Below are 56168 nucleotides of genomic sequence, written 5' to 3'. Positions count from 1 at the left end.
TGCCCGAGCAGCCGCTGCGGGCGGACCTCGCGGATCACCCGGACGAGGTCGCGGATGAGCTCCCTGCTGGGCTCGACCGATCCGTCCTCGTACCCGAGGAAATGCAGGTCGTGTACGCCGACGTGCTGGGCGGCGGTGGTCTGCTCGGCCCGCCGGACCGCGGGCATCTCAGCACGGTCGCGGTCGGGCTCGAACCCACCGGCCTGGCCGTCGGTGACGATGCAGTAGCTGACCTCGATCCCGGCCCGGGTCCACTTCGCCACCGTGCCGGCGCCGCCGAAGTCGATGTCGTCGGGGTGCGCGACGATCGCGAGCACTCGCTCGATCTCGTCGTCGGGGCGGGGATTCGCAACAGGCACACTCACGTCAGTGACCCTAGCGTCCTCCGCCACCGGGATTTACCCGGAAGACGCCGGCCCACCCCACCGGCCTCTCGCGTGGCCGGCGCCGGCCCGCCTACCACCGCCTGGTCAGGCGCTGGCGGCGGTGGGGTGGATGCCGGCGCCTTCCAGGACGGCGACGGGGAAGCGGTGCTGGATGACCTCGTCGACGACGCCGTACTCGCGGGCCGTCTCCGCCGTCAGGACGTGGTCCCGATCGGTGTCGTGCCGCAGCCGCTCCACCGACTGCCCGGTGTGCGCGGACAGGATCGTCTCCACCTGGCTGCGAACCCGGACCACCTCGTCGGCCTGCAGGATCAGGTCGGGGATCGTCCCCTGTCCGCGGGCGGCGGGCTGGTGCAGGACGACGCGAGCGTGCGGCAGGATCGCCCGCTGACCGGGTGCGCCGGCAGCGAGCAGTACCGCGCCCGCGGCGATCGCCTGCCCGACGCAGAAGGTCGCGATCGGGGACCGGACGAACTGCATGGTGTCGTAGATCGCCAGCATCGCGGTCATGTCACCGCCCTCGCAGTTGATGTAGAGGTTGATCGGCTGCTCCGGCTTGTCGGCCTCCAAGTGGAGTAGCTGGGCGATCATCGCGTTCGCGACGCCGGCGTCGATGCCCGTGCCGAGGTAGATGACGCGTTCGCTCAGCAGATGCGAGTAGACGTCCATGATCCGCTCGCCCCGCGGGTGCTGGGTGATCACGCTGGGAATCGTGTAACTGCTCATCAGGCCGCTCCCGCCTTCACTGCTGCTTGTTCGGTTGCCTGCGTTCCGTGGCTCCGCAGTGGCATCACCTGGTCGAACGACGAGACCACGTGGTCGATGAAGCCGTACTCGAGGGCCTGCTCGGCCGTGTACCAGTGGTCGTGCAGCGAGTCCTCGAACACCGTCGGCCGCGGCTGTCCGGTGTCCTGCGCGATCAACCCGAGCACCGTGTCGCGGATGTGGCGCAGGTCGTTCGCCTGGATCTCGATCTCCACGGCCGATCCGCCGATCCCGGCCGAGCCCTGGTGCAACAGGACCCGCGCGTGGGGCAGGGCGAGCCGCTTCCCCGGCGTACCGGCGGAGAGCAGGAACTGACCAGCACTGCAGGCCAGCCCGAGGACGAGGGTGGAGACGTCGCACGGCACGAGCCGCATGACGTCGCGGATCGCGAGCATCGACGGCACCGAGCCGCCGATCGAGTGGATCCACAAAGCGATGTCGGTGGTGGAATCCTCGGCCGCGAGGGTGAGGATCTGGGTGGCCAGCAGCGTGCCGTTGTCGTCGTTCAACTGGCCGTCGAGGACGACGACCCGTTGCCGGAACAACTGCTGCCGGGACTGCTCGTTGAACAGCAAGACCTTGTTCTCATCGGACATGTCTCCACCCTGGCCGACCGGATGGCCCGACCCCAGGTTTTCTGCTGCTAGCAGGTCTGCTCACAGCCGATCTGGTCGCAGCAGCCCGCGTCGGAAGGCCTCCGCGACCGCGGCCGCGCGATCGTTGACGTCGAGCTTGGCGTAGATGTTCAGCAGGTGACTCTTCACGGTCGCCTCGCTGATGAACAGCTTCGCGGCGGACTCGCGGTTGGTGCTGCCGGCCGCGACCAGTCCGAGGACCTCGAGTTCTCGCTGGCTGAGCAGCGGTTCCACTTCCGGCGTACGGACTCTCTTGACCAGGCGGGTGGCGACCGATGGCGACAGGACGGACTGCCCGGCGGCCGCCGCTCGGACCGCTCGGATGAGTTCGTCGCGGGGTGCGTCCTTGAGCAGGTAGCCGGTCGCGCCCGCCTCGATCGCCGGTACTACGTAGGTGTCGGTGTCGTAGGTGGTCAGGACCAGCACCCGGGCGGTGATGCCGCGGCTCGCGAACTCCCTGATCGCGGTGAGTCCGTCCATACCGGGCATCCGCAGGTCCATCAGGATCACGTCGGGCCGGAGCGCCGGGGCGAGTCTGAGCGCCTCGGCACCGTCGGAAGCCTCACCCAGTACTTCAAACGCGGGGTCCGGCGCGAACATCCCGATCAGCCCGTCCCGGACCACCGGATGGTCGTCCACGATCAACAGCTTGATCGGATCGCCCGCGGGGTTGGGATTCGGGTCGCCTGCGGGGGCGAGGCTCGCGTTTGCGTCGGGGTCGTTGCCCGTCATGCGGTGGCTCCCGCGAAGGTGGCCGGGATGCGGGCGGAGATCGCGGTGCCGTTGCCTGGTTCGGATTCCACCTGCAGGGCGCCGGAGAGTCCTTCGATCCGCTCCCGCATCGCGACCAGGCCGAACCCGCCACCCTCATGCGACTCCTCGCCCCGCTCGACGCCCGCCCGCGTCCGCAGTACAGGGTCCTGGGGTGTGAAGCCGGTGCCGTCGTCGCGGACGTCCAGGGCGATCTCGTGTTCGAGGTAGGACAGGGTGACGCCGACGCGAGTTGCCCTTGCGTGCTTGGCGATGTTGGCGAGCGCCTCCTGCGCGGTCCGAAGCAGCGCGACCTCGGCTTCGGGGTGCATCGGCCGCGGGGTGCCGGTCGTCGTGACCTGGACCGCGATCTTGTGGAGACTCGACCAGCGGTCGGCGACGTCTTCCAACGCATCAGCGAGCCGCGCCGTCTGCAGCGGTTCGGGGCGCAGCGCGTGGACCGATCGGCGCGCCTCCGACAGACTCTCGCGGGCCAGCCCGGTCGCGGCCTCGACGTGCCGGCGCCACTGCGCGGGATCCTCGCCGGCCTGCTCGACCGCCTGCAACTGCGTGATGATCCCGGTCAGTCCCTGCGCCAGGGTGTCGTGGATCTCGCGTGCCATCCGCTGGCGCTCATCGAGTACTCCGGCTTCTCTCGCCTGAGCCAGGAGACGCTCATGCAGGGCGGCGTTCTCGGCCAGCATCGCCTCGAGGTCGCGGTTGGCCTGACTCACCTCCGCGAGGGCGTCATCGCGCTGGTCGTTCTGCTTCGCCCGACGCCATTCGATCCAGGCGTAGCCACACATCGGGACCACGTTCACGACCAGGACGGCGACATACCCGATCAGCCCGAAGGCCGTGGACTTGTCGACGCCTGCGGCCTGCGCGGTACCGGCCAGCATCGCCACCGCGGCGGCGCCGGCCAGCAGCCACGGCCAGCGCAGGACTCTGAAGGCATAGATGTAGGCGACCGGCGCGAAGATCCCGAACCACGGATCCCTGACTACGAGAACGGCCAGGATCGCGATCAGCCCGGCGAAGAAGATCACCATGGTGTGCGGCCGATCCCGCCAACCGGGATGCAGAGTGAACATCCACCCAATCCACAGCGCGGCCGCCGCGCACAACGCCAGATCGACGAGCAGTGACGAGGTCTCGGAGCGCTTGATGATCACGGTGCAGAGCGCCAGCACCGCGAGCACGACGTACGGCGCGACGATGACGACCGGCGACCACGGCCGCCCCCGCACATCCACCGCAAGGCTGCTCACGTCAGCCAATCTAGCGCTCTCCGAACGCAGCCCGAAGGTGCTTGCCATTGACAACCAAGACGACCCCGAGCAGCACCACTCCGCAGACCGCCTGATCGACCTTCATCCAGACGGGGAACATCCCCGGGATCGCGACGATCACCACGATCGCCACCACCATCACCGCCGAAAGCACCCGCAACCGCCGGAAGGCGCCCTTCGAGCCATTCGCCGTCCGGGCGGCGAACACCGACATCAACGTCGCGCTACCCACGACGATGGTCCCTCTGACCCACACCGCATCGGTGACGACCTCCACGTGACGCCGAAGCAGCACGATTGCCGCCAAGGTGAGGACGCTGATCGCCAGATACACCCTCACCAATCCCCGCACCCGACCCAACGCGGCCCTGGTCTCCGCATCCTTCATTTCCGTACCGGCATTTCCCACGACGCGACCTCTCTCCCTGTCCCCTCCAGCCTCGCGACCTCACCTCCTCCCGCGCATCGCCCAACCGGCTGACCGGCAACCAGCCGATCGGCCACCAGTCCTGCGCCACCCGTAAAGGCGGCCGGCGGTACTGCGCCGGCGCCTTGCCCGGGAGGTGGCGGGTGTTCGGTCAGCGGTGACCTGGGGACGGGGCGGCACGTAGTACGGGAACTGTCAGGGGGAGCGCCTAGGCTGGGGGGTGATGACGACGCTCTTCTCTCCAGACGAACTGCCGGTGCCGCTCGAGGAGCCCAAAAAGCACCGGACCGACCCGGAATCGCTGCTCGAGGGGCTGAACCCGCAGCAGCGGGCCGCTGTCGTGCACGCCGGGAAACCGCTGCTCGTGGTGGCGGGTGCCGGCTCGGGCAAGACGCGGGTACTGACCCGGCGGATCGCCTATCTGCTGGCGGCGCGGGACGCGCACCCCGGCTCGATCCTGGCGATCACCTTCACGAACAAGGCGGCCGCGGAGATGCGGGAGCGGGTGGTCGAGCTGGTCGGGCCGCGCGCGAAGCTGATGTGGGTGTCGACGTTCCACTCGTCGTGCGTGCGGATCCTGCGGCGCGACATCAAGCGGTTCGGGATCAGCTCGACGTTCTCGATCTACGACGACACCGACTCGCGGCGGCTGATGACGCTGGTCTGCCGGGAGCTCGACCTGGACGTCAAGCGGTACAACCCGCGCGCGGTGCTGAACTGGATCAGCACCCAGAAGAACGAGCTGATCGACCACGAGACGTCTGCGGCGAAGGCCTCGAACCACCTCGAGGAGACCTACGCCGAGTGCTACCGGATCTACCAGGAGCGGCTCGCGCAGGCGAACGCGCTGGACTTCGACGACCTGCTGATGACCACGGTGAACCTGCTGCAGGCGTTCCCGGAGGTCCGCGAGTACTACCGCCGCAGGTTCCGCCACGTGCTCGTCGACGAGTACCAGGACACCAACCACGCGCAGTACACGCTGATCCGGGAGCTGTGCGCGGAGATCGAGCCGGGGCCGAACGACGGCCCGGTCAGCCCGCCGGCCGAGCTGATGGTGGTCGGTGACGCGGACCAGTCGATCTACGCCTTCCGGGGCGCGACGATCCGCAACATCCTCGCGTTCGAGGAGGACTTCACCAACGCCGAGACGATCCTGCTGGAGCAGAACTACCGCTCCACCCAGACGATCTTGACCGCGGCGAACGCGGTGATCAGCCGCAACGAGGGCCGCAAGGCGAAGAACCTGTGGTCCGACTCGGGCCAGGGCGAGCAGATCGCCGTCTACGTCGCGGACAACGAGCACGACGAGGCGCAGTTCGTCGCGGACGAGATCGACCGGCTCACCGACGCCGACGGGGTGAAGCCGTCGGACGTGGCGGTGTTCTACCGGACGAACGCGCAGTCCCGGGTGTTCGAGGAGGTCTTCATCCGCACCGGCCATCCGTACAAGGTGGTCGGTGGCGTCCGGTTCTACGAGCGCAAGGAGGTCCGCGATGCGCTGGCCTACCTGCGGGTGCTGGTGAACCCCGAGGACCTGGTCTCGCTGCGCCGGATCCTGAACGTGCCGAAGCGGGGGATCGGCGACCGCGCCGAGGCCGCGATCGAGGCCCTCGCGCAACGGGACCGGATCCCCTTCTCGGCCGCGCTGCGCCGGGCCCAGGACGCCCCGGCGATGGCGAGCCGCAGCGTCAACGCGGTGCAGGCGTTCGTCGACATCCTCGACGAGCTCACCGCGATGGTCGACTCGGGCGCCCCGCCGGACGACATCCTGGACGTCGCCCTGCACCGCTCCGGGTACTACGAGGAGCTGCAGAAGTCGCCGGATCCGCAGGACGAGACCCGGCTGGAGAACCTCGACGAGTTCATCTCGGTGGCTCGCGAGTTCGTCGAGGAGCGGACGGCCGCGGCCGAGCCGTCCGACCTGCAGGCGTTCCTCGAGCGGGTGGCCCTGGTCGCGGACGCGGACCAGATCCCCGACGCCGCCGACGACGGTGGGGTCGTCACGCTGATGACCCTGCACACCGCGAAGGGCCTCGAGTTCCCGGTGGTCTTCCTGACCGGGATGGAGGACGGCGTCTTCCCGCACTCCCGGTCGCTCACGGACATGAAGGAGCTCGAGGAGGAGCGCCGGCTCGCGTACGTCGGGATCACCCGCGCGCGGCAGCGCCTGGCGATCTCCCGGGCCGCTGTCCGCAGTGCGTACGGTGCTCCGCAGCACAATCCGCCGTCCAGGTTCCTCGAGGAGATCCCGGCGGAGCTGCTCGACTGGCGCCGCGACGAGTCCGCGATCACCCGCTGGTCCGGCACCGGGACGTCCTCGGGCGGAGCCGGCGGAGTCACCACCCGCTGGGAGCCGGCCCGCCGTACGGCCTCGGACAAGCCTGTGATCAGCCTGAATCCGGGCGATCGGGTGGTCCACGACACCTTCGGGATGGGCACGGTCGTGGTGGTCCGGGGCGAGGGTCAGCAGGCGCAGGCCGACATCGATTTCGGCTCCGAAGGGGTCAAACGACTGCTGCTGCGCTACGCACCGGTGGAGAAGATCTGAGACGTTTCCGTTGCGTTCCGGGGCTCAGCTGACACAATCGGTGTTTTCGGCCCTCCCCGGACGAAGGTCCTGCCATGCCCAAGGCACCTGACAGCCACCGCCGGATCATCCTGGCGGGAGCGAATCCTGGCCTGCGGCTGTTCGACTCCGACGGCAAGGTCACCGCGTTCGCCTCGATCTGGACCGTCGACTGGTCGATCTGCGGCTCCGGTACGGCGGTCGTGCTCTGGTTCGACGGGATCGTCCGGGTGGTCTCGGAGGACGTCGACCTCGCGTCCTGGCTCGAGCGGTACTTCGTCCGCTCGTTCCTCGAGGTCCAGGGACTGCCGTGGCACGAGCCCGCGATCGAGCGGGAACTCGTCCAGGTCTCGATGAATCTCGCCGACGGGCTGAGCGCGAAGGCGGCCGACATCCAGATCGAGATGGGCGGTGTGCTCGACCGGCGGCTGTTCGCCACCGACAACTTCCAGCTCGCCGCGGGCACCCACAGCCTCAGCCTGGTGATCGCCCCGGTCCGCTCCGCGACGGTCTCGATCGGCGGCGCGAGCGTGCCCGGCTTCGTCCAGGTCGACGGCTCAGCCGACCGGCCCGGCTCCTCCGCCTTCCTGACCACCGCCGAAGTGTGGCGCCGCTGAGTGTGGTGCCGGTGAGCCGCTGACGGCACGTTCCGCGCCGGCCGAGGGCAGTGCAAACCAGGTTTCCATCCGCGGCAACGACTCCGCCTCGGACCCGTCGGCGAGCACCCGCCCGGTCCGGAACAGGTACGCCGCGATGCCGGCCGCTCCCTGCATCCAGCCGACCCGCGGCTGCAGCAACGGCTCCGGCGCCCGGTGCTCGACGAACCGCCAGTAGGCGTGCGGCCCGTCCACGAAGGCCCGCTCGACCAACGCGTCGGCCAGCCGTACGGCGAAGTCCAGGTCCTGCTGATCCCCCGCCCGCTGCCATGAATCCAGGAAGATGTCGCCGACGCCCGCAGTACCGCAGCAGCGGCCGTCGTTGTCCCAGAAGCCAGGGTGAAGCCGCTCGGGCAGCCCCGACGTACGGACGCTGTGCAGGCTGCGCTGGTGCCACGTCAGCGGCGGCACACCTCGGACCTCTTCGATACCGGCCTGGTCCAGCGCCAAGAAGAGCAAGGACGTCCCTGCCGCACCGTGACACCAGGTGAAGGTGAACTCGTCCTCATCGGTGGCATCGCTCGGGATATAGCGCGGTACGACGAACCCGCGGCCGTCCGTCATCCCGAGACTCACCAGGTGCTCCGCGCCGCTCCGAGCGGCTGCAGCCAGGTCCGGGCGATCCAGCTCAGCAGAAGCGAGTGCCACTGCTGCCGAGACGCCCGCGACGCCGTGCGAGAGGTTGGGCATCTGCGTGCCCTCGGCCCCCTCCGGCCGGAAGCGCTTGGCCACGAACGGCCAGTTCGTACCGGTCGGCAGGTGCTCGGCCTCAGCCAGCAAGACTTGCGCGGCGTGATCACTGAGCTCGCAGGCGCCGTCCACCCCATGCCGCCGGGCCCACAGCGCACCGAGCAGTACTCCGGCCGCACCCAGTGTCAGGTCATTGAAGCGAGCTCCTGGAAGGTAGGTGGGCGGCCCGAGCAGCGTCTGCGGCCAGCCGTCGGGCGCAGCGAGCTCCAAGAGCCGCCCAACGGCCGCTGCCGCAGGCCCGGAGGCACCTAGAGCAGTCAGTACTCCGATGCTGCTGACCAGGCCGTCGAAGTACGTGCAGTCGGTGCTGTCGGCGATCCCGCCGGTCACTCGCTCGACGATCGCGTCCGCCAGAGTGTTCTCCTCGTCGGTCCACGGCCGCGACAGCCGGATCTCGGTCAGCAGATGCGCGAGCCCGCCGACGCCGACGTACGTGCCGTCGCGCTCGAGCGGGATGTCCGGCACGTCGGCCCCGCCGACCTCCTCGGGGATCCAGGGCCCGTCCTGCCAGCGCACCTGGTCGAGCACCCAGCGCCAGGCGGACTCGGCCAGATCGCGATAGGGAGCCTCCGCCGTCACCGCTCAATGATGGCACCTCACGAGCCGGCGGCTAACCCTTGGCTAACGTGGCAGGGCGTTCCGCAGGCGGATGCCGCTGAACTCGAGGGTGGAGGTGGTCACTGCATCCCAGAACTCCTGCAGCCGCGGCAGCAGACGCAACTGGATCCCAGCCTCGGCGTGCAGTTCGAACAGGTCACCCACTCGCTCAGGAGGCCCCAACGGCGTCACCTCGGTCGTCGCCACCACGGCAGCCTCGGCCGTTTCGAACGGCTCGGCGGGAAGGCGGTACGCATAGAGCTCGACCGTGCGGAGGGCGTCGAGCCAGCCGTACTCGATCGCGTGTACACGGGTGCCGCAGCCGTCGCCGATGATGCGGCTCTGGTCCGCGGGAGTGGTGTCAGGTCCGACCCAGGCCATCGCGCGAGGGCACTGCCGGGGGAACCAGTAGTCAGGAGCACGGTCGTGGCCGACGGCCCAGACGTACGGGGTGGTCTTCACCGAGGTCGGGGCGACGTGGGGCCGGAAGATGCGGATCGTCGGATCTTCGGAGAAATGCAGGACTTCACCAGGCGCCGGACGCATGCGCGGCAGCCTAGCGGCGGGGTTGTCAGCGCCGCCAAAGCTTTACGTCCGTCTGAGGTTCGGAATCGGTCCGACGGAGCAGGAAGTGCTGGATCAGGGGTTGAGTCCGCAGTGGCTGCGGAGCCACGGCATCGGGTCGATCGGGTCGCCGGCGTCCGGCCGTACCTCGAAGTGCAGGTGCGGGCCGGTGGTGTTGCCGGTGACGCCGACCGCGCCGACCTGGTCGCCGGCGTACACGGTCTCGCCGACCGAGACGCTGAACTTCGACATGTGGTTGTACCAGGTCTCGGTGCCGTCCTCGTGCAGCACCCTGACCTGCCGGCCGTAGGCCCCGGCGAACTCGGCGCTGACGACCTCGCCCTTCATCACCGAGCGGATCGGGGTGCCGATCGGGGCGGCGAAGTCGGTGCCGGTGTGGTTGCGGGCCCAGCGGCCGCCGCCCTGACCGAAGGTGGCGGTGATGTGGTAGCCGGAGATCATCATCTCGCAGCGGGTAGCGGAGGTGCGCTTCTCCTCCGCCGCGTCGGCCGCGGCCTTGGCCTTGGCGAGGGCGGTGGCGCGCTTGGCGGTCAGCGCGCGGGTGGCGTCGAGCTTGGCGGCCCGGGCCTTCGCGGTCCGGTCGGCCGCGGCCTGCTTCTTGGTCAGATCCGTGCCGACCAGCTCGACGCGGGAGGAGTCGCGGGTGGCGAGCTGGCGTCGCTCGATCCGCGCGGTGGTCAGCTCGGACAGCTGACCGCTGCCCATGCTGAGCGCAGCAATGTTGACCGCTGAGTTCGCCTGTGTCGGTGAGGCCAGAGAGCTGTGGCTGAAGCCGACAGCTCCTGCCGCTGCCGCGAGGGCGGCGGTCAGACCGACTACCTGGGTACTGCTCGGGGTGTTACGCCTGGCAACACGATGTTTACCGCCGTGACGTCCTGCGCCGGGCTTGCGCGCAGCGTTGCCTGGCGTGTCGCGGCTAGCCGCGGCACGGTGCTGGGACACAACGTGGCCTTTCGGTCACAGGGGAGGGGCACTGTCCGCTCCCGGGAGATTTATTCCCCCCGGGGGCTCATGCACCATAACGGAACCGTCACGAGGCGACAAACCCCGCCACCCCTTTTTCGGCCTGTCCTTCACGAAACTTTTGCATGAGCCGCTGCACGTGCATCCGCCGAACCGCCGGGATAGCTGCTATGTCAGGAACTAGTTAGCTGACGGGGTCAGGCAACTGTGTTCTGTTCATCCAGATGCGCCAGCATCCCGGTGATCTGGTGCACCACTTCGCCGTGGAACGGCAGCGACAGGTGACCGACGCCGTTGATCCTGACATTGCGGGCGATCAGGTCCGGATGCCGCAGCCGGGCCCGTCGCTGCGGCACGATCAACTGGTCGACGTCGCTGTAGAAGGCGACGAACCTGGTCCGGCATTCCGGCGCCGGCTCGTCCAGTTCGGCCATCAGGTCGCTGTCGGGCCGGACCTGCTTCACCAGCGGCCACGGCAGCAACCGCGCGGCCACGGTGCCCTGGTGCGGAGTCCCCAGCGTCACGCAGGTGTGCACGCGCGCGTCGCCACCGAGCCGCTGGATGTAGTACCGCGCGATCAGCCCGCCGAGGCTGTGCCCGATCACATGGAGCTGCTCGGATCCGGACTCCTCGCAGATCGCCTCGATCTCCGCGCCCATCCGTTCCGCCGTGCTGCGGACGTCGAGCGTGAGGGGTGAGTAGGAGAAAGTGTGGATCCGGGTGAATCCCCGGCGGCGCAACTGGCGGCGCATCAGCGCGAAGACCGTGTGGTTGTCGACGATCCCGTGCGCCAGGAGGATCGGCGTACCGGCGGCGCGGACGTCGCCGACGAGCAGGCTGCGCTGGGCGGGGGTGAGTCCGTTGAGGTTCAGCCGGTTGGTGCGATCACCGGAGCCGGTGACCAGGCCGAGCGGGTACATGGCCAGATGGGTGGTGATCCAGCCCAGCTCCACGGCCGCGCCCTGCAGGACCCGCGGGGAAAATGCCGAGCGGGCGCCGTACTTCAGCCCCTCGAGTGCTTCCCGGATGGCGCTCCGCGTCTCGGCATCCTGCGAGTTCCCCGGTTCTTGCACCGCCTCGGCACTCATGGCGACTCCTCGCTCGCAGATCAGACCCCCCGTCGTACTGGTCCGATCTCTTTCCACGGTAACCGGTTCCCTGTCCGCGTGGCCGGGAACACACACCTCCGTGTCTTATCCGTGAGGTGCGGCTCGGCTAACCTGCGAATGTCTGGATGACTGCCGCGGCGCAAGGCCGTGTCCACAGATCGAGAGGCCCACACATGCCAGCCACCAGTCCACTGCGGGTCGTCGTCGCCAAACCGGGACTGGACGGCCACGACCGGGGCGCGAAAGTGGTCGCCCGGGCGCTGCGCGACGCCGGCATGGAGGTCATCTACACCGGGCTGCACCAGACACCGGAGCAGATCGTCGAGACCGCGATCGCGGAGGACGCCGACGCGGTCGGCCTGTCGGTGCTGTCCGGCGCGCACATGACGCTGTTCAAGAAGGTCCGCGAACTGCTCACCGAGCGCGACGCGGACGACATCGTGGTGTTCGGCGGCGGGATCATCCCCGAGGCCGACCTGCAGCCGCTGGCCGAGCTCGGCGTGCACAAGATCTTCACCCCCGGCGCGACCACGGTCGAGATCGTCGAGTGGGTCCGCGCCAACGTCGGCGACGCCTCGGCCACCACTGCCCAGGACGCCTGACCCCCGCAGCGCACCTTGCGACGGATCCGCTCCGGAGCGTGTCGGCGACTTTGTGCAGCCGATCCGGTGGTTCCTGCCCTCCAGACGCTTGTTACTAATCGGTAATACCGAATCGTTAAGAAACACCTGGTTGTGCGCGGTGTCGAATCGCGGTCGCATACAGCCATGCGTTCCTCCGTATTTTACGGAGATCGGCAACATGTGTGGCTCAGGACACATCGCCCCCGATCTCGGTTACTGTCCGGAGAAGGCCACTCGCAGGGCGGTGGGGGACTGCGAACGGCCGGCGCATGATCAAGCGATGTCGCATCGGGAGAGGGCAGGTACACGATGAGGTTTGAACGATCACACACACGCAGGGCGGTCGCCGCGGCCGTCGCAGGCGGTCTTGTGCTGCTTGCGTCCGCGTGTGGTGGCGGGAACGATGAGAGCAGCGGAGGTACCTCGACCGGGGGAGCGCTTGAGGGTCGCGGCCCGATCAATTTTGCCACCGGCAAGGACACCTCCGGGAACCTGACGAACCAGGTCGCCGCGTGGAACTCGCAGCACCCGGACGAGAAGGTCACTGTCTCGGAGCTGCCTGAGTCCGCGGACCAGCAGCGCGCGCAGATGATCTCGAACGCGCAGAACAAGTCCGACGCGTTCAGCGTGCTGAACCTGGATGTGGTCTGGACCGCGGAGTTCGCGGCCAACCGCTGGGTCACCGAGCTGCCGCCGGACCAGTTCCCCGACCTGGGGAAGTTGCTGCCGTCCACGGTCGACACCGCGAAGTACCGCGACAAGCTGTACGGCATACCGGTGACGTCCGACGGTGGACTGCTGTACTACCGCAAGGACCTGCTGGACAAGGCCGGTCTGCAGCCGCCGAAGACCTGGGAAGAGATGGTCACCGCCTGTGCCAAGGTGAAGGCACTGCCGGAGGGTAAGAACGTCGGTTGCTACTCGGGTCAGTTCGAGAAGTACGAAGGCCTGACCGTGAACTTCTCCGAGGCCGTCAACGGTGCCGGTGGAGTCGTCGTCGGTGACGACGGCAAGCCGAACGTGGACACCCCGGAGGCGCTGGCCGGTCTGACCGCGCTGACCGAGGGCTTCAAGACGGGCTTCATCCCGAAGGCCGCCATCACCTACAAGGAGGAGGAAGGCCGCCGGGCGTTCCAGGAGGGCAACCTGCTCTTCCACCGGAACTGGCCGTACGTGTACGCGAAGGCACAGGCGACCGACGGCTCGTCGAAGATCGCCGGCAAGTTCGCCGTCGCGCCGCTGCCGGGCCAGACCGGTGCGGGCGTGTCCACCCTGGGTGGTCACAACTACGCGATCTCGGAGTTCGCCAAGAACAAGGCGACCGCGGCGGACTTCATGAAGTTCATGTCCAGCGAGGAGCGGCAGAAGGCGAACATCGAGAAGACGTCGCAGGCGCCGACCTGGGCCTCGCTGTACGACGACCCCACGCTGAACAAGCAGTTCCCGTACCTGGCTCCGCTGAAGGCCTCGATCGAGGGTGCGAAGTCGCGGCCGAAGGTGGTCAAGTACGGCGACGTCACCACCGCGATCCAGGAGGCGGCGTACGGCGCTCTGACCGGCACGATGACGCCGAAGGACGCGTTGGCCGGACTGCAGACCAAGTTGAGCACGCTCATCACGCAATGACCGAAGCGGCGGGGCCGGCGCGCAGCTTCACAGCTACGTGCCGGCCCCGGCGTGTCGCTGCCCGCAGGCGGGCAGAGAGAAGGAGGCAGAGGTGAGTACAACCGCCCCGGTCGCAGAGCGGCCGACGCCGGAAACCACCAAGAAGCCCAAGCGGCAGACCTCGTTCAACGAGGGAACCGGTCGGCTGGCCGCGCTGCTGCTGTCGCCGACCATGATCGTGCTGATCCTCGTAGTCGGGTTGCCGATCCTCGCGGCGTTGCGCGAGTCGCTGTACACGAGCGGTCAACAGATCGACGAGTCGGGCTTCATCGTCCAGGGCTCCAAATTCGTGGGTCTCGACAACTACACGGCGATCTTCTCCGGCGAGACCGGCACCCGATTCTGGAACGCTTTCTACAACACGACGTTCTTCACCGTCGCCTGTGTGGTCCTGGAGACCGTCCTGGGTGTCGCGATGGCCCTGGTGATGCACAAGGCGTTCAGGGGCCGCGGCATCGTGCGGGCCAGCATCCTGGTCCCATGGGCGATCCCGACCGTCGTCTCGGCGCTGCTGTGGAAGTGGATCTTCCAGGCCGACGGTATCGCCAACGAGATGCTCGGCACCCAGATCCTGTGGTCCACCGAGGGCTGGCAGTCGGTGCTGTCGGTCATCGTCGCCGACACCTGGAAGACCGCGCCGTTCATCGGGCTGCTGGTGCTCGCGGGCCTGCAGACGATTCCGACCGACGTGTACGAGGCGGCGAAGGTGGACGGCGCCAGCGTCTGGCAGACGTTCACCCGGATCACCATGCCGCTGGTGAAGCCGGCACTGCTGGTGGCAGTGCTGTTCCGCATCCTCGACACGCTGCGGATCTTCGACCTTCCGTTCGTGCTGGTCGGCCCGAACAAGGAGTCGGTCGAGACGCTGTCGATCCTGGCGTACCTCGAAGCCAACCAGACCCGGTACGGGCCGGCGGCGGCGTACGCGACATTGCTGTTCATCTACGTCGCCGTGGTCGCGTACGTGTTCGTGAAGCTGCTCGGTGCCGACGTGTTCGGTGACGCCATCCAGCGGAAGACGAAGAAGAACGGCAGGAACGGGCGAGGCCGGGGCAAGCAGACGGACCCAGGCGCTCCGGTGGCCGGACTGACCGCCGGTGGCGGCTTAGGAGGTGAATGATGACTGTTGTTGCTGAGAAGGCCCCAAGGGTGATCGACGTCAAGGCGGCCGAGGCGCCGTGGTACCGGCGCTGGCTGCCGCTGATCGGTGTCGCGGTGATCGTGCTCTACTGCCTGGTGCCGTTCTTCTGGATGGTGGTGTCGTCGCTGCGGCGGCCGGCCGACCAGTTCGACAACTCGATCATTCCGTCGCCCATTTCGCTGGACAACTTCAAAGACGTGTTCAAGTCCGGCACCGGGTTCCAGCGTGGTCTGCTGAACAGCCTGATTGTGGCCGGCACGGTGACAGTCCTGACGCTGGTCATCGGGATGGTGGCGGCCTACACGCTGGCCCGGCTGGAGTTCCGGGGCAAGAACTTCGTGCTGGCGATCATCATCGTCACCTCGATGTTCCCGGGGATCTCGCTGGTGATCCCGCTGAAGAAGCTGTTCGTCAACATCGACTGGATCAACACCTACCAGGCGATGATCGTGCCCAGTCTGTCGTTCGCGCTGCCACTGGCGGTGTGGCTCCTGACCGCGTTCTTCCGGCAAATGCCACGAGAGCTCGAGCAGGCCGCGATGGTGGACGGCTGTACGCCGGCCCAGGCGTTCCGCAAGGTGATCCTCCCGCTGGCCGCACCGGGTGTGTTCACCACCGCGATCATCACCTTCATCGCGGCCTGGAACGAGTTCCTGATCGCGCTGAGCATGGTGAACAAGAAGGAGTACCAGACCGCCAACGTGGTGATCTCGCAGTTCACCGGTGCGTCGGGACGTGACCAACCGTTCGGCAGCCAGATGGCCGCCGGTGTGGTGGTGACGATTCCGCTGGTGATCGCCGTGCTGCTGTTCCAGCGCCGGATCGTCGCCGGACTGACCGCCGGTGGCGTCAAGTAGCAGCGGTACCGACGGCCGCAGGTGGCGTATCGTCGCTGCTCTGAGGTCGGAGGTGTGAAGTGAGCTACGGAGACGAGCGAAACCGCCGGGACCGAGAAGACCGGGACCGGCGGGACCGCGATGAACAGGACCGCCGGGACCGAGAAGACCGGGACCGTCGCGATCGGGAAGAGCAGGACCGACGCGATCGGGACAGACGCTAGACAGCAGTGAGAATAGACGAAGAGGGCTGGAACCGGTGACGGTTCCAGCCCTCTTCGTTCATTGAAGGGTCAGACCTCCAGCCAGACAGAGGCGTCGGCCGGTAGTTTGCCGTCGTCGACCAGCGGCTCGCTGGAGAGCAGTACTTCAGAGGAGCCCGGCAGCTCGATCGGCTGCTCCCCGAGGTTCACCACGCAGCGGAAGCCCGGGTCGCGGGTGAAGGACAGCACCCCGGCGGGAGCATCCTCGTCCCACGTCATCCGGCCTTCGCCGAGAGCTTCCTGCTCACGCCGGATGCGCAGCGCCGCCCGGTAGAGAGCCAGGTGGCTCTGCGGGTCGCTCGCCTCGGCCTCGGCGGTCAGCGGAGCCCAGTCGGCCGGCTGCGGTAACCACGGCTGCCCCTCGCCAGGACCGAAGCCGTACGGCGGCTCGCTTCCACTCCAGGGCATCGGCACGCGGCAGCCGTCGCGGCCACGCACTGTGTGTCCCGACCGCTCCCAGCTCGGGTCGTCCAGGACCTCCTCCGGAAGGTCCTCGACCTCCGGCAAGCCCAACTCGTCACCTTGGTAGACATACGCGCCACCCGGTAACGCGAGCTCGAGGAGCGCAGCCGCCCGGGCCCGGCGTAGACCGATCTCGAGATCGGTGGACACGGTGCCCGCAGCGGCGAGGGCCTCGCGCTGATCCCGTCCATAGCGAGTGCGGTGCCGGATGGTGTCGTGGTTGCTCAGCACCCAGGTCGCCGGAGCCCCGACGGCCCACAGGTTCTCGGTGGTGTGGTCGATGACGTCGCGGAGCGCCTTGGCGTCCCACGGGCACTGCAGGACGTCGAAGTTGAACGCGGAGTGCAACTCGTGCGGCCGGACGTACTGCGCGAGCCGCTCCGCCGGGGACAGCCAGGCCTCCGCGACGAACACCCTCGGCCCCTGCGGCGTGTCGGCGTACTCGTCGGCGATCGCCCGCCAGCGCTGGTGGATCAGGTGCACGCCGGGCTGGTCGTAGTACGGGTGGCCGACGAACTTCTCGTGGGTCGGCTGACCGTTGTGCAGCGGTACGTCGGGCAGCGCCGGGTCCTTCGCCATCGAGTCGGCCACGTCGATCCGGAAGCCGTCGACGCCGCGGTCGAACCAGAACCGCAGGATCGAGTCGAACTCGGCGATCACGTCCGGGTGGTCCCAGTTCCAGTCCGGCTGCGAGATGTCGAACAGGTGCAGGTACCACTGGCCGTCGTCGATCTGCTGCCAGGCCGGACCACCGAACGCGCCCGGCCAGTTCGTCGGCGGCCGACCGTCCGGCAGGCTGTCGCGGAACCAGAACCGGTCCCGCTCGGGCGAGCCCTTGCCGGCGGCCAGCGCCGCCTTGAACCACGGGTGCTCCCAGGAGCAGTGGTTCGGCACTAGGTCGATCAGGATCCGCAGCCCGAGCGCGTGCGCCTCCTCGATCAGCGCGTCCGCGTCCGCCAGCGTGCCGAACATCGGGTTGATGTCGCGGTAGTCGGCCACGTCGTAGCCGCCGTCGAGCAGCGGGGACGGGTACCACGGACTGATCCAGATCGCGTCGACGCCGAGATCGGCCAGGTAGGGCAGCCGGGCCCGGATCCCGGTCACGTCGCCGGTGCCGTCACCGTTCGCGTCGGAGAATGACCGCGGGTAAACCTGGTAGACGACGGCACTACGCCACCAGTCGTCAACTGGTCTGGTCGAAGGTTCTGTCATGCCAACCAGCCTTTCACGCAGCCGCAAGGGTGCTGTGACGGTCGTCTCAGCGTGTACCCCGACTGTCGCGCCGGGCACCCGGGTGGCTAGTCTCAGGCCGACGGAACGCGCCGGCGACCGTGCCTCTCCGCACCGCAGCCCGCCGCGGCCCAACTCGAACAGGCGAGAGAGGGACCACAGTCGTGGACTTGATGGAGTACCAGGCGAAGACTGTCTTCGCCAAGCACGGTGTACGGACGACGGTGGGTGAAGTCGTCCACACGCCCGAGGAAGCCCGCGCGGCGGCCGAGAAGCTCGGCGGCACGGTGGTCGTGAAGGCCCAGGTGCTGACCGGCGGCCGCGGCAAGGCCGGCGGCGTCAAGCTGGCGTCCTCGCCCGATGAGGCGGAGGACAGGGCCCGCGAGATCCTGGGCCTGGACATCAAGGGTCACATCGTCAAGACCCTGAACATCGTGCCGGCCGCGGCGATCGCCGAGGAGTATTACTTCTCCTTCCTGATCGACCGCGCCAACCGCAACTACCTGTGCATCGCCTCCGCCGCCGGCGGCATGGAGATCGAGGAGGTCGCGCACACGAACCCCGACGCGGTCGCCAAGATCTCGATCGACCCGGCCACCGGGGTGGACGAGGCCAAGGCGCGCGAGATCGCCACCCAGGCCGGTTACCCGGCCGACGTGATCGACGCCGTCGCCCCGGAGATCGTCAAGCTGTACGACGTCTTCCTGGCCGAGGACGCGACGCTGGTCGAGGTGAACCCGCTGGTCAAGCTCAAGGACGGCAACGTCGAGGCGCTGGACGGCAAGGTCAGCCTGGACGAGAACGCCGACTTCCGGCACCCGGAGTTCGCCGAGTTCGCCGACTCCTCCGCCGAGGACCCGCTGGAGGCCAAGGCGAAGGCCAAGGGCCTGAACTACGTGAAGCTCGACGGTTCCGTCGGCATCATCGGTAACGGCGCCGGCCTGGTCATGTCGACCCTCGACGTGGTCGCCTACGCCGGCGAGGAGTTTGGTGGCGTCAAGCCGGCCAACTTCCTCGACATCGGCGGCGGCGCGTCCGCCGAGGTGATGGCGAACGGCCTGGAAATCATCATCTCCGATCCGCAGGTGGAGAGCGTCTTCGTGAACGTCTTCGGCGGCATCACCGCCTGTGACGCGGTCGCGAACGGCATCGTGCAGGCGTTCGAGCTGCTGGCCGGCCGCAACGAGCACGTGAGCAAGCCGATGGTCGTCCGGCTGGACGGCAACAACGCCGAGGAGGGCCGCCGGATCCTCGACGAGGCCGGCCTGGCCGGACTCGAGCGGGTCGACACGATGGACGGCGCCGCCAAGCGGGCCGCCGAGCTGGCTGCGAAGTAAGGGATCGCTGAAATGTCTATCTTCCTGACCAAGGACAGCAAGGTCATCGTCCAGGGCATGACCGGCTCGGAAGGCACCAAGCACACCACCCGGATGCTTGCCTCCGGCACCAACATCGTCGGTGGCGTGACCCCGGGCAAGGGCGGCCAGTCCGTCGACTTCAGCGGTAGGGCTGTGCCGGTCTTCGGCTCGGTCGACGAGGCCGTCAAGGAGACCGGCGCCGACGTGTCGGTCGTCTTCGTGCCGCCGAAGTTCACCAAGGGCGCCGTGATCGAGGCGATCGACGCGGGCATCCCGCTCGTCGTGGTGATCACCGAGGGCGTGCCGGTGCACGACACCGCCGCGTTCTTCGCGCACGCGCAGGCCTCCGGCACCACCCGGATCATCGGGCCGAACTGCCCGGGCATCATCACCCCAGGTGAGGCCAACGCCGGCATCATCCCGGCGAACATCGCCGGCGCCGGCCGGATCGGCCTGGTGTCGAAGTCGGGCACGCTGACCTACCAGATGATGTACGAGCTGAGCGACATCGGCTTCTCCTCCGCGATCGGCATCGGCGGCGACCCGATCATCGGGACGACGCACATCGACGCGCTGCAGGCGTTCCAGGACGACCCGGACACCGACGCGATCGTGATGATCGGCGAGATCGGCGGCGACGCCGAGGAGCGCGCGGCGGCGTTCATCAAGGACAACGTCACCAAGCCGGTCGTCGGCTACGTCGCCGGCTTCACCGCTCCCGAGGGCAAGACGATGGGCCACGCCGGCGCCATCGTGTCCGGCTCCTCGGGCACCGCGGCGGCCAAGCAGGAGGCCCTCGAGGCCGTCGGCGTCAAGGTCGGCAAGACGCCGACCGAGACCGCCAACCTGATGCGCGAGATCATGCAGTCGCTGACCAAGTAACTCCCAGCACGCACGAACGGCCCCCGGGATTCCTCGGGGGCCGTCTCGTTTCCCGGTACTCCGGCGCCCGGAGTACAGGGTGGGTGGGCTACTTGAAGGTCAGGGAGCGTTCGGCGGCGCGGATCAGGACCTCGTTGAAGGCGGCGTCGCTGATGTCGAGCTTCTTCAGCACCGGGAAGAGGATGTAGACCGCGCGGTCGCCGGTGGCCGCGATGCCGATCCGGTAGGTGAAGATCTTGCCGCCACCGGTGTCGTAGGACGCCCGCCAGCTCTCGCCCTTGATGCTGGGCAGCGCCAGGGTGCCGGTCGCCTTCACCGTCGCGTTGGACGTGGTCTTCTTGCAGTTGTCCACGTTCTTGCGGATCCCGGTGACGAAGGTGCTGGTCGCGACCGGGGTGGCGAACTTCGCGACCATCGTGTCCAGGCCGAACTCGGTCGGCACCTTGGCGTCCGGCGCGACGTACGTCTGCGACTTGTACTTCGCCGCCCTCGCCTTCTTCAGGTCGATCTTCTCGCAGCCGGTGCCGTTGCGGGTGGTGCTGGCGGCGCTGACCCAGGGGGTGTCGATGCTGTCCAGGATCGGCAGGTCGATCGGTGCCATGAAGCCGGCCGGCTCGGAGGTCGGGAGCAGGGCGACTCTGGCGGCCGGGGTGCCCGTGGTGCACTCCGCCTCGGCGCAGATCCGCTTCAGCCCGGCGCTCGCGGCGCCCATCACGCCGTACGGCTTCGGGGTGACCTTGGCCGTGCTGTCGTGTTCCATCACCATCGTCGTCTGGCCCGCGGTGGACACGCTGATCGTCCGGTACTTGTTGATCTTCTCGCCGGGCTGCCCGAAGACCGCGACCACGCCCTTGTCGCCGAGCCCGGTGGTCGAGTAGCTGGAGATCAGCCGGTACTGCGGGGTCGCGCACTGGCTGAGCCAGCCGAGGATCGTGGTGTAGGCCTTGCCTGCGGCGGCCGCGTCGTTGGAGACCTCGACGTACTGGACCGCGGTGTCCTTGGTGGTGGCGTTCTTGAAGTTGCGCACCCACGTCCGGATACCGGCCGGATCCGCGAACCGCTGCGACTGGCAGACGAAGGAGCGGTCCGGCGCGCTGCTGCCGTCGGCCGTGCCGGCGACCGTCCAGACGCCGGTGGCGGACAGCGGCTTGGCAGCAGGCCCGTCGAGCAGGACCTTGGCGTCCGACAGCATATTCGCGGCGCCACCGGACTTGTCGTCGCCGGCGCTCGTCTTGGCCCCGCTCGCGGAGCCGTCGCCGCCGAAGGCGTTCACGGCGGCGATGCCACCGCCGCCGACCAGGACCAGCACGGCTACTCCCGCGCCGATCAACTGGTTCCTGCGCCGCGCCTGCTGGCGACGCGCCTCCCGGGCGGCGGCACGACTGCCGCCCCGCGGGGCGCGGTGGGAACCGGTCATCTAACTCTTGACCTCCAGACTGATTCCACCCGACGGTACCCGGTGGTCCGCCGTGCTCCACCGCGAGGTACGACACACAAGGACACAAGGACACAGACAGCAAGCCGGGCCGAAGTCTTCCATATCCGGCGTGTCAGAACGAGCAGGTCCCCGGCAGCGGGCGACGATGGAGCGAGATGACCGACATGCTGAGCCGTCCGGGCGCCCGTGACGGCGGACCCCACCAGGCGCCCGGACCCGCCCAGTCCGACGCCGGCACCCCTACGAAGCCGGTGCTCGTCTCGGCCGTGATCGGCGCGGGTGCCTGCCTGCTCACCGGCCTGCTGGCCTGTGCGGCCGTCGCCGTGGTCGGCTGGCTGGCCGCGGCCTTTGGAGGTGCCTCCGGTGCGGTCCGGGCCGGCGCCACGGTCTGGCTGGTCGCGCACAAGACCAGCGCGACTCTGGGTGATGCGTCGCTCACCATCGCGCCGCTGGGGCTGACGCTGTTCCTCGCCTGGTGCCTGTACCGCGGTGGCAAGTTCACGGCTCGGATGAGCGCCGCGGACGAGCCCAAGGACCTGACCATCGCCTCCGGGGTGTTCGCCGTGACCTACGGGCTGGGCGCGCTGATCATCGCGCTGCTCACCTCTGACGGCTCGGTGAAGGTCTCGCCGATGTCGGCCTTCCTCGGCGCGGCCTCGCTGGCGCTGATCGCCGGTGCCGCCGGGATCCTGGTGGAGTCGGGAGCCGCCGGGGACATCGCCGACGCGACGCCGCAGGGCCTCCGCGACACGATCCCCGCCGCCTTGGCTGCCGCGCTCACCGTCTTCGCCATCGCGAGCCTCCTGTACGCCGTGGTGCTGGCCGTGCACTTCTCCCGCGTCACCTCGATGCTGGAGTTGCTCGACGCCGGCGCGGTCGGATCCGTGGTGCTGTTCGCGATCTGCCTGATGCTGCTGCCGAACGTGATCCTGTACGTCGTGGGGTTCCTCGCCGGCCCGGGGTTCCAGTTGGGCGTGGGGACGACGATCGCCCCGACCGGGGTGGACGTGGGGAGCCTCCCGGCGCTGCCGCTGCTGGCCGCAGTACCGGAGGACGGGGCGACACCGACGTACCTGCTGGTGCTGACGGCTCTTGTTCCGCTCGTGGCTGGGGCGGTCGCAGGGTTGGTCGTGGCTCGGCGGGGGTTGGCGGCGGAGGACTCGGATGCGCTGGGGTGGGATGCCTTCGCTCTGCGTGGATGTATCGCCGCGTTGCTTGCCGCGGTCGGGCTGCTCGCGCTGATGGTGCTGTCGGGTGGTTCTGCGGGGCCGGGGCGGATGGCCGAGGTCGGGATTCCCGCGGCGCTGCCGGCGGCCGGAGTACTGGGGGCAGGGATGGCGATCGGGGCCGCGATCACCGCAGGCATCGTGGCCGCTCGTCGGCCGCAAGCAATCGCTTGAGTCGTGGCTGAGCTGGAGCCCCCGTCGGGCGCTCGCTGCCCGGATGCGGGTCGGACGGGAGTCGGGCGATAAGGTTTGCGGCGTGACAGACCCGGTTGCGCCCACTCCTGTACCTGATTCCGGGCCTGCGCGTCTCGTCGTGCTCATCTCCGGTTCGGGCTCGAACCTGCAAGCCCTGCTCGACGCCTGTGCCGACCCGGCGTACGGCGCCCAGGTGGTCGCCGTCGGCGCGGATCGCGAGGGCATCGCCGGGCTGGACCGCGCCGACGCCGCCGGAGTGCCGACTTTCGTGCACAAGGTCAAGGACCACGCCGAGCGGGCCGACTGGGATCGCGCGCTGACCACGTCCGTCGCGGAGTACAAGCCTGATCTGGTCATCTCGGCCGGATTCCTCAAGCTGGTCGGCGACGACTTCCTGACCAGCTTCGGGGACCGCTACATCAACACCCACAACGCGCTGCTGCCGGCCTTCCCCGGCATCCACGGACCGCGCGACGCGCTCGAGTACGGCGTCAAGGTGGCCGGCGCGACCCTGTTCTTCGTCGACGGCGGGGTGGACACCGGGCCGATCATCGGCCAGGTCGTCGTGCCGGTCGAGGACGACGACACCGAAGAAACCCTGACGGAGCGGATCAAGGAGGTCGAGCGCCGCCAGTTGGTGGAGTGGGTCGGCCGGCTGGTCCGCGACGGCTGGACCATCACCGGACGAAAGGTCAGAACGAAGTGAGCACCGACCGCAGGCCGATCCGCCGGGCGCTGATCAGCGTCTACGACAAGACCGGCTTGGAGGAGCTCGCGAAGGCGCTGTCCGACGCCGGGGTCCAACTGGTGTCGACCGGCTCCACCGCCGCCCGGATCGCCGCGGCCGGCGTACCGGTGACCAAAGTGGAGGAGCTGACCGGGTTCCCCGAGTGCCTGGACGGGCGGGTCAAGACGCTGCACCCGAAGGTGCACGCGGGCCTGCTCGCCGACGTCCGGCAGCCGACGCACGTGGAGCAGCTCGCCGAGATGCGGGTCGAGCCGTTCGACCTGCTGGTGAGCAACCTGTACCCGTTCACCGAGACCGTCGCGTCCGGCGCCTCGACCGACGAGTGCATCGAGCAGATCGACATCGGCGGCCCGTCGATGGTGCGCGGCGCCGCGAAGAACCACGCGAACGTCGCGGTGGTGGTCTCACCTTCGCGGTACGACGAGATCCTGGCCGCACTGTCCGAGGGCGGGTTCTCCCTGGAGCAGCGGCAGCGTCTCGCCGCCGAGGCGTTCGTGCACACCGCGTCGTACGACGTGGCCGTCGCCTCCTGGATGGGCAGCGTGCTCACCGACACCAGCGATGGCACCGGGTTCCCCGCGTGGGCCGGTGCGACCTGGGAGAAGTCGGCGGTTCTCCGGTACGGCGAGAACCCGCACCAGCCCGCCGCGTTGTACGTGAACGGCCGGGGCGGTCTTGCCTCCGCGGAGCAGCTGCACGGCAAGGAGATGTCGTACAACAACTACGTCGACGCGGACGCGGCCCGGCGTACGGCCTATGACTTCAGCGAGCCGGCCGTCGCCATCATCAAGCACGCGAACCCGTGCGGGATTGCAGTCGTCGGCAAGGCCTCTAAGACATTGGCCGAAGCCCACCGCCGCGCCCACGAGTGCGACCCGGTCTCGGCGTACGGCGGCGTGATCGCCACCAACGCGCCTGTCTCGGTGGAGATGGCCAAGCAGGTCGCGGAGATCTTCACCGAGGTGCTCGTCGCCCCGGCGTTCGAGGACGGCGCGGTCGAGATCCTGCAGGGCAAGAAGAACATCCGCCTGCTGGTGGCGCAGCCGCTGTCGCAGGGCGATGCCGTCGAGACCCGCGCGATCAGCGGCGGTCTTCTGATGCAGCACACCGACCGCTTCCAGGCGCCCGGCGACGACCCGTCCGCCTGGCAACTCGCCGCCGGCCCAGCCGTGTCCGACGAGGTGCTGGCCGACCTGGCCTTCGCCTGGAAGGCTTGTCGCGCGGTCAAGTCCAACGCGATCCTGCTCGCCTCCGACGGCGCCTCGGTCGGCGTCGGCATGGGCCAGGTCAACCGCGTCGACTCCTGCCGCCTGGCAGTCTCCCGGGCCGGCGATCGCGCGCCCGGGTCCGTGGCTGCCTCGGACGCCTTCTTCCCGTTCCCCGATGGTCTCGAGGTTCTCATCGAGGCCGGCGTCAAGGCAGTCGTCCAGCCGGGCGGCTCCATCCGAGACGACCAGGCCATCGAAGCCGCCACCAAGGCCGGTATCACCATGTACTTCACGGGAACCCGCCACTTCTTCCACTAGCCGCGGAAACCGCAGACCCTGGACGGAATCATCCGTCCAGGGTGATGGCTGCGCTCCTCTGGCCGCCGACACTTGCTGACAGTCAGCGTGCGAATGGAGAGCGCAGTCCATGACAACGGACCCGGCAGCGAAGGCACCTTACGTTTCGACCGGTAATCTCCCACCCGCCGACCGTGTGCAGCTCATTGTGGACGACGCTTATGAGCGCTTCCGGGCTGACGCCGATGGGGAACTCTCACGGGTGTATCCGTCGCTCGCGGCGGTCGATCCTGACAGGTTCGGTATCTGTGTCGCCAATACCCGGGGTCTCACGGCAATAGCGGGCGATGCGGATGTCGAGTTCTCGATCATGAGCGTCGCTAAACCGTTCGTGTTCGCGCTGATGTGTGCGATGCACGGTCCTGACGAGGTCGCGCGGTTCGTCGGTCTCAACGCGACAGGCAAGAAGTTCAACTCCGTGGCCGCGATCGAGGACCGGCCCGACGGCAGGACCAACCCGATGGTGAATCCGGGCGCGATCGCGACAGCGAGCATGGCGCCCGGAGCCGACGTGGACGAGAAGTGGCGGTTCCTGCAGGACGGTTTGTCGCGCTTCGCGGGCCGGGCGCTGTCGCTTGACGAGGAGATCTTCGCGTCGGCCTCGGCGACCAACTCGGTCAATCGCGCCATCGGTGACCTGTTGCGCGGCTACGGCAGGCTGGCAACCGACCCGGAAGCGACGGTCGACCTGTACACCAGGCAGAGTTGCCTGCGGGTCAGCGCTCGCGACCTCGCGGTGATGGCAGCGACGCTCGCGGCCGGGGGTGTGAATCCGTTGACAGGTGAGAAGGTCGTGGATCAGGTGAGCTGCCGGTGCGCCCTCGTCGTGATGGCGACGTCCGGGCTGTACGAAACCTCCGGCGAGTGGCTGTACACCATCGGGTTGCCGGGCAAGAGTGGCATCGGGGGCGGAATCGTCATGGTGTCGCCCGGCAAGGGCGGGCTGGGTACCTTCGCGCCCCGGCTCGATGCTGCCGGCAACAGTGTGAAGGGGCAGCTCGCCGCAGCCTTCCTCTCCCGCCAACTCGGCCTCGACCTGTTCGTGTCGGAGCCCGCCTGACAAGGGAAGCGAGCATCGCTCCCCTCGTCGTCACCTCGTTGCGGTCAGTCCAACGGGTTCACTGAGGCCAGGGCCGCCTCGAGTTCGGCAGCAATCGCGTCCAGGTCCCGCGACATCGTGTCCGGGCTGCCGGATTCCAGCAGCTCCTGCATGTGTCCCCGGGCAGATCGTACGGCGTCTCGCAGGGCGCGCGTCCGCGTTCGGGCGGCCTCATCCGGAGCCGAAGCCTCCAGAGCGGTCAGCCGGTCCTCGACCGCGGTGACCCGACTCGCCGCGACGTTCCAGCCGCCGGCGGCCTCCGCGAGCGAACCCATCTGGCGCAGCTCCGCGACCAGCACGCGGGCAAACCATGCCATCTCGTCCTCGGCCGACGCCAGGTCAGCCCGCCATGCCCCGCGACGACGCGCCCTGATAATGAGCGGAACGGCCACGACGACCGCGAGCACCACCGCCGCCAGCAGCCACCACAGCCACGAAGGCGCACCGGATGACTCGGCCGCCGAGGGCTCAACCGCCGGCGAGGTCGTCGGTGACTCGGCGGATGTGGGAGCCGAGGTCGGCGGGGCGGTCTCCTCGCTTTCCGATGACCGGGTGGGGCTTGGTTCCGGCTCGGACGTGATCGGCGAGGCGGCCTCCGGGCGTTCCGATGACCGGGTGGGGCCTGGTTCCGGCTCCGACGTGATCGGCGGGGCGGTCTCCTCGCTTTCCGATGACCGGGTGGCGGGGCTTGGCTGCGGCGCCGTCCGCGTCGGCGAGGGGGGCTCCGAGCGTTCCGGCGACCGGCTGGAAGGGCTTAGCTGCGCCGTCGGGCTGGGTAGCGAGCTCGGCAATCGCGACTCCGACGTCGTCGGGCGGTCGATCGAGCCATCGTTTCCGCAGGCACTGAAGAGCAGGGCCAGCACAGCCAGGCCAACTGCTCGCATCACCAGCGGCAGCACTGTGCGTCGGTCGGATCCGGCTCTCCTGGTCACCATTTCCGGTCCTTTCGACCAGCATCGGTTTCAACCGCCATCGTGGTCGCTCCTCGCTGTCGATGGTGCTCCAGAACGGAGGATCGCACTTTCTGCGTCCCTCGGACTCACCCTTTCGGGACGATATTTGGGATCATCCACCGGAAATTGCGGAACACGGTGAGCTGTTTGTTCTGCGGCATTCTGCTTCTACCCTGACCTGGGGAGTGAACGGGCAACGGGGCTGGGGGGCGGGGATATGTCACCGGGGGATCAGGCGCGGAATGGGCAGCAGCGAAGTATTCTGCATGAGGCTATCTGGCGGACGCCGGTGCCGAGTTCTCCTCCGGCTTCGGATCCGTACCGGGAGGCCCTCGGACTGAACCTGCTGGCGCTTGCGCTCAGGCTCGACCACGTAGACCGCCTTTCCGAGTCGCTGCACCTGGTCGACTCGACCCACATGACTCGTTCGGTTGCCGTCGACATCAACCTCGCCAGGTTGACCGATGCGCAACGAAAGGCGTTGCGGGCTTCGCCGCATGACACCGCTGCGAAGCCGAAGTCGATCTGGCTGCCGCTCGGGCGGACGGCCCGGACCGACCTCGCCCCGATTCAGGTGAAGGACTCGGCCGGTGCCGTGCTGACCACGATCACCCATCGCGCGACCGTCCGGGCCCTCGGGCAAGGGCTGCGCCGCGCGTTCATGATCTGGCTGGACTCGAACCCGGACGCGCACCGGCCCGGCCATGAACTGCAGAGACTCCGGCACACCCTCTACCGGTCGAGCTGGCTGATCGAGGCTGCCCTGACGAACCTGATCGAGAACGGCAGCACCCCGGTCGCTCGCCACCAGCCGGTGCCGGACCCCGGCGTGACTCGCTCGATGCAGATCCGGCAGACCGCGCACGAGGCCGTCGACACCCTGTTCGCCACCAGGGACAACCCGTTCCTGAGCCTGCTGGAGATGGTCTCGTCGGAGCACCTGCTGGTCGTGGAGGTGGACGCGTCGCAGGATCACGCAGTACTGCGGTACGACGCGCCGGTGCTACCCGCGTTGGAGAGCGACACCCAAGGGTCGCGTTTCGCCAAGCGACGCTGGCGTCCGCCGTCGTGGGCTTCACTGGAGCACGAGTTCACGGTGACGTACGAGACCGTCATTCCGCGTGCGGTGAACTCGTACCACGCGACGGTCGAGGTGCCGGAGGAGTTGCGGGTCCGGCGGCTGCTGATGACCAGCGACAACGACGGCTACGCAGTACGGCTGCTGATCGGGGACATGCACGCACTGGCCGACCGGTACGAGGTTCTGGCAGCCACGGCTCCGGATGTGCTCGAGCTCGAGCTTCAGGCCGTCGTCTCCCGGGCGGCCGAGCTCGGACGCCGGCGGCACAGCGACCTCGCGGCGTACCACGGGTACGTCAGAGCCTGCTACCGGACTTTCACGCACCGGCTGCCCAGGTTCCGCAGCCCGTCGAACCAGCTGCCGGATGCCGAGAAGCTCTGTCAGGAACTGGGCACGCCGGGGCGGACGTTGGAACGGTTGTGGCAGCTGTCCGAGCTGTCGGAGACCACCGACGACCTGGGGGAACTGAGCGCGAAGCTGACCCCGGAGATCCTGAGGAACTGGGCGGAACAGATCGGAACGGCTGAGCTGCACCTCGACATCCACGTCGACAACGACCCCCGGGAGAACGCCGGCCACACGCACTGGAGCCGACGGAGCTTCGGTCCGAGCCAGCTGTCGGCGGAGCCGGTCAAGGCGACTGTCTATGCGGCGTTCGTCGACGATCCGCCGTCGCTGGCCGCCAGTGTCGGCCGGCTGCTGTTCGCGGTCGTCGCGCTGGTGGTGGCTCTGGCGACGTTCCTCGAGATCGGGCCGTCCGATCTGGCGCACGCACTGGTCGACGGTCCGAAAGGCACGCCGGCCACTGCGTCAGGTATTGGGCCGGGCGGTGTGTCGCCTACCGGGCCGATCTCCACCGCGGATGCTTTGGTGACGATCCTCCTGCTCGTTCCCGGTCTGCTGTTGTCCCGCCTCGACATCCCGTCCCACCAGACGGTGCTCGGCCGGCTGCGGCTCTTCTCGCGGTACGTGGCCTACGCGGCGGTCTCGGTCGCGACCGGGCTGGCTCTGTGTGTCGCCACGCGGGGAGCCAACGACCTCGCCTTCCCGTTGGTGATCTCGCTGATCCTGCTGGCTCTGATCGTTGCCTTCGTACTGCTGGACGGCGGTATCAAGGCTTACAAGCGACGGTCCCGGGTCCCGAACAAGGAGGCGGTGCCGCGCTGGTTGATCGCGGACATCCGTCGAAAGCCCAGACCCAAGCGCAGGACGGCGGCGGAGTTCTCCACCGTGGGACGGAGCAGCCATGTCTAGGGCGGGGCAACGGCCGGCCGAGCTGGCAACAGTTCTCGCCCAGGCGGCGAGTTTCGGCGGTCCCGCTGTCGCCTTCGAAGTGGTGCACCGCACTCGCGAGCACCTGACCACGCCGCTGGCCATGCCCGCCGAGTCCGACTGGGCAGGCATCTGCCGCGAGACCCTCGTCTTCGATCTGCCGTCGGCCGGATTCCGGGTGCACACCGGATTCGCCGAATCGCCCGCCAGCACGATGGCCGGTCTGGGCTCGCTGAACGCGCGTCCTTGTGCCGGTGGGTTCTCCTATCAGGGCACGGCTTCGCTCAATCCACGCTTTCTCTATGACTCCTCGCGAGACCACGAATTACTGCTGTCGGTGGGGGAGAAACCCTGGCAGCTCGACCATACGGATTCACTGCTGATGACCAGGATCATGGCCGAGCTGGCGTCGGGCGCGGCGTCCAACCAAACCAGGTCGCCGATCCTCTTGCTCCAGTCGCCGGTGGCACCATTCCGGAACTGGACGAAATGGCCGGAGAACCAGTCCGGCGAACCACCGAAGATGGCGCGCGGAGCGGCGATCAGATTGTCGGTCGGGGTGGACGGCGACAACAGCGGCGGGCGGTTGGCGCTGATCGGCGAGACGGTCCGGATCGCCCGGGAGTACGGACTCCAGTTGCACCTGGGCGACCGCCGGCTGGGCCGGGTCCGGGGCGAGTGGAAACAGGCCGTCGAGTTCACACCCGGCCGGTACGCCGAGAAGCGCGGCGAGGTGGAGGCGCCGTCAGGTGATCCCGGCCAGGCCATGTTGGTGACGTTCGTCGGCCCGGCGCGGGTGGGGTCGTCGGCCTCGGTGCTGGAGGCGTTGGCGAAGGGCGGCGTCGGCGTACTCGCTGTCACGGTGGCGTCCCTCCAGGAGTTGGCGTTCATCAACCTCGTCGTGGCAGTGCCGCCGGGCAGCAATCCTCGGCCTCCGACGGAGGACCAGCGGGTCCAGTCGGCCTTGGAGGGTGTCAATTGGCTCGCGGCGGTGTGCGGTCAGTCAGGCGAGATGTTGACCGTTCCCCGGGCGATCGACTACCAGGTCTGCCTCACCGGACCGGTTCCCTGGCAGGCGGACACGGAGTACAAGGCTCATCCGCTGTGGCTGCAGTGGCACGCCCCGGTCAGCAAGCACGAGTCGCTGACGGTCATCGACGACGTGATCCTCGAACTCCTGCGCTCCGACATCGTCAGCGACGCCCAGCTCGACTACTGCCGCTCACGAATGACCGGGGACGGCCGGATCTGCTCGGCCAAGGTGTCGGTGCGGCTGATCCCGGACATCGCCGACGACGACCTGCCCGACAGGCTGAGCGTGCTCTGCCGCGCGACCCAGGCCGAGGTCGAGTGGAAGCGGACGAACCAGGACCCGGACCACCGATCCGTCGGCCTCAAGGTCGCCTGGCGAGAACGCTGGCTCGGCCGCTTCAAATCCACCGGCGTCGTCTGAAGTTGCTTTCGTTAGAGACATTGCGTAAGTCGGCAGGCGGACCTACTGTGAGCGCACCCTGTCCCTCACACCGCCCGTTGGGGAGAAGCATGTCGGTGAAACGTCGGAGTCTTGCGCTGCTGGTCGCAGCGACGGTCGCGGTCCCGTTGGGACTGAGCGCGCTGCCCGCCGAGGCGCACAGTCAGAAGCACGTCGTCGGGTACTACACCCAGTGGAGCGGTTACGACCGGAACTTCCTGGTCAGCGATCTGGTCAAGAACGGCACGGCCGGCAAGGTCACCCAGATCAATTACGCGTTCGGGTTCCTGGACGAGCAGGGCAACTGCGTGAGCAGCGACCCGTGGGCCGACTACCAGCGCCCCTTCACCGCCGAGCAGAGTGTCAGCGGCAAGGCGGACGAGCCGGGCCAGGCTTTGGCAGGCAATCTGAACCAGCTCAAGCAGTTGAAGAAGAAGTTCCCGAAGCTCCGGGTCAGCATCTCGCTCGGCGGCTGGACGGGTTCGAAGTACTTCTCGGATGCCGCGCTCACTCCGGCCAGCCGGGCCGCGCATGTGAAGTCATGCCTCGACATGTGGCTGAAGGGCAACCTGCCCGGGGCGCCGGCCGGTGCGGCCAAGGGCGTCTTCGACGGGATCGACCTGGACTGGGAATGGCCTGCCAGTGAAGGCAATCCCGGCAACATCATCCGGCCCGAGGACAAGCAGAACTTCACCGCGCTGGTGCATGAGTACCGCAAGCAGCTCGACCGGGCGTCCTGGCCGTTCAGCGGGCGGTACAACCTGACGGCGTTCCTCCCGGCCGCGCCGGAGCAGGTCGACAACGGGTTCGAGGTCAAGAAGCTGTTCCGCGACCTGACCTTCGGCACCACTCAGGGGTACGACTACCACGGCTCCTGGGATCCGATCACGAACCAGCAGTCCGCGATCGACGGGCCGAAGGGTGACCCGTCGACCGAGGAGTTCAGCTCGCAGGTGACGATCGACGCGTACCTGTCCCGCGGCGCGCCGCGGAACAAGCTGGTGATGGGCGTGCCGTTCTACAGTCGCGGCTGGACGGGAGTGACGAACCAGAACAACGGGCTCTTCCAGCCGGCCACCGGCCCCGCGCCCGCGACGTACGAGGCGGGCAACGAGGACTACCGGCGGCTCAAGCCGAAGCTGGCCAACTTCACCGTGCACCGTGACAACAAGGCCGGATTCGCCTGGCTGTTCGACGGAACCACCTTCTGGACCTGGGACGATCCGACCGAGATGAAGCGCAAGGCGCAGTACATCTCGAAGCGGGACCTGGGTGGCGCAATGGTCTGGTCCCTCGACGGCGACACCGATAATGGGGAGCTGATGTCGGCGTTGCACCGTAACCTTCGCTGAGTGGATCTCGACAACCTGGTGGATCGGTTCGGCGCCTCGAGCGCTGAGCCGGTCCATCTCGGCATGTCCGGTGCGACTGTCGTTCGGCTGCGTAGGGACGGGGAAACCCTTTACTACAAGGGTGGGCAGGGTGTTGACGACGCGGCTGATCGGCTGGTCTGGCTCGGTAGGACCGGGTTCCCCTGTCCGCGAGTGGTTGATCGGGGCAACAACTGGGTGCTCAGCACCGAGCTCCCCGGTCGTGACGCGTCGCAGCCGTGGGCTGCGCGCGACCGCCCGGCTGTTCTCGCCGCGATGGCCGACGGGCTGCGGGAACTTCACTCGCTGAAGGTCGGCTGCCCCTTCGCCTCGCCGTTCCCGGGAGTGGCAGAGGTGGTGACGCACGGCGACTTCTGCGCGCCGAACGTCTTCATCGACCCGGAGACGCTCCGCTTCACCGGCATGCTCGATCTCAGCCGCCTCGGCACCGGCGATCGGTACGTCGACGTCGCCCTTATGTACAAGAGCCTGTCCGGCGAGCTCAACCCGCAGTACGGCGGACCGCCCGCGGCCCGCCGCTTCGCCGAGACCTACGGCGCCGACCTCGAGGATCCTCGCATCGCGCACTACATCGACTTGGACAACTCCGGAGCGTACTGACGGGGGCAGTCTGGCCAGGCAGACGACAGCTCCAGGCGTATTCTGATGGCCTGAGGCGGGAGTGCTGTATGAGGGACTTCTCCGACCTGCAAGGCGAGCTCGGACCAGTGTGGTCGATGAACCATCCCGGGGGATCCCCTCACGTACTCGTTGCGCTCCCGTCGTTCAGCCTCAGCGAATCGATGTTGTCGCACTATGCGACGCGGATCCCGGCACTCGAGCACCGGTACCTGCTGGCTTCGCTGATGCTGCCGCGGATCGAGCAGTGCGAGATGATCTTCATCTGCTCCGACCTGCCTTCCGATGAAGTGCTCGACTACTACGTCTCGCTGGCGCCGGAAGGGCGCAGGGCCGACGCTCGCTCCCGCCTGCGGATCGTCACAGTCGATGACCCCAGTGCCCGTTCGGTTGCGGAGAAGCTCCTGGATCGGCCGGATCTGATCCGTCGCCTCCGGGCGATGATCGGGGGGCGGCCGGCCTTCATCGAACCGTGGAACGTCACTCAGCACGAGGTCGGGATCGCTGTGCGCCTGGATGCCCCGATCAACGGGACGGCACCTGACCTGTGGCCGCTCGGCTTCAAAGGCGCGGGCCGGCGGCTGTTCCGGGTTGCGCGCGTGCCGACGCCGGTCGGCCGCGAGGACGTGCGGAGCGTTGACGAGGTGTGTGCCGCGATCGCCGCCATCCAGCTCGAGCGGCCGGCGGCTCAGGGGGTCGTCGTCAAGCACGACGACAGCGGCGCGGGCGACGGCAATCAGGTCGTCCAGTTGCGCGACCTCGCAGGCCGGCGGCTGCCCGACGCGGCGATCCGCTCACAGCTTGAGGCGATGCCGGCTTGGTACCTCGCGGATCTTGCTCTCGGCAGTGTCGTCGAGGAACTCGTCACCGGTGCACACGCCACGAGCCCGAGTGTCCAGGTCGACATCTCCCCGGATGGCGAGGTGACCGTCCTGGCCACGCACGAACAAGTGCTCGGCGGGACCAGCCATCAGATCTACCGGGGCTGCCATTTCCCGGCCGATGCGGCTTACGCGGCGACGCTGGCGACGTACGCGGAGGCAGTCGGCCGATTGCTCGCGCCTCGCGGTGTCGTCGGCCGGCTGAGCGTGGACTTCTTCGCCGTACGGGATGCCGCCGACCAGTGGAACCTGTATGCGCTGGAAATCAACCTACGCAAGGGCGGGACGACCCACCCGTACGCCGCGCTGCGGAACCTCGTCCCTGGGCGCTACGACCCGATGGCCGGGACCTGGTGCACGGCCGACGGGTCGTCCCGGTGCTACGTCGCGACTGACAACCTGGTCGACCCGGCCTGGCTCGGTCTGCCACCTGCGGACGTGATCCGTGCGGTCGCCGAGGCAGGTCTTCAGTTCGACCGTCACAGGAAGACCGGCGTCGTCCTCCACATGCTGTCCTGCTTGGCGGTCGACGGGCGCGTCGGGCTCACCGCGATCGGTCTGACGCACGACGACGCCCAGGCGATGTACGACGAGACCCAGAGGGCGATCTCCGCTCTGTCCGTCAGTTCCCCTGATCGGCGGAGCCTGTCGGTCTGATCAGGGAGGCCACCCGGGTCTTTATCCCGAGGGTTGGACCTGGATACCAGCGAGCAACGTCCGGATGATCCCCGGGATCTGGTCGGCGAGCGCCTCGCGGGAGGCGCCGGCCACGAGCGCGGTGAAGCCCATCATGATGGTGGGGCCCATGATCAGCAGGGTGGCGGATTCGACGTCGAACGCGCCCAGGCGGCCTAGCTTCTGCTCGGCGGTGAGGTAGTCGGCGATGGGCTGGTGCATGCGGTTCGGGCCGAGCGGCTGCCGGTGGATCTCTTCGATGAACCGGTGCAGCAGAGCCGGCTCCGACATCAGGCCGGCCACGGTCGGCAGGGTCTCGGTGACCAGGTCCACCGCAGCCTGCGCGTAGGCGATGAGGTTGTCCTCGACGGTGCCGCTGCCGGCAACCGGCAGGTTTGTGTCGAACCGGGTTACCGACCCGGCGTACCGGCGGAGCAGGGCGGCGATGAGAAGTTCGTGCTTGGCCCCGAAGTAGTTGTACAGCACGCCGTCGGAAACCCCGGCCGAGCGGGCGATGTCGCGGGTCGTGATGGTGGAGACCTGCCGCTCGCCGAGCAGCTTCTCGGCGGTGTCGATCAGGTGCTCGCGCAGCGCGGTGGCCGGGTCATCGCCGACCCGGCCCCGCACGGCTCTGGCGCGTCTAGGAGACATCGCGCCTAACCGTAGTCGACACCGCGACGAGCGCGAACAACAGCGCGTACGCGGCGAGCACCAGCCCGCCGCCCCACCGTGGCAGGAGGTCGACGGCAGGTGCCGGCACACCCTCCAGCGCCAGCCCGCTGTTGAACGGCAGCCAGCGGTCGAAGCCTCCGACGAGCTGGACGACGATGCCCTCGACCAGGGCGATCCAGGCCAGTGCCGCGGCGACGGCGCCGACCAGGTTGCGGATCAGCGCGCCCAGTCCTACCCCGATCGCGCCGAAGCACGCGTTCCAGATCACGCAGCCTGCCATCGTCCGCCAGAGTGCCGGGTCGGACAGGTCGAGCGAGCTGCCCTTCCCGGAGAGCCAGAGTGCGGTCGCACCGAAGGCCACCAGGGAGCTGACCAGACCGAGGACGGCACCTGCGGCGGCATACACCGCGAGCTTCGCGGTGATCACCCGCCCGCGCCGCGGCGTACCGAGGTAGGTGTCGGTGATGGTCTTGTGCCGGTATTCGCCCGCGATGCCGACGATGCCCAGCACCAGGGAGACGATCGAGACGAGGCCGGCATGCCCGACCGCTCGCAACGGTGTCGCCGGGTCGCCGAGGTCCGCACCGTTGACGAAGAGTCCGCTGACACCTGCCAGCACCACCAGTTGCGCGGCAGCCAGCACAAGCAGCGGGCTACGGACGGTGCGAAGCTTGAGGAATTCGTTCTTGATCCCGGTCATGATCCACTCCTTCACCGTGCGCCGGTCAGGTTGAGGAAGGCGGTCTCGAGCGAGTCCTCGCCGAGGCTGTCGAGAGCGCCGGCGAACCGGAGCCTGCCCTCATGCACGATCACGACCTGATCGACGGTCTGTGCCACCTCGCTGAGCACATGGCTGGAGACGAGGATCGCGCGCCCGTCCTTCGCTTCCTTCCGGAGCAGGTCGCGCGTCCAGGCGATACCGGCAGGGTCGAGCCCGTTGGCCGGCTCGTCGAGGATGAGCACCTCCGGATCCCCGAGAAGTGCCGAAGCCAGGCCGAGCCGCTGCCGCATGCCCAGCGAATAGCCTTTCACCCGGCGGTCCGCCGCCTCGGTGAGCCCGACCAGCTCGAGCACCTCGTCAACCCGCCCGGCCGGCACGCCGACCGGCTGCGCGAGCACGCGGAGGTGGTCCCGGCCCCGGCGCCCGGGGTGGAAACCGGTCGCCTCGAGCAGCGCGCCCACGACGCGCCGTGGCTGGGCGAGCTTGCCGTACCGATGCCCTCCGATCAGTGCCTCACCAGCCGTCGGGCGGACCAGGCCAAGCGCCATCCGCAGCGTTGTCGTCTTTCCCGCGCCGTTGGGCGCGAGGAAGCCGGTTACCTGCCCGGACGGCACCTCGAAGGTCAGCTCCTCGACGGCGTGCACACCCGCTGCTGGAGGAGGCTGGAAGCGTTGCGTCCGAAGAACCGTGGGTCAGGGCCTCAGGTTCTTCGGACGCAACGCAAGGGAGTCAGTTGGACTCGCGGAGCTCCGTCGGAGCGCCGTGGACCGCGGGGATGGAGCCGAGCTTGCCGGCCTGGAAGTCCTCGAAGGCCTGGACCACCTCGGCGCGCGTGTTCATCACGAACGGGCCGGCCATCGCGATCGGCTCGCGGATCGGGCGGCCGCCGAGGACGAGCACATCCAGGTTCGGCTCCGCCTGCGGCTGGGACAACGCGGCCGCCGTACGGATCGTGTCGCCGGGGCCGAAGACCGCGAGCTGACCCTTGCGGATCGGCCGGTGCTCGGCGCCGACCGTGCCCTGACCGGCCAGGACGTAGACGAGCGCGTTGTAATCGGGCTGCCAAGGCAGCACCAGCTCGGCGCCCGGGCTGACCGTGGCGTGCACCAGCGTGATCGGGGTGTGCGTCGATCCCGGGCCGTCGTGGCCGTCGACCGAGCCCGCGATCACGCGGATCAGCGCGCCGCCGTCCGCAGTGGACAGCAGGGCGGAGTCACCGCCGCGGATGTCCTGGTACTTCGGGGCCGCCCACTTCTGCGCCTTCGGCAGGTTCACCCAGAGCTGGATGCCGTGGAAGAGGCCGCCGCTGAGCACCAGGTGCTCCGGCGGGGTCTCGATGTGGAGCAGGCCGCTACCGGCCGTCATCCACTGGGTGTCGCCGTTGGAGATGACACCGCCGCCGCCCTGGGAGTCCTGGTGCTCCATGATCCCGTCGAGCATGTAGGTGACGGTCTCGAAGCCGCGGTGCGGGTGCCACGGGGTGCCCTTCGGCTCGCCCGGCGCGTACTCCACCTCGCCCATCTGGTCCATGTGGATGAACGGGTCCAGGTCCCGCATGTCCACGCCGGCGAAGGCGCGGCGGACCGGGAAACCCTCACCCTCGAAGCCGCTGGGCGCGGACGTCACCGACCGGACCGCGCGCTCGTTCGCGACGGCCGGGTCGGGCTGGTGGACGCGGGGCAGCACGGTGATGTCGCTGACGGTCACGGCGGGCATGGCGGGTCTCCTCGCTCGTAGGTAGTTAAAGAATAAACTAACCGCTCCAACCGTGACAACCCCTCGGACATTCCGTCCCGCGCGTGAGGGGTCAGTCGACGCTGACGAGGTCCTTGTCGGCAGGCTTCGGAGTGGCGGCGCGCAGGTTCTCGCCCTCGATGTCGACCTTGGGGGTGATCCGGTCGAGCCACTTCGGGAAGAACCAGGCGCGGTCGCCGAGCAGGGTGAGCACGGCCGGGACCAGCGTCATCCGGACCACGAAGGCGTCGATCAGTACGCCGATGGTGAGGCCGAAGCCGATCGTCTTGATGATCGGATCGTCGACCAGGATGAAGCCGGCGAACACCGCGGCCATGATCAGCGCGGCGGCCGTCACCACCCGGGCGCCGTGTCCGACCCCGGCGATCGTCGCCTCGGTGGCCTGCTTGCCGTGCACGAACTCCTCGCGGACCCGGGACACGATGAACACCTCGTAGTCCATCGCCAGGCCGAACAGCACGCCCATCATGATGATCGGCAGGAAGCTGACCAGCGGCCCGGGTGAGTCCACGCCGAGCAGTGAAGCGCCCCAGCCCTTCTGGAACACTCCGACGGTGATGCCGAAGGTGGCGCCGATGGTGAGCAGGAACCCGAGGGTCGCCTTCAGCGGGACCAGCACCGACCGGAACGCCAGCAGCAACAGCAGGAACGACAACCCGATCACGACCAGCAGGTACGTCGGGAGCGCCGAGGTCAGCTTGTTCGACACGTCGACGCCGACCGCGGTGTTACCGGTGATCGAGATCGAAGCGTCTCCCGAGGCCAGCGGATGGACGGCGGTCCGCAGATCCTTCACCAGGTCAGCCGTCTGCTCCGACGCGGGACCGCTCGCCGGGATCACACTGACCAGCCGGGTGGAACCGTCGGCGTTGCCCGGTCCGGGCGTCACCGCGACGACGTCCTTGAGGCCCTTGCTCTTGGCCGTCACCTGCTCGACCAGGCCGCCGGTCGTCGCCGCACTGTCGCTCTTCACCACGACCACCAGCGGACCGTTGGACCCAGGGCCGAAAGCAGCCGCCGCCAGGTCGTAGGCCACCCGCTGGTTCGTCCCGGCGGCAGCGGACGCGCCGTCCGGAAGAGCCAGCCGCATGTCCTGCGTGGGAATCGACAGCACTCCCAACCCGATGATGCCGACGGCAACGACCGGGATGCGGAAGCGGGTCACCAGCCGGGCCCAGCGGAACCCGAACCCCTCGGTGGCAGGCGTCGCCGCGGTCTTCCGGACCTTCCGCGGCAGCACCCGCCGGCCGATGAACCCGAGCATCGCGGGCAGCAACGTCAACGCGACCAGTACTGCGGTCAACACCGTCGCGGCGGCGGCAAGTCCCATCGCCGTGAGGAACGGGACACCCACCAGACTCAAGCCGGCAAGGGCGATCACCACGGTGGCGCCGGCGAACAACACGGCCGAACCGGCGGTCGCCGTAGCTCGCGCGACCGACTCCTCTTCATCCATCCCGGCCGCCAGTTGGGTGCGATGCCGGGAACTGATGAACAGCGCGTAGTCGATCCCGACCGCGAGCCCGAGCATCAACGCCAGGATCGGCGCCGTCGAGGAGACGTCCACCACCGAGGTGATCAGGAACAACCCGGCCATGCCCGCGAGTACGCCGATCAGCGCGGTCAGCAACGTCATTCCCGCGGCCACCAGCGAGCCGAAGGTCACCACCAGGACGACGGCCGCGATCGCGACGCCGATCACCTCGGTCGAGCCGATCTCCGGCGGACCGCCGACGATCTGCCCACCCGGAACCACTTGCAGATCGCCCGAGCTCAGCGCCTTCAGGTGGTCGTACGCCTCGGTGCTCGTCTTCGCCAGTTCATCGGCCGGCTTGGCGAACTGGACGCTGATCAGGCCGGTCGCGCCGTCCGGGCTGATCGCCTTGCTGGTGAACGGATCGACCGCGCCGACGACCTCGGGCAACTGGTTGACCTTGGCAACGGTCGCGCCGACCGCGGCCTTGACGGCCGGGTCGGTCAGCGTCTTGCCGGCCGGCGCCTTCACCACCACGGTCGCCGAGGCCCCGCTGGCGGCGGGCAGATCCTTCGCCAGCGCGTCCAGGGCGCGCTGCGACTCGGTGCCGGGGATCGAGAAGGTGTTCGAGGTCTGGCCACCGAGCGTCAGCGCGCCGACTCCCAGCAGCACGAGCACGAACGTCCAGATCGCGGCCACGAGCCGGCGGCGCTGGTACGAGAACCGGCCGAGCCGGTACAGGAGATTGGCCATCAGAAGTGCGTCCGTTCGCTGGTACAGGCGGGAAACAGCAGGAGTCGCGGGGCGGGGACAGCAGGCTCAGTCGGGCAGCCGCAGTATTCGGCGCAGGGCCGTGTCGCAGAGCGTTTGCAGTTCGGCGTCGGTGCGCTCGCCCGGGTGCCGGCACTCGCCGAGCAGCCCGTTGATGGCGAACTCGGCCAGCGCCCGCTCGAGCGGGTCGTCGCTGCCGGCCAGGAACTCGGTGAGCCGCAGGCCGGCGGCGATCAGGTCCCTGAACTCGGGCATCTCGTCGATCGTCGGCAGTACGTCCTGGAGCACGTTGACCACACCCCGGAACTCGACCGCGAGTTCCACGAACCGGGTGATCGCCAGCTCCTGAGCCTCCGCCGGAGGCAGTTCGGCGGCCGCCGCGTTCAACTCGGCCAGGGCAGCTCGCGACGGCTCCAGTACTGCGGACAGCACCGCGGGCTTGCCGTTGAAGTGATAGAGCACGGTGGCCTTGGAACAGCCGGCGGCGGTCGCGATGTCCTGCAGCGAGGTCGCGCTGTAGCCCTTGCTCTGGAACAGCACCATCGCCTGCTGCACGATCTCGCGCCGGGTGCGCTCCCGGACAGGGGTGGTGGTCGCCATGACTCCCATATTCCTGACCGATCGGCCAGGAATCAACCGATCGGTCAGGAGTGTGCCCCACCTCACGTGTCAGGGTTGGACGCCGGAGACTGTAGCGTTCGCTCTGTGGAAGGGACTGAGATACGCAAGCTGGTCGCGGTCGAGGACAAGCACTGGTGGTACCGCGAACGCCGGGCGCTGCTCGCCCGTCAGCTCAGGGCGATGGCAGCCAGGGGCGACGGGCAGTCCCAGGCACTCGACATCGGCGCGGCAGGCGGGGGCAACACGCGGGTGCTGCGCGCCCACGGGTGGGCCGCGACCGCGCTCGAGTACGGCGAGGAGGGCGCACAGGTCGCCCATGAGCGCGGCATCCCCGTGATCCGGGCCGACGCCAGGCGCCTGCCGCTGGCCGACCAGTCCCATGGTTTGGTGGTCGCCTACGACATTCTCGAGCACCTGACGGACGACAGTCTCGCCGCCGCCGAGATCTTCCGGATCCTGCGTCCCGGCGGCGTCGCGCTGATCGCCGTGCCGTGCGACATGAAGCTGTGGAGCGCGCATGACGTGGCGGTCGACCACGTTCGCCGCTACGACCGTGACGAACTGGTTCGGTTGCTCCACTCGGCCGGACTGGAGATCGAGGACATCCGGTCCTGGAACGTGTTGCTCCGTCCGGTCGCCGCCTGGCGCCGCAAGCGCAGTACGGGCAGTGATCTGACGGAGATGCCGGCGGCCGTGAACATGTTCCTGAGCGCGGTGATCGCCGGTGAGCGGTATCTGCCGGTCAGCGGGCTGCCGGGCATCTCGCTGGTGGTACGTGCCAGACGCCCGATCGGCGCGTGGCAGACTCTTACCTCGTGACGGCGCAGATTCTGGATGGCAAGGCGACCGCGGCGGCGATCAAGAGCGAGCTCACGGTCCGGGTGGCGAAACTGGCCGAACAGGGCGTCGTGCCCGGGCTGGGCACCATTCTGGTCGGGGACGATCCGGGCAGCCGCGCCTACGTGGCCGGCAAGCACCGCGACTGCGCGGCCGTCGGGATCGCGTCGATCGAGGTCGAGTTGCCCGCCGAGGCCACCCAGGACGAGATCGCGGCCAAGGTCGTCGAGCTCAACGAGAACCCGGCGTGCACCGGCTTCATCGTCCAGCTGCCGCTGCCGAAGCACGTCGACACCAACGAGATCCTCGGGCTGATCGACCCGGCCAAGGACGCCGACGGCCTGCACCCGGTCAGCCTCGGCAAGCTGGTGCTCGGCCAGGACGGCCCGCTGCCGTGCACGCCCAAGGGCTGCGTGGAGCTCCTCCGCCGGTACGACGTACCGATCGCCGGGGCGCACGTGGTCGTCATCGGCCGGGGTGTCACCGCGGGACGCCCGATGGGGCTGCTCTTCACCCGGAAGTCCGAGAACGCGACCGTGACCCAGTGCCACACCGGCACCAGGGACCTGGCCGCGGTGGTTCGTACCGGTGACATCGTGATCGCGGCGGCCGGGTCGGCCGGGTTGATCACGGCGGACATGGTGAAGCCGGGCGCGGTGCTGCTGGACGTCGGCATCAGCCGCAGCGCGGAGGGCAAGCTCGTCGGCGACATCGAGGCCGCGGCCCGCGAGGTGGCGAGCTGGATCGCCCCGATGCCGGGCGGGATCGGCCCGATGACCCGGGCGATGCTGCTGACCAACGTGGTCGAAGCCGCCGAAGCCGCCCAGTCCACAGCAGTTCAGCCAGACCAGGCCGGGTGATGGCGGGCGTGGCCGAGCGGCGCAGTGAGTGGCCGCTGGCGTTGTCGTTGGCGGTGTGCGCCGTCGGTCTGGTGATCCTCACCTTCTACGACTGGCGCAACGGAGTACTGATCTTCTCCGGCGGGGTGCTGCTCGCCGCGCTGCTCCGGGCCGGCCTCAGCGACAACGCGGCCGGCCTGCTGCATGTCCGCAGCCGCATGTTCGACACCTTGCTCCTGCTGGGTGTGGGCGCCGCGATCCTCCTGCTCGGGCTGATCGTCCCCAACTGACGCCATTGCCGTAGGCAACCAACTGCGTCGAGCAAAAGAAACCCCCCGGGGAAGTTCCCCGGGGGTTCCTTTGATTTATCGGGGTCAGCCGAGCAGGCCGAGCGCCTGGACCGCGTCGCGCTCCTCGCCGAGCTCCTTGGTGCTGGCGTCGATCCGGGCGCGGGAGAAGTCGTTGATCTCCAGGCCCTGGACGATCTCGTAGTTCCCGTCCTTGGTGGTCACCGGGAACGAGGAGATCAGCCCCTCCGGGACGCCGTACGAGCCGTCGGAGACGACAGCCATCGACAGCCAGTCGCCGTCGGCCGAGCCGCGCAGCCAGTCGCGCGCGTGGTCGACGGTCGCCGCCGCGGCGGACGCGGCCGACGAGGCGCCGCGGGCCTCGATGATCGCCGCGCCGCGCTTCTGCACGGTCGGGATGAAGTCGTTCTCCAGCCAGCCCTGGTCGTTGACGACCTCGGCCGCGTTCTTGCCGGCCACCTCGGCGTGGAAGATGTCCGGGTACTGCGTGGCGCTGTGGTTGCCCCAGATCGTCAGCTTCTTGAGGTCGGTCACGTGGGAGCCGGTCTTCTTCGCGAGCTGCGCCAGCGCGCGGTTGTGGTCCAGCCGGGTCAGCGCGGAGAACCGCTCGGCCGGGATGTCCGGGGCGTTGCTGCGGGCGATCAGCGCGTTGGTGTTGGCCGGGTTGCCGGTCACGGTGATCCGGATGTCGTCTGCCGCGTGCTCGTTCAGCGCCTTGCCCTGGACGGTGAAGATCGCGCCGTTCGCCTCCAGCAGGTCGCCGCGCTCCATCCCCTTGGTCCGGGGGCGGGCGCCGACCAGCAGGGCCACGTTCGCGCCGTCGAAGATGGTGTCCGCGTCGTCGCCGATCTCTACCCCTGCCAGGGTCGGGAAAGCACAGTCGTCGAGCTCCATCACAACACCCTCGAGCGCCTTCAGGGCCGGGGTGATCTCCAGCAGCCGGAGCTCCACGGGCGTGTCCGGGCCGAGCAACGCACCGCTCGCGATGCGGAACAGCAGGCTGTAGCCGATCTGGCCGGCGGCGCCGGTGACGGCGACCTTCACGGGTGTATTGCTCACGACACGCTCCTCAAGAGGTTTCATCGACGGATTTCCTTCGGACGCTAGCAAGTCCCGCGCCGCTGAGCGACGGTGGGGCAGGTGATCCCCACCACCAGTCCACCAACCTCCCGCCCGATCCCTTCACCCGCCGGCCGCCGCATCCATTACCGGCCCGCGGCTTGCCGTTCACCCGCCGGACGTCGGGTGGACGCCGGTATGCCGCCCGGGGGTCGCCACACCGCCTGAGGGTGAGCACAGTCCCTGATATGTAAGGAGAATCACGATGATGCGAGCGGTGCTGCCCCGCCGGTTCGTCCCGATCACCGCCACGGTCCTCGCCGTCGGCGCCGCGGTCCTCGTGCCGCAGGTGACCGACCAGACCACCTCCCAGCCGACGGCTGTCCAGGCCCCTGCTCAGGTCTCCACTCAAACCTCCGGTAAGCACGACGATTTCGTCATCGTCGGGCATCGCGGTGCCTCGGGCTACCGGCCCGAGCACACGCTGGCGTCGTACGAGCTGGCCGCCCGGATGGGCGCCGACTACATCGAGCCTGACCTGGTCACCACGAATGACCACGTGCTCGTCACCCGGCACGAGCCGGAGATCGGCGGCACCACGGACGTCGCCACGCACCCGGAGTTCGCCGCCCGGAAGAAGACCAAGGTGCTGGACGGTACGCCGCTGACCGGGTGGTTCACCGAGGACTTCACCCTGAAGGAGCTCAAGACGCTCCGCGCGAAGGAGCGGATCCCGGCGGTCCGGCAGCACAACACCGTGTTCGACGGGCACTACCAGATCCCCACCCTGCAAGAGGTGATCGACCTGACGAAGCGGCTGTCCCGCGAGCTCGACCGGCCGATCGGCATCTACCCGGAGACCAAGCACCCGACGTACTTCCAGCAGCAGGGCCTCGCGCTCGAGCCGGAACTGGTGAAGACGCTGAACCGCAACGGCCTGAACCGGCCCGACGCGAAGGTGTTCGTGCAGTCCTTCGAGGTGGCGAACCTCAAGGCGCTGGACAAGCAGCTCCGGATCCCGCTGGTGCAGCTGACCAGCTCCGCCGGCGCACCGTACGACTTCGTGGCCAGTGGTGACCCGCGCACGTACGCCGACATCGTCAGCGCCAATGGGCTCCGCGACGTCGCCCGGTACGCCGATGGGGTGGGTCCGTCGAAGGACCAGGTCATCCCGGTCGACGCCACCGGCAAGCTCGGCACGCCGACCGCACTCGTCCGGGACGCGCACCGGGCCGGGCTGGTCGTCCACCCTTACACGTTCCGGGTGGAGAACAGCTTCCTGCCGGTGAACTTCCGCAGCTCCACGGTCGCCGCCGAGTCCGGCAACCTGTTCGGCGAGATCGCGGCGTACCGGCAGGCGGGCATCGACGGGTTGTTCTCCGACAACACCGACATCGTCGTGGCCGCGGAGGCCGAGTCCCGCTGACAGCGGTCTGACGGGCGGTCGCCGCTGTCGGGAGTTCGGCCGACGGCGGCGCCGCCCGGCGGGCTGGTTAGATGAGCTGATGATCGAGCGCAAGGTCGCCACCGGGACGGCGACGGTCGAGGCCGAGGCGGACGGGACGTTCGTCCTGCGCGTCGACGGCTCGCTGCAGTCCCAGGTCGACCTGGCCGACCCGTCCCACCTGTCCTTCGAGTACGTCCGCCGGATCGGTGACGTGCTCGACGCCTTCGCTCCGCGACGCCAGGCCGTCTCCGTGGTCCACATCGGCGGCGCCGGGCTCACCCTGCCCCGGTACGTCGCGGCCACGCGGCCCAGGTCCCGCCAGATCGTGCTCGAACCGGACGAGGACCTGACCGAGTTCGTCCGGGAGACCCTGCCGCTGCCGAAGCGGGCCGGGATCAAGGTCCGCGGCGTCACCGGCCGGGCCGGTATCGCCGAAATCTACGAGGACTCCGTCGACCTGGTCATCGTCGACGCTTTCGTGCACGAGGCGGTCCCGGCCAACCTGGTCACGCTCGAGTTCGCCCTGCACTGCACCCGCGTACTGCGTCCCGGCGGGGTCGTCGTACTCAACCTGATCGACGGGACGGCTGGGCTCGCGTTCGTCCGGCGGGTCGCCGCGACCATGCGGAGCGGAGTCGGCGACGGCGTGGTGCTCGCCGAGCGCAAGGTCCTGCGGGGCAAGGGTTTCGGCAACGCCGTGCTGGTGGCATCACCGCGGTCCGTCCCCGATCTGGTCGCGCCCGGGCGACGCGCGCAACCGCCGTACGACGTGATGCCGCTGGGCGAGCTGGCGGGGAAGGCGAATCCGTTGACGGACTCGGAGGGCTTCGTGTCGCCGGCCGCGCCGTCCGGCACCTTCGGCAGATAACGCTCGAGCCCGGAGAACTGGACAATCTGCGGTCAGGTTCGGTCAACAGGCGGGCGGGACAGGGGTGACTCCGGGTAGCTTTGCCGGGTGTCCGTCGCCAGAGTCGCTGCCCTGACCTACTACCCGGTGAAAGGTCTCGCCGGGGTGTCCGTCGAGCATGCCGAGGTGACACCGACGGGCCTCCTGCACGACCGGAGCTTCATGCTGGTCGAGCCCGACGGCACCTTTCTCAGCCAGCGCAGCGTGCCCGCGATGGCTCCGCTGCGCGTCACCGTCCTCGGTGACGGCGAGGCTCTGAGGCTGTCCGCCGACGGCGTCGACGACCTCGAAGTACCGGTCGCGTACGACGGGAAGCGGCGCGACGTGAGCCTGTTCGGCAAGTGGTTCGGCGCCGGCGTGGTCCAGGACCCGGCCGCGGACGAGTGGTTCTCCGAGCGGATCGGGAAGCCCGCCGGGTTGGTGCGGGTGACGCCCGAGCACGAGCGGCCAGGCTGGGGCGTGTACAAGGGGCAGACCGGGTTCGGCGACGCGCACGCGCTGCTGATCACCTCGCTGGCGTCCCTGGACGGCCTGAACGAGCGGATCGTGGAGACGGGCGGCGGCCCCATCCCGATGAACCGCTTCCGGCCGAACCTCGTCGTCTCCGGCTGGGACGAGCCGCACACCGAGGACAAGGTGCTGCGCGCGTCCGCGGGCGAGGTGGAGTTCGGGTACGCCGCTCGCGCGATCCGCTGCGCAGTACCGACGGTGAACCAGGCCACGGGGGAGAAGAATGGACCCGAGCCGACGCGCACCCTCGCGCGGTACCGGCGGCAGCCCGACTACGGCGGCGGCGTCAGCTTCGGCATGAAGGCGGCGGTGCTCACGTCGGGGCGAATCGCTGTGGGCGACGAGATCTTGGTACAGGACTGGCTGCCCGAAGGCCCTGACCCCGCACCCGCGAGCCGTTAGCCCAGCTCCGCCGCCGTCGGGGAAGTTGCTGTTGGCAAGGAAACTGTCGAGCGCGGGCCCGGGCGGGCGGCGTACGACGTGAAACCGGCGAGTGATGCGAGCGGGCGGACGTGGACGGGGCGGGAGCGGATCTCGTTCACGAACACCTCGAAGGCCGCGCTGGCGGAGATGTATCTGCGGCTGTGGGGGAACGCGTGGGACGGCTGCGCGAACGCCGTCAAGGTCAGCCGACTCGAAGGTGGGACCGCGGGGACGCCGACGGTGAACTGCACCGCGCTGAAGGTGACCCTGAAGAAGCCGCTGGCGCCCGGTGGGCGGCGGTGATCGCGGTCGACGACCTGACCGAGTTCTGGACAACCCACTTAATCAATTGAGTACGCCGACCCGCCGAAGTACCGCTAGCCGCCGAGGGGTGTACGGAACGACAGGTAGTGCTGCGTGCTTTGTGCACCTCTGCCGTCTGGGTAGGCGTGGAGGTTGACCTCGTGAGCGACCACTTCCTGTCGTCCGGTACAGCTCTGCCGGTGATCAGCAGGCGACGCGGGCGCGGCCGCTGACGGTTATGCGGGCGCAGGTGTCGACGACCTTGTTGGCCGGCGTCTGGAGGCGGGCGGTGTCGCCGGTGTTGTTCCAGATATAGCTGCCCTGGTTCCAGTACAGGTGGATCGTCGTGTTCCTGCCCTTGCCGGTGTGGATCACCGCGGTGGTCCGGCCCACCCACCAGCCATCACGCCGGTGCAGGCGCCTGCCACTTGGGCCAGCCTTCCGGATGGTGGTGGCGCACCGGGTTGTGGGAGCGTCACCAACCGTCCTGGTCGGCTGCGGTTAGAAGGTCTGCGGTACGCCGGGGGTTGGTACGTGGAGGCGGTTGGTCAGGTGGGCGGTGGTGAAGGTTTTGGTGAGGTGGTCGGGGCCTTCGGTGAAGTGGGACCAGCCTTCGGTGTGGACGGGGACTATCGCCGCGGGGGTGAGGAGGCGGGCGGCTTCGGCGGCGGCCTCGGAGGTGAGGGTGAGCGGGGCACCATCCAGGAGGGTGGTGCGGGCGGCGCCGGCGAAGAGGAGGGCTACGTCGATGGAGGCGGCCGTGACGCCGGGGATGGTGCCGGCTTTCAGGCGGGTGACGATCTCGGCTACCAGGTCAACCGAGGCATTGTCGCCGGAGACGTAGACCGTCGGCAGGTCGGAACCGCTCAGGAGGAAGCCGGTGACGGCGCCGGTGATGGGTTCGGCGCCTTCGGGGCCGTGGCGGGCGGGGAGGCTGGTGACCGTCAGAGTGCCGCCGCCGGGGCGGGGGAGTTCGATCGACTCCCAGGTCTCCAGGCCGCGGACGCCGTCCAGGCGGGAGGCCGCGGCGGGGGTCGACAGCACCAGCGGGATCGACGGCAGCAGGGCACGGCCGGAGTCGTCGAGGTTGTCCTTGTGCTGGTCGTGCGAGAGCAGGACGGCGTCGATCGGGCCGAGGTCGGCGGGCTGCACGGCGGGGCCGGTGAGCTTCTTCATCACGCGGCCGGGCAACTGGTACTCGCGCGGCTCGTCGAACGCGGGATCCGTCAGGAGAGCGAGGCCGCCGAGGCTGATCAGGGCGGTCGGTCCGCCCACGTGGGTGATCTTCATGCCTTCATCGTCCTCCGCGGGAACCGGCCGAACCATTGGCCCGAGGGACATGCTTCCCTAAGATCGGGCCATGAGATCCGTCGCCGTGCTCGCCTTCGACGGGATGAGCCCGTTCCACCTCTCCGTGCCCTGCCTGGTGCTCGGCGACCGCCTCGGCGGCGACCTCCAGTACGACGTCCAGGTGTGCGCCGAGCGGCCCGGCCGCCTCACCACGAACGCCGGCTTCGACCTGTACGTCGAACGCGGCCTCGAGGTGATGAGCCAGGCGGACCTGGTGATCCTGCCGAGTTGGGACCCCGAGCGCGAGCCTTCCGGCCTGCTGGTCGAGGCGATCCGCGAGGCCCACGCGCGCGGCGCGACGGTGGTCGGCCTGTGCATCGGAGCGTTCCTGGTCGCGGCGAGCGGGCTCGCCGACGGCCGGGAGGTGGTGACGCACTGGCGATGGGCGGATCGCCTGGCGGCGCAGTACCCGAAGGTGAAGGTTCGGGCGGACGTGCTCTGGTCGGACCTCGGCGACCTCGTCACCTCGGCCGGAACCGCGGCTTCCCTCGACTGCTGTCTGCACCTGGTTCGCACCCATCACGGGGTTGAGCTTGCCGAGCGGTTGGCCCGCGCGATCGTGGTCGCCCCGCACCGGAGCGGCTCGCAAGCGCAGTACATCCCGGTGCCGGTACCGCCGGATCCGTCGGACGACGTGATCGAGCGCGCGATGGTGTGGGCCCGGTCGAGGCTGGATCAGCCGGTATCGCTCGACGAGTGGGCCGCGGCGGTCGCGCTGTCCAGGCGTACGTTCACCAGGCAGTTCCGCCAACGCACCGGCAGCAGCGGTCAGGCGTGGCTGCTCAGGCAGCGGCTGGATCGGGCCAGACTGCTGCTGGAGACCACCGACCAACCGGTCGAGCGGGTCGCGGCGGAGTGCGGATTCGGCTCCGGCGCGGCCCTCAGGCATCACTTCCACCTGGTCCTCGGTACTACGCCGCAGCGGCATCGCCAGGACTTCAAGGCCCCGAGGTGACAGAACACTCAGGCGCGAGATATCTTGACGTCAAGAAAACTATCTTGACGTCAAGAAACATCTGACCGAGGGGAACAACCCACGCCATGGCCAAGATCAAGGTGACCAACCCCGTCGTCGAACTCGACGGCGACGAGATGACCCGGATCATCTGGCGGTTCATCAAGGACCGCCTGATCCACCCGTACCTCGACGTCGACCTCAGGTACTACGACCTCGGCATCGAGCACCGGGACGCGACCGACGACCAGGTCACCATCGACGCGGCCAACGCGATCAAGCAGTACGGCGCCGGCGTCAAGTGCGCGACCATCACGCCGGACGAGGCAAGGGTCGAGGAGTTCGGCCTGAAGAAGATGTGGGTCTCCCCGAATGGCACCATCCGCAACATCCTCGGCGGCGTGGTGTTCCGCGAACCGATCATCATCTCGAACATCCCGCGCCTGGTGCCGGGCTGGACCAAGCCGATCATCATCGGCCGTCACGCGCACGGCGACCAGTACAAGGCGACCAACTTCAAGGTCCCCGGCGCCGGCGAGCTGACCATCACCTTCACCCCCGAGGACGGCTCGGAGCCGATCCAGCACGTGGTCGCCAACTATGGCGCCGACGGTGGCGTGGCGATGGGCATGTACAACTTCACCAAGTCCATCGAGGACTTCGCGCGCGCCTCGTTCTCCTACGGCCTGCAGCGTGACTACCCGGTGTACCTGTCCACCAAGAACACCATCCTCAAGGCGTACGACGGCACCTTCAAGGACATCTTCGAGAGGATCTTCGCCGACGAGTTCAAGGAGGAGTTCGACAAGCACGGGCTCACCTACGAGCACCGGCTGATCGACGACATGGTCGCCTCCGCGATGAAGTGGGAGGGCGGTTACGTCTGGGCCTGCAAGAACTACGACGGCGACGTGCAGTCCGACACCGTCGCGCAGGGTTTCGGCTCGCTCGGCCTGATGACGTCGGTGCTGATGACGCCGGACGGCAGGACCGTCGAGGCCGAGGCCGCGCACGGCACCGTCACCCGGCACTACCGCCGGCACCAGCAGGGCAAGCCGACGTCGACCAACCCGATCGCGTCGATCTTCGCCTGGACCGGCGGCCTGAAGCACCGCGGCAAGCTGGACAACACCCCTGAGGTGATCGGATTCGCCGAGGCCCTCGAGCAGGTCTGCGTGGAGACCGTCGAGGAAGGCAGGATGACCAAGGACCTCGCGCTGCTGGTCGGCAACGACCAGGAGTGGCTCACCACCGAGGCCTTCCTGGCCGCGCTGGACGAGAACCTGCAGAAGAAGGTCGGCTGACCTATCGGTCCCGTACGACGGACCGCGGCTCCCGCCAGGGGGTCGCGGTCCGTTGCCGTTTCAGAGCAGCAGGAAGAGCGTGTACAGGGCCGGAGTGGCGAAGGTGACCAGCAGGATCCAGGCCATCATCTTGTGGCCGGGCTTGGCGCCGTCGAGGTTGGAGACGAAGTGCACGACCGCGCCTTCCTCGGTATGACGGCTCAAACCGACCCGCTTGGCGTCCTCGGGCCGCCGGTCGGGCCGCTCGTCGGCGAGCGCGTCGGGTGGAATGCCGAACAACGCAGGCCGGGCAGCATCGAGATCGTCTCGCTCGCCGTACATCCGGCCTCCCGCAGAGTGGGTGGAGGCTCAAGCTAACCCCGCACCGGAGGCCGACTCAAGCACCTTCCCCCATCGTCCCACTCACAAGACGGAACGGCGGCCCGAACCTCGCCGAGCCGCCGTCCGGTACTTCGCCAGGTAGTCACCCGACCACTACTTGAAGTCGACCACCCACGCGACCCGGGTCTTCTTGTTGCAGAGGCCCAGCCCGCAGAGGAAGCCGTCGTCGTCGTCGGCGTCGCCACGGCCGACGCCGAGCTCGTCCAGCCCGCAGTTGAAGAGGGTTCCTGAGCTCTGCGACTTCAGCCGTTCGAATGCCTTTTTCGCGGACATCCCGTTGCCGCCGACCGCCGCCTTGGACGCCTCGGTCTCGGAGACGTCGCCGCTGGCGGCCCGCCCTTCAGCATCGTTGCGAGCGCTGCCGGTCAGATTGCTGTTCCGCCGCAGCGGCGCGCATCCATTGCTCTTCCTCGCCTCGTCGACCAGCGAGAACAGTTCCGCCTCTTCCCCGCTCATGCTGCCGTTGTCTGCCGGCGGCGGGGCGGACGGCTTCGGGGTGCTGGACGGCGTGCTGGTCGTCGGTGGGTCCGACGGGTCCGGGTCCTCGGCGGTGCCGGTGCTCGGCGGGGTCGACGGCTCCGTGGTGGTACCCGGGCCGTCCGTGGGCTCGTCCGTCGGCCCGTCGGTGGGGCTCGTCGACGACGTACCGCCCGGAGTCACCGGAGCGGACGGCTTCGGAGTACGGGTGGACGGCGTCGCTGTCGGGCTCGCAGAGTCCGGAGCGGTCGGCGTCGCCACGACCGGCTGGTTCGACGCCGTGATGTACGTGTCGTCGTCCCTGGTGACGTACGGGACCGAGGCGTCGGCCTGGTCCGCTTGTGGTTCGTGGAGCAGGATCCAGGAGATCGGGGTGATCACCAGCACGACGGTGCCGAGTGCCACCAGGGCGCGCCGCGCCCTCGACGGAGTACGGGCTGCCCTCCTGCTTGGCCGGCGCCTGGCGCCGACTCCTCGCTCTGACATTACGTGCGTGTTCCCTTCACGGTCGCCCCCAAGACGTGCCTCATTCGTCTCACCGCGCGCTGGTGAGGAGCTCGCGGTAAACAGCTAGGACGGATCTACCCACAGTGATCGTTCTCCAACCGGCTGTTGGCTGTGGCCTGGCCACAGCGTTGCCGGCAGGGTCGCGGTGACCGTGACCTTCGGCTTGCCGCTGCCTTCGCCGGCAGAACCGGTGTCCTGCACAGTGGCCGGGCCGGAGTTGTCCTCGGAGACGTTGCCAGGGCCCCCTGGTTACCGAACGGAAACTTTAACCGAGGCGAAAGGTCACCGTTACGGGGCGGCGAATCGTCTTAACGAATACCGAAGATTCGAGCTCAGCCGCCGAAGTCCTGCACCCAGCTCCCGTTGCCCCAGTCGGGCTTGACCTGGCCGCTGTCGTAGCCGATCCCGATCATCGTGTAGCTGCAGTTCAGGATGTTCTTCCGGTGGCCCTCGCTGTTCATCCAGCCCTCCACCACGGCCCCCGCGGCCTTGTAGCCGACAGCGATGTTCTCGGCCATCGAGCCGCCGCTGAAGCCGGCCGCCTTCATCCGGTCGAACGGCGAGCGGCCGTCCAGGCTGTTGTGGTCGAAGTAGTGGTTCAGGACCATGTCCGACGCGTGCGCCTCGGCCGCCTTGGTCAGCGCGCTGTTGGTCCGCAGCGGTCCACAGCCCGCCTTCGCACGCTCCTGGTTGGTGAGCTGCAGCACCTGGGCCTCCGCGCTACCACTGCTGGGCGCCGGCAGCCTCTTCGTCGGCTTCTTGGTCGGAGTGGCGCTCGTGGTGGGCTTCGTGCTCGGCTGCGGCGACCGCGTGCCCTCGCGGCTCGGTGCCGTGGTCGACCGGGTGGGCGTTGCCTTGGGGCTCTTGGACGGTGACTTCGACGGAGTCGCCGAAGGGGTCGCGCTCGGCGTGGAGGGGGTCGCGCTCGGTGCGACCGGCGTACTCAGCTCATCCGTCGGCGTGGGCGAGTCGTCGGTCGTGATCGTCAGCGGCTCGTCCTGGCTGGCCGGGCTGGTCGCGTCGCGAGTCACGTACCAGCCGCCGCCGGCCACCAGCGCGAGTACGGCCAGTGCTCCCAGGATGGGTGCCGCTACCCCGCCGCGGCGACGCCGCCTGCTCCCGTGCCGCCCGACCGAAGGCTCGTCGTACTGCGGTTCGTGCTGGTCCTCGTACTGCTCGTCGTACTGCGGCCGGCGCTGTGCGTCGTACTGCGGGTCATATGGCGGCTGATGCTGCGTTTCGTAGTGCGGTTGGTACTGCGAGTCGCCCCGGCCGTGGTTGTCCGGTTCCTCCGGGAAGAAGGGATTCCGGCCGTTGGGTGAGTCGGTCATGGAACCAGCGAGCCTCTCGTCGTCGTCCGTCGATTCCCCGTGATCCCCAGTCCGCGCCCGGGCGGCAGCCGCCAAGGCACGGCACGGACCGTAGCCGATCTCGGCAGCGACCACGACCCCATGCGGCCTTCCTCACGCCCGCATTGACGAACCTTTAACGGCAGCCCTGTACCGTCCTAGACCTCAAACGAGAGGTTGACCCCGTGCGAGCAGTCGTAGGTTCAGGCCCGGTCGGTACTGCGGTGGCGCGACTGCTGGTGGAGCGCGGTGAGCAGGTGAGACTGATCACTCGCAGCGGAAACGGCCCGGATCTCCCTGGTCTCGAGAAGGTGCGGGCGAACGCGTCGGACCCGTCGGCGTTGACCGGCCTCGTCGAGGGCGCGGACACCCTGTTCAGCTGCGGTGGCCCCGCCTACGACCGCTGGCCCGTGGACTGGCCGCCGCTCGGGGCGTCGCTCATCGAGACCGCCGCGGCTACGGGCGCGGTACTGCTCACGACCGGGAATCTGTATGCCTACGGAGTGCCCGACGGACCCATGAAGGAAGGCGATCCGGAGCGGCCGAACTCGGTCAAGGGGCGGGTCCGCTCGAAGCTCTGGGCCGACGCGTTGGCGGCCCACCGAGCGGGCCGGATCCGCACTGCGGAGGTGCGGGGATCGGACTACCTGGGGACCGGCGCTGTGTCGTTCTTCACTGTCGGCGTACTGCCAGGGGTTCTGGCCGGTAAACGGACGCTGATCCCGGCGGATCTGGATGCCCCGCACAGCTGGACCTCCGTCACCGACGTCGCCCGGACTCTGGTCGCGGTCGCCTCCGACGAGACGGCCTGGGGGCGGACCTGGCACGTCCCCAGCCCGGCGCCGACCTCCCTGCGCGACCTGACCACCCAGGCCGCGGCGATCGCCGGAGTACAGGCTCCTCGGTTGGCGTCGATGCCGCCGGCCGTGCTCTGGCTCGCCGGGCTGGTGAACAAGTCGGCGCGCGGTGTCCGGGAACTGCAGTACCAGTTCCGGCGACCCTTCGTGCTCGATTCCTCGCAGGCCGAAGGTGCCTTCGGCATGGAGCCGGTGCCGACCGCCGAGGCGCTCGCGGAGACCGTCGCCGCGATCAGGCCGGACGGGCGATGACGATGTCGGCGATGACCTTCCAGCCCAGGCTTCGGTAGAGCCGCAGGCCGTCGATCGAGGCGATCAGGATGCCGCGCTTGGCGCCCTGGGCGGCCGCGGTCTCGACCAGCGAGGCCATCACCGCACTGCCGAGGCCGCGCCGGCGATGCGCCGGATCCGTCTCGATCCGGTCCGCGACGGCGTCCTCGCCGACCACTGCCATCCGGCCGCTGGACACCACGCCGCCGTGCAGGGTGGCTCTGGTGATGATCAGGTCCGACTCGAGCTCGGAGTGCAGGGCGTAGCGCTCATTCAGCTTCAGAGCGGGCTGCTCGGACAGCTGGATCGTCATCAGCCAGTCCTGGTCGCGCTGCACCTCCAGGCCGAGGTCCTCGAGCTGCTCGATCCGGGCCTCGCGATCGTCGGTGGCCAGCGTGACCCAGCCGGCGCCCCGGCCACTGCCGGCGGCCTTGGCCAGCTCGGCGGCGCGCTCGACCCGCTCGGGTTTGTCGTCGGCGTCCAGGACGACGTACTCCATCGCACGGTTCTCCTCGCCCGCACGGACGGTCAAGATCCCGTCGTTGTCATCCTCGACAGTGGTCCAGCCACGCGATACAGACCACCCGGCCTGCCAGCGGCGGACGAGTTCCTCACGATCTCTCACTCGACGATTCAACCAGTCAGAACGCCGCACGGCGAGGGGAAGATGTGTCGTCTGTCACCAAGTGGTCGCAGAAACGCAGATTTGTTACCTCCCCGGGCCCGATCGGCAACCCCCGGATCAGGTGATCGGCCGGCCGGCAGGAGGCAGGCGGCGCTGTCAGTTGGCGACCGCCGGGGTCAGTCGGTGCGGAGCAGGTCGAAGCCGTGCGTGTCGAGGAAGCGGCCGTCGCGGGTCGGACTGGCCGACCGCTCGACCCCGAACTCGGTGAACCCGTTGACCTCGGCAACGTGCTTCGAGGCGGTGTTGCCCTCGGCAGCGAACAGCACCAGCCGCCGCCGGCCGAGCCCGCCGTTCTCGAGCGGGGTGAAGGCGTGCCGGATCACGAGTGCGACCGCCTTCGACATCACGCCGCGGCCGCGCGCCTCGGGGTGCGCCCAGTAGCCGATCTCGCCCATCGTCTGGTCGATCCGGTTCCGCAGGTCGAAGCAGCTCACGTTGCCGAGCAGTTCGTCGGTGTCCGGATCGACGATCACCCACGTCACCCCCTCGCCGCTCGCGCGGATCTCCTGCCGGCTCTCGATGAAGCCCTCCGCGTCGTCGAGGGTGTACGGCGACGGCAGCCCGACGAGCCACTCCTGGGTCCGTTCGTCGTTGCACGCCTCGGCAACCCGCTTCGCGTCCGTACTGCGAAACTCGCGCAACCGCACGCCGTCGCCCTCGAGCACCGGCACCGACCACCAGTGGCCCTGCGGCTCGGGATCGTCGTCGCGGGTGATCGAGGCGATCCACTCGTCCTTGCGGACGCCCCGCGCCACACCGTGAGCGGGGACCATCACCAGGTTGCGGAATCCGCTCTTCCAGGCGACCCGACGGGATCCCCAGTTGCCGA

55 protein-coding genes (2 of these 55 cut by a window edge) are annotated in these 56168 nt (G+C 68.7%); 28 read left to right on the top strand and 27 right to left on the bottom strand.

What is annotated here, in order from left to right:
- The 6 genes from ACFPJ1_RS20785 to ACFPJ1_RS20760 form a co-directional block, all read right to left on the bottom strand.
- A protein-coding gene (locus ACFPJ1_RS20785; protein ID WP_380106134.1) for a PIG-L deacetylase family protein crosses the window boundary here: on the bottom strand, positions 1-365 show its 5' portion. It extends 373 nt beyond the left edge of the window; the window shows 365 of its 738 coding nt (coding positions 1-365); the start codon lies at positions 363-365; the stop codon falls past the left edge of the window.
- Positions 366-470: 105 nt separating this feature from the next.
- On the bottom strand, positions 471-1112 hold the full coding sequence (locus ACFPJ1_RS20780; RefSeq protein ID WP_380106133.1) for a ClpP family protease: 642 nt from the start codon (positions 1110-1112) through the stop codon (positions 471-473).
- The gene (locus ACFPJ1_RS20775) at positions 1112-1747 is read right to left on the bottom strand and encodes a ClpP family protease (RefSeq protein WP_380106131.1); all 636 of its coding nucleotides are present in this window, start codon (positions 1745-1747) and stop codon (positions 1112-1114) included. Before ACFPJ1_RS20775 ends, ACFPJ1_RS20780 begins: the two co-directional genes overlap by 1 nt.
- Before the next feature lie 60 nt (positions 1748-1807).
- Positions 1808-2518 (bottom strand): response regulator, encoded by a 711-nt coding sequence (locus tag ACFPJ1_RS20770; protein WP_380106130.1) that lies wholly within the window; start codon positions 2516-2518, stop codon positions 1808-1810.
- Positions 2515-3807 (bottom strand): sensor histidine kinase, encoded by a 1293-nt coding sequence (locus ACFPJ1_RS20765; RefSeq protein ID WP_380106129.1) that lies wholly within the window; start codon positions 3805-3807, stop codon positions 2515-2517. The genes ACFPJ1_RS20770 and ACFPJ1_RS20765 overlap by 4 nt, the downstream gene beginning before the upstream one ends.
- A gap of 10 nt (positions 3808-3817) precedes the next feature.
- A complete protein-coding gene (locus tag ACFPJ1_RS20760) occupies positions 3818-4168 on the bottom strand; it encodes a hypothetical protein (protein WP_380106128.1) in 351 nt (116 codons plus the stop codon).
- Between the two features lie 310 nt (positions 4169-4478).
- Between ACFPJ1_RS20760 and pcrA the strand changes: the two genes are divergently transcribed.
- Both pcrA and ACFPJ1_RS20750 read left to right on the top strand, forming a co-directional pair.
- Positions 4479-6806: a DNA helicase PcrA gene (pcrA, locus tag ACFPJ1_RS20755; RefSeq protein ID WP_380106127.1), complete on the top strand. Its 2328-nt coding sequence runs from the start codon at positions 4479-4481 to the stop codon at positions 6804-6806.
- A gap of 74 nt (positions 6807-6880) precedes the next feature.
- Positions 6881-7441 carry a hypothetical protein gene (locus tag ACFPJ1_RS20750; RefSeq protein WP_132186826.1) on the top strand — a complete coding sequence of 187 codons (561 nt, stop codon included), beginning with the start codon at positions 6881-6883 and terminating at the stop codon, positions 7439-7441.
- On the opposite strand, the gene ACFPJ1_RS20745 is transcribed toward ACFPJ1_RS20750, so the two are convergent.
- The 4 genes from ACFPJ1_RS20745 to ACFPJ1_RS20730 form a co-directional block, all read right to left on the bottom strand.
- Positions 7382-8809, bottom strand: coding sequence for a lanthionine synthetase LanC family protein (locus ACFPJ1_RS20745; RefSeq protein ID WP_380106124.1), 1428 nt, complete (start codon positions 8807-8809; stop codon positions 7382-7384). The two genes, ACFPJ1_RS20750 and ACFPJ1_RS20745, sit on opposite strands and share 60 nt — an antisense overlap.
- Positions 8810-8851: 42 nt before the next feature.
- Positions 8852-9373, bottom strand: a complete 522-nt coding sequence (locus ACFPJ1_RS20740; protein ID WP_380106123.1) for a DUF6886 family protein — start codon at positions 9371-9373, stop codon at positions 8852-8854.
- Positions 9374-9466: 93 nt separating this feature from the next.
- Positions 9467-10117, bottom strand: coding sequence for a M23 family metallopeptidase (locus ACFPJ1_RS20735; protein ID WP_380106121.1), 651 nt, complete (start codon positions 10115-10117; stop codon positions 9467-9469).
- A 455-nt stretch (positions 10118-10572) separates the two neighbouring features.
- Positions 10573-11463, bottom strand: coding sequence for an esterase/lipase family protein (locus ACFPJ1_RS20730; protein WP_380106119.1), 891 nt, complete (start codon positions 11461-11463; stop codon positions 10573-10575).
- A 194-nt stretch (positions 11464-11657) separates the two neighbouring features.
- On the opposite strand from ACFPJ1_RS20730, the gene ACFPJ1_RS20725 reads away from it, so the two are divergent.
- The 4 genes from ACFPJ1_RS20725 to ACFPJ1_RS20710 all read left to right on the top strand — a co-directional run bounded on the left by ACFPJ1_RS20725 (position 11658) and on the right by ACFPJ1_RS20710 (position 15770).
- Positions 11658-12086, top strand: coding sequence for a cobalamin B12-binding domain-containing protein (locus ACFPJ1_RS20725; RefSeq protein WP_132291151.1), 429 nt, complete (start codon positions 11658-11660; stop codon positions 12084-12086).
- Positions 12087-12476: 390 nt separating this feature from the next.
- Entirely contained in the window at positions 12477-13733 is a 1257-nt protein-coding gene (locus tag ACFPJ1_RS20720) for an ABC transporter substrate-binding protein (protein WP_380106117.1), read from the top strand.
- A gap of 91 nt (positions 13734-13824) precedes the next feature.
- Positions 13825-14892 (top strand): carbohydrate ABC transporter permease, encoded by a 1068-nt coding sequence (locus ACFPJ1_RS20715; protein ID WP_241997740.1) that lies wholly within the window; start codon positions 13825-13827, stop codon positions 14890-14892.
- Complete coding sequence (locus tag ACFPJ1_RS20710) at positions 14892-15770, top strand: carbohydrate ABC transporter permease (protein WP_132186831.1); 879 nt, start codon at positions 14892-14894, stop codon at positions 15768-15770. Before ACFPJ1_RS20715 ends, ACFPJ1_RS20710 begins: the two co-directional genes overlap by 1 nt.
- Before the next feature lie 272 nt (positions 15771-16042).
- On the opposite strand, the gene ACFPJ1_RS20705 is transcribed toward ACFPJ1_RS20710, so the two are convergent.
- Positions 16043-17686 carry a glycoside hydrolase family 13 protein gene (locus tag ACFPJ1_RS20705; protein WP_380106114.1) on the bottom strand — a complete coding sequence of 548 codons (1644 nt, stop codon included), beginning with the start codon at positions 17684-17686 and terminating at the stop codon, positions 16043-16045.
- Between the two features lie 182 nt (positions 17687-17868).
- Between ACFPJ1_RS20705 and sucC the strand changes: the two genes are divergently transcribed.
- Together sucC and sucD are read left to right on the top strand one after the other, a co-directional pair.
- A complete protein-coding gene (gene sucC / locus ACFPJ1_RS20700) occupies positions 17869-19041 on the top strand; it encodes an ADP-forming succinate--CoA ligase subunit beta (protein ID WP_380106112.1) in 1173 nt (390 codons plus the stop codon).
- A 12-nt stretch (positions 19042-19053) separates the two neighbouring features.
- Positions 19054-19944 carry a succinate--CoA ligase subunit alpha gene (gene sucD / locus ACFPJ1_RS20695; protein WP_380106111.1) on the top strand — a complete coding sequence of 297 codons (891 nt, stop codon included), beginning with the start codon at positions 19054-19056 and terminating at the stop codon, positions 19942-19944.
- Between the two features lie 88 nt (positions 19945-20032).
- Here sucD and ACFPJ1_RS20690 read toward each other — a convergent pair whose 3' ends face one another.
- Entirely contained in the window at positions 20033-21361 is a 1329-nt protein-coding gene (locus ACFPJ1_RS20690) for a hypothetical protein (protein ID WP_380106109.1), read from the bottom strand.
- A gap of 176 nt (positions 21362-21537) precedes the next feature.
- Between ACFPJ1_RS20690 and ACFPJ1_RS20685 the strand changes: the two genes are divergently transcribed.
- From ACFPJ1_RS20685 to glsA, 4 genes are all read left to right on the top strand, one after another.
- A complete protein-coding gene (locus tag ACFPJ1_RS20685; protein ID WP_380106107.1) occupies positions 21538-22782 on the top strand; it encodes a cell division protein PerM in 1245 nt (414 codons plus the stop codon).
- A gap of 82 nt (positions 22783-22864) precedes the next feature.
- Positions 22865-23509 carry a phosphoribosylglycinamide formyltransferase gene (gene purN, locus ACFPJ1_RS20680; RefSeq protein WP_380106105.1) on the top strand — a complete coding sequence of 215 codons (645 nt, stop codon included), beginning with the start codon at positions 22865-22867 and terminating at the stop codon, positions 23507-23509.
- Positions 23506-25077, top strand: coding sequence for a bifunctional phosphoribosylaminoimidazolecarboxamide formyltransferase/IMP cyclohydrolase (gene purH, locus ACFPJ1_RS20675; RefSeq protein WP_380106103.1), 1572 nt, complete (start codon positions 23506-23508; stop codon positions 25075-25077). Before purN ends, purH begins: the two co-directional genes overlap by 4 nt.
- 109 nt (positions 25078-25186) lie before the next feature.
- Positions 25187-26176 (top strand): glutaminase A, encoded by a 990-nt coding sequence (gene glsA / locus ACFPJ1_RS20670; RefSeq protein WP_380106102.1) that lies wholly within the window; start codon positions 25187-25189, stop codon positions 26174-26176.
- A gap of 44 nt (positions 26177-26220) precedes the next feature.
- Here glsA and ACFPJ1_RS20665 read toward each other — a convergent pair whose 3' ends face one another.
- Positions 26221-26532 carry a hypothetical protein gene (locus ACFPJ1_RS20665; protein WP_380106100.1) on the bottom strand — a complete coding sequence of 104 codons (312 nt, stop codon included), beginning with the start codon at positions 26530-26532 and terminating at the stop codon, positions 26221-26223.
- Between the two features lie 58 nt (positions 26533-26590).
- On the opposite strand from ACFPJ1_RS20665, the gene ACFPJ1_RS20660 reads away from it, so the two are divergent.
- The 6 genes from ACFPJ1_RS20660 (at position 26591) to ACFPJ1_RS20635 (ending at position 34539) form a co-directional block, all read left to right on the top strand.
- Entirely contained in the window at positions 26591-27310 is a 720-nt protein-coding gene (locus ACFPJ1_RS20660; RefSeq protein WP_380106098.1) for a hypothetical protein, read from the top strand.
- Between the two features lie 147 nt (positions 27311-27457).
- A complete protein-coding gene (locus ACFPJ1_RS20655; RefSeq protein WP_380106097.1) occupies positions 27458-29503 on the top strand; it encodes a hypothetical protein in 2046 nt (681 codons plus the stop codon).
- Positions 29496-30974 carry a hypothetical protein gene (locus ACFPJ1_RS20650; protein WP_380106095.1) on the top strand — a complete coding sequence of 493 codons (1479 nt, stop codon included), beginning with the start codon at positions 29496-29498 and terminating at the stop codon, positions 30972-30974. The genes ACFPJ1_RS20655 and ACFPJ1_RS20650 overlap by 8 nt, the downstream gene beginning before the upstream one ends.
- A gap of 89 nt (positions 30975-31063) precedes the next feature.
- Entirely contained in the window at positions 31064-32344 is a 1281-nt protein-coding gene (locus ACFPJ1_RS20645) for a glycoside hydrolase family 18 protein (protein ID WP_380106094.1), read from the top strand.
- A complete protein-coding gene (locus tag ACFPJ1_RS20640; RefSeq protein ID WP_380106093.1) occupies positions 32345-32983 on the top strand; it encodes a phosphotransferase in 639 nt (212 codons plus the stop codon).
- Positions 32984-33051: 68 nt separating this feature from the next.
- Positions 33052-34539: a peptide ligase PGM1-related protein gene (locus ACFPJ1_RS20635; RefSeq protein ID WP_380106091.1), complete on the top strand. Its 1488-nt coding sequence runs from the start codon at positions 33052-33054 to the stop codon at positions 34537-34539.
- A gap of 21 nt (positions 34540-34560) precedes the next feature.
- Here the strand turns inward: ACFPJ1_RS20635 and ACFPJ1_RS20630 are convergent, their stop codons facing one another.
- The 6 genes from ACFPJ1_RS20630 to ACFPJ1_RS20605 all read right to left on the bottom strand — a co-directional run bounded on the left by ACFPJ1_RS20630 (position 34561) and on the right by ACFPJ1_RS20605 (position 40550).
- Positions 34561-35208, bottom strand: coding sequence for a TetR/AcrR family transcriptional regulator (locus ACFPJ1_RS20630; RefSeq protein ID WP_380106089.1), 648 nt, complete (start codon positions 35206-35208; stop codon positions 34561-34563).
- Positions 35198-35929 (bottom strand): ABC transporter permease subunit, encoded by a 732-nt coding sequence (locus ACFPJ1_RS20625; protein WP_380106087.1) that lies wholly within the window; start codon positions 35927-35929, stop codon positions 35198-35200. Before ACFPJ1_RS20625 ends, ACFPJ1_RS20630 begins: the two co-directional genes overlap by 11 nt.
- An 11-nt stretch (positions 35930-35940) precedes the next feature.
- A complete protein-coding gene (locus ACFPJ1_RS20620) occupies positions 35941-36594 on the bottom strand; it encodes an ABC transporter ATP-binding protein (RefSeq protein ID WP_380106085.1) in 654 nt (217 codons plus the stop codon).
- 85 nt (positions 36595-36679) lie between these two features.
- Positions 36680-37666, bottom strand: a complete 987-nt coding sequence (locus ACFPJ1_RS20615) for a pirin family protein (protein ID WP_380106084.1) — start codon at positions 37664-37666, stop codon at positions 36680-36682.
- Positions 37667-37757: 91 nt separating this feature from the next.
- A complete protein-coding gene (locus tag ACFPJ1_RS20610) occupies positions 37758-39932 on the bottom strand; it encodes an MMPL family transporter (protein WP_380106082.1) in 2175 nt (724 codons plus the stop codon).
- 66 nt (positions 39933-39998) lie between these two features.
- Positions 39999-40550 carry a TetR/AcrR family transcriptional regulator gene (locus ACFPJ1_RS20605; RefSeq protein ID WP_380106080.1) on the bottom strand — a complete coding sequence of 184 codons (552 nt, stop codon included), beginning with the start codon at positions 40548-40550 and terminating at the stop codon, positions 39999-40001.
- Positions 40551-40655: 105 nt separating this feature from the next.
- Here ACFPJ1_RS20605 and ACFPJ1_RS20600 point away from each other — a divergent pair, with 105 nt between their 5' ends.
- The 3 genes from ACFPJ1_RS20600 to ACFPJ1_RS20590 are packed head-to-tail and all read left to right on the top strand — an operon-like array spanning position 40656 to position 42537.
- The gene (locus ACFPJ1_RS20600; protein ID WP_380106078.1) at positions 40656-41390 is read left to right on the top strand and encodes a class I SAM-dependent methyltransferase; all 735 of its coding nucleotides are present in this window, start codon (positions 40656-40658) and stop codon (positions 41388-41390) included.
- Positions 41387-42268 (top strand): bifunctional methylenetetrahydrofolate dehydrogenase/methenyltetrahydrofolate cyclohydrolase, encoded by an 882-nt coding sequence (locus ACFPJ1_RS20595; RefSeq protein WP_380106076.1) that lies wholly within the window; start codon positions 41387-41389, stop codon positions 42266-42268. The genes ACFPJ1_RS20600 and ACFPJ1_RS20595 overlap by 4 nt, the downstream gene beginning before the upstream one ends.
- The gene (locus tag ACFPJ1_RS20590; RefSeq protein ID WP_380106074.1) at positions 42268-42537 is read left to right on the top strand and encodes a DUF3017 domain-containing protein; all 270 of its coding nucleotides are present in this window, start codon (positions 42268-42270) and stop codon (positions 42535-42537) included. Before ACFPJ1_RS20595 ends, ACFPJ1_RS20590 begins: the two co-directional genes overlap by 1 nt.
- Positions 42538-42621: 84 nt before the next feature.
- On the opposite strand, the gene ACFPJ1_RS20585 is transcribed toward ACFPJ1_RS20590, so the two are convergent.
- Positions 42622-43614: a malate dehydrogenase gene (locus ACFPJ1_RS20585; protein ID WP_380106072.1), complete on the bottom strand. Its 993-nt coding sequence runs from the start codon at positions 43612-43614 to the stop codon at positions 42622-42624.
- A gap of 265 nt (positions 43615-43879) precedes the next feature.
- Between ACFPJ1_RS20585 and ACFPJ1_RS20580 the strand changes: the two genes are divergently transcribed.
- The 4 genes from ACFPJ1_RS20580 to ACFPJ1_RS20565 all read left to right on the top strand — a co-directional run bounded on the left by ACFPJ1_RS20580 (position 43880) and on the right by ACFPJ1_RS20565 (position 47204).
- Positions 43880-45040, top strand: coding sequence for a glycerophosphodiester phosphodiesterase (locus ACFPJ1_RS20580; protein ID WP_465261080.1), 1161 nt, complete (start codon positions 43880-43882; stop codon positions 45038-45040).
- 79 nt (positions 45041-45119) lie between these two features.
- Positions 45120-45929 carry a spermidine synthase gene (locus ACFPJ1_RS20575; RefSeq protein ID WP_380106070.1) on the top strand — a complete coding sequence of 270 codons (810 nt, stop codon included), beginning with the start codon at positions 45120-45122 and terminating at the stop codon, positions 45927-45929.
- A gap of 87 nt (positions 45930-46016) precedes the next feature.
- Positions 46017-46880, top strand: coding sequence for an MOSC domain-containing protein (locus tag ACFPJ1_RS20570; protein ID WP_380106068.1), 864 nt, complete (start codon positions 46017-46019; stop codon positions 46878-46880).
- Positions 46881-46958: 78 nt separating this feature from the next.
- Positions 46959-47204 (top strand): hypothetical protein, encoded by a 246-nt coding sequence (locus tag ACFPJ1_RS20565; RefSeq protein WP_380106066.1) that lies wholly within the window; start codon positions 46959-46961, stop codon positions 47202-47204.
- A gap of 204 nt (positions 47205-47408) precedes the next feature.
- Here ACFPJ1_RS20565 and ACFPJ1_RS20560 read toward each other — a convergent pair whose 3' ends face one another.
- Positions 47409-47597, bottom strand: a complete 189-nt coding sequence (locus ACFPJ1_RS20560; RefSeq protein WP_380106064.1) for a hypothetical protein — start codon at positions 47595-47597, stop codon at positions 47409-47411.
- Positions 47598-47705: 108 nt separating this feature from the next.
- Positions 47706-48494 carry an MBL fold metallo-hydrolase gene (locus ACFPJ1_RS20555; RefSeq protein WP_380106062.1) on the bottom strand — a complete coding sequence of 263 codons (789 nt, stop codon included), beginning with the start codon at positions 48492-48494 and terminating at the stop codon, positions 47706-47708.
- Positions 48495-48564: 70 nt separating this feature from the next.
- On the opposite strand from ACFPJ1_RS20555, the gene ACFPJ1_RS20550 reads away from it, so the two are divergent.
- Both ACFPJ1_RS20550 and ACFPJ1_RS20545 read left to right on the top strand, forming a co-directional pair.
- The gene (locus tag ACFPJ1_RS20550; protein ID WP_380106060.1) at positions 48565-49509 is read left to right on the top strand and encodes a GlxA family transcriptional regulator; all 945 of its coding nucleotides are present in this window, start codon (positions 48565-48567) and stop codon (positions 49507-49509) included.
- Positions 49510-49595: 86 nt separating this feature from the next.
- Positions 49596-50813, top strand: coding sequence for an NADP-dependent isocitrate dehydrogenase (locus ACFPJ1_RS20545; RefSeq protein WP_380106058.1), 1218 nt, complete (start codon positions 49596-49598; stop codon positions 50811-50813).
- 60 nt (positions 50814-50873) lie between these two features.
- Here the strand turns inward: ACFPJ1_RS20545 and ACFPJ1_RS20540 are convergent, their stop codons facing one another.
- The 3 genes from ACFPJ1_RS20540 to ACFPJ1_RS20530 form a co-directional block, all read right to left on the bottom strand.
- Positions 50874-51134, bottom strand: a complete 261-nt coding sequence (locus tag ACFPJ1_RS20540; RefSeq protein ID WP_380106056.1) for a hypothetical protein — start codon at positions 51132-51134, stop codon at positions 50874-50876.
- A gap of 153 nt (positions 51135-51287) precedes the next feature.
- Positions 51288-52157 (bottom strand): CAP domain-containing protein, encoded by an 870-nt coding sequence (locus ACFPJ1_RS20535; protein ID WP_380106055.1) that lies wholly within the window; start codon positions 52155-52157, stop codon positions 51288-51290.
- Positions 52158-52510: 353 nt separating this feature from the next.
- Entirely contained in the window at positions 52511-53509 is a 999-nt protein-coding gene (locus tag ACFPJ1_RS20530; protein WP_380106053.1) for a CAP domain-containing protein, read from the bottom strand.
- Positions 53510-53712: 203 nt separating this feature from the next.
- On the opposite strand from ACFPJ1_RS20530, the gene ACFPJ1_RS20525 reads away from it, so the two are divergent.
- Positions 53713-54636 (top strand): NAD-dependent epimerase/dehydratase family protein, encoded by a 924-nt coding sequence (locus tag ACFPJ1_RS20525; RefSeq protein ID WP_380106050.1) that lies wholly within the window; start codon positions 53713-53715, stop codon positions 54634-54636.
- Here the strand turns inward: ACFPJ1_RS20525 and ACFPJ1_RS20520 are convergent.
- Together ACFPJ1_RS20520 and ACFPJ1_RS20515 are read right to left on the bottom strand one after the other, a co-directional pair.
- The gene (locus ACFPJ1_RS20520) at positions 54617-55279 is read right to left on the bottom strand and encodes a GNAT family N-acetyltransferase (protein ID WP_380106048.1); all 663 of its coding nucleotides are present in this window, start codon (positions 55277-55279) and stop codon (positions 54617-54619) included. The two genes, ACFPJ1_RS20525 and ACFPJ1_RS20520, sit on opposite strands and share 20 nt — an antisense overlap.
- A 176-nt stretch (positions 55280-55455) precedes the next feature.
- Positions 55456-56168, bottom strand: partial view of a GNAT family N-acetyltransferase gene (locus ACFPJ1_RS20515; RefSeq protein WP_380106046.1) — the 3' portion only. It continues 403 nt past the right edge of the window; only the last 713 of its 1116 coding nucleotides appear in the window; the start codon falls outside the window, past its right edge; its stop codon occupies positions 55456-55458.

This window comes from Kribbella qitaiheensis (genome assembly GCF_042657745.1).
Lineage (GTDB): Bacteria > Actinomycetota > Actinomycetes > Propionibacteriales > Kribbellaceae > Kribbella > Kribbella qitaiheensis.
The sequence above is the reverse complement of the archived record's forward strand: the minus strand, read 5'-3'. Positions and strand labels throughout refer to the sequence as shown.

Coding starts and splice junctions, on each gene's coding strand:
- ACFPJ1_RS20780 (WP_380106133.1), bottom strand. CDS start 1,112: ATGAGCAGTTACACGATTCCCAGCGTGATCACCCAGCACCCGCGGGGC.
- ACFPJ1_RS20775 (WP_380106131.1), bottom strand. CDS start 1,747: ATGTCCGATGAGAACAAGGTCTTGCTGTTCAACGAGCAGTCCCGGCAG.
- ACFPJ1_RS20770 (WP_380106130.1), bottom strand. CDS start 2,518: ATGACGGGCAACGACCCCGACGCAAACGCGAGCCTCGCCCCCGCAGGC.
- pcrA (WP_380106127.1), top strand. CDS start 4,479: ATGACGACGCTCTTCTCTCCAGACGAACTGCCGGTGCCGCTCGAGGAG.
- ACFPJ1_RS20750 (WP_132186826.1), top strand. CDS start 6,881: ATGCCCAAGGCACCTGACAGCCACCGCCGGATCATCCTGGCGGGAGCG.
- ACFPJ1_RS20740 (WP_380106123.1), bottom strand. CDS start 9,373: ATGCGTCCGGCGCCTGGTGAAGTCCTGCATTTCTCCGAAGATCCGACG.
- ACFPJ1_RS20735 (WP_380106121.1), bottom strand. CDS start 10,117: ATGGGCAGCGGTCAGCTGTCCGAGCTGACCACCGCGCGGATCGAGCGA.
- ACFPJ1_RS20730 (WP_380106119.1), bottom strand. CDS start 11,463: ATGAGTGCCGAGGCGGTGCAAGAACCGGGGAACTCGCAGGATGCCGAG.
- ACFPJ1_RS20725 (WP_132291151.1), top strand. CDS start 11,658: ATGCCAGCCACCAGTCCACTGCGGGTCGTCGTCGCCAAACCGGGACTG.
- ACFPJ1_RS20710 (WP_132186831.1), top strand. CDS start 14,892: ATGACTGTTGTTGCTGAGAAGGCCCCAAGGGTGATCGACGTCAAGGCG.
- ACFPJ1_RS20705 (WP_380106114.1), bottom strand. CDS start 17,686: ATGACAGAACCTTCGACCAGACCAGTTGACGACTGGTGGCGTAGTGCC.
- sucD (WP_380106111.1), top strand. CDS start 19,054: ATGTCTATCTTCCTGACCAAGGACAGCAAGGTCATCGTCCAGGGCATG.
- ACFPJ1_RS20690 (WP_380106109.1), bottom strand. CDS start 21,361: ATGACCGGTTCCCACCGCGCCCCGCGGGGCGGCAGTCGTGCCGCCGCC.
- ACFPJ1_RS20685 (WP_380106107.1), top strand. CDS start 21,538: ATGACCGACATGCTGAGCCGTCCGGGCGCCCGTGACGGCGGACCCCAC.
- glsA (WP_380106102.1), top strand. CDS start 25,187: ATGACAACGGACCCGGCAGCGAAGGCACCTTACGTTTCGACCGGTAAT.
- ACFPJ1_RS20665 (WP_380106100.1), bottom strand. CDS start 26,532: ATGGCATGGTTTGCCCGCGTGCTGGTCGCGGAGCTGCGCCAGATGGGT.
- ACFPJ1_RS20660 (WP_380106098.1), top strand. CDS start 26,591: ATGAGCGGAACGGCCACGACGACCGCGAGCACCACCGCCGCCAGCAGC.
- ACFPJ1_RS20650 (WP_380106095.1), top strand. CDS start 29,496: ATGTCTAGGGCGGGGCAACGGCCGGCCGAGCTGGCAACAGTTCTCGCC.
- ACFPJ1_RS20645 (WP_380106094.1), top strand. CDS start 31,064: ATGTCGGTGAAACGTCGGAGTCTTGCGCTGCTGGTCGCAGCGACGGTC.
- ACFPJ1_RS20635 (WP_380106091.1), top strand. CDS start 33,052: ATGAGGGACTTCTCCGACCTGCAAGGCGAGCTCGGACCAGTGTGGTCG.
- ACFPJ1_RS20630 (WP_380106089.1), bottom strand. CDS start 35,208: ATGTCTCCTAGACGCGCCAGAGCCGTGCGGGGCCGGGTCGGCGATGAC.
- ACFPJ1_RS20625 (WP_380106087.1), bottom strand. CDS start 35,929: ATGACCGGGATCAAGAACGAATTCCTCAAGCTTCGCACCGTCCGTAGC.
- ACFPJ1_RS20615 (WP_380106084.1), bottom strand. CDS start 37,666: ATGCCCGCCGTGACCGTCAGCGACATCACCGTGCTGCCCCGCGTCCAC.
- ACFPJ1_RS20610 (WP_380106082.1), bottom strand. CDS start 39,932: ATGGCCAATCTCCTGTACCGGCTCGGCCGGTTCTCGTACCAGCGCCGC.
- ACFPJ1_RS20605 (WP_380106080.1), bottom strand. CDS start 40,550: ATGGCGACCACCACCCCTGTCCGGGAGCGCACCCGGCGCGAGATCGTG.
- ACFPJ1_RS20590 (WP_380106074.1), top strand. CDS start 42,268: ATGGCGGGCGTGGCCGAGCGGCGCAGTGAGTGGCCGCTGGCGTTGTCG.
- ACFPJ1_RS20580 (WP_465261080.1), top strand. CDS start 43,880: ATGATGCGAGCGGTGCTGCCCCGCCGGTTCGTCCCGATCACCGCCACG.
- ACFPJ1_RS20575 (WP_380106070.1), top strand. CDS start 45,120: ATGATCGAGCGCAAGGTCGCCACCGGGACGGCGACGGTCGAGGCCGAG.
- ACFPJ1_RS20555 (WP_380106062.1), bottom strand. CDS start 48,494: ATGAAGATCACCCACGTGGGCGGACCGACCGCCCTGATCAGCCTCGGC.
- ACFPJ1_RS20550 (WP_380106060.1), top strand. CDS start 48,565: ATGAGATCCGTCGCCGTGCTCGCCTTCGACGGGATGAGCCCGTTCCAC.
- ACFPJ1_RS20545 (WP_380106058.1), top strand. CDS start 49,596: ATGGCCAAGATCAAGGTGACCAACCCCGTCGTCGAACTCGACGGCGAC.
- ACFPJ1_RS20540 (WP_380106056.1), bottom strand. CDS start 51,134: ATGTACGGCGAGCGAGACGATCTCGATGCTGCCCGGCCTGCGTTGTTC.
- ACFPJ1_RS20535 (WP_380106055.1), bottom strand. CDS start 52,157: ATGTCAGAGCGAGGAGTCGGCGCCAGGCGCCGGCCAAGCAGGAGGGCA.
- ACFPJ1_RS20530 (WP_380106053.1), bottom strand. CDS start 53,509: ATGACCGACTCACCCAACGGCCGGAATCCCTTCTTCCCGGAGGAACCG.